Source organism: Citrobacter sp. Cb031 (genome assembly GCF_030336725.1).
Taxonomy (GTDB): domain Bacteria; phylum Pseudomonadota; class Gammaproteobacteria; order Enterobacterales; family Enterobacteriaceae; genus Citrobacter; species Citrobacter braakii.
This window is the reverse complement of sequence record NZ_JAOWDA010000034.1, coordinates 520863-577615: the sequence shown is the minus strand read 5'-3', so window position 1 is coordinate 577615 and position 56753 is coordinate 520863. Positions and strand designations below refer to the sequence as shown.

At 52.0% G+C, this 56753-nt stretch carries 58 protein-coding genes and 1 pseudogene (1 of these 59 only partly in view); 35 read left to right on the top strand and 24 right to left on the bottom strand.

The genetic code is table 11. The features are described from left to right. Window positions 1–18: 18 nt before the first annotated feature. The 4 genes from OGV93_RS19200 to OGV93_RS19185 all read right to left on the bottom strand — a co-directional run bounded on the left by OGV93_RS19200 (window position 19) and on the right by OGV93_RS19185 (window position 4398). Window positions 19–873 (bottom strand): dimethyl sulfoxide reductase anchor subunit family protein, encoded by an 855-nt coding sequence (locus tag OGV93_RS19200; protein WP_287109997.1) that lies wholly within the window; start codon window positions 871–873, stop codon window positions 19–21. A gap of 1 nt (window position 874) precedes the next feature. After that, window positions 875–1492, bottom strand: a complete 618-nt coding sequence (locus OGV93_RS19195; RefSeq protein WP_286480898.1) for a DMSO/selenate family reductase complex B subunit — start codon at window positions 1490–1492, stop codon at window positions 875–877. A 10-nt stretch (window positions 1493–1502) separates the two neighbouring features. After that, window positions 1503–3941 carry a selenate/tellurate reductase subunit YnfE gene (ynfE, locus tag OGV93_RS19190; protein WP_287109995.1) on the bottom strand — a complete coding sequence of 813 codons (2439 nt, stop codon included), beginning with the start codon at window positions 3939–3941 and terminating at the stop codon, window positions 1503–1505. Window positions 3942–4089: 148 nt separating this feature from the next. Continuing rightward, entirely contained in the window at window positions 4090–4398 is a 309-nt protein-coding gene (locus OGV93_RS19185; RefSeq protein WP_103766286.1) for a DUF1161 domain-containing protein, read from the bottom strand. A gap of 102 nt (window positions 4399–4500) precedes the next feature. Here OGV93_RS19185 and OGV93_RS19180 point away from each other — a divergent pair, with 102 nt between their 5' ends. Then, entirely contained in the window at window positions 4501–5211 is a 711-nt protein-coding gene (locus OGV93_RS19180; protein ID WP_080981761.1) for a YnfC family lipoprotein, read from the top strand. 7 nt (window positions 5212–5218) lie between these two features. On the opposite strand, the gene speG is transcribed toward OGV93_RS19180, so the two are convergent. Together speG and OGV93_RS19170 are read right to left on the bottom strand one after the other, a co-directional pair. Next, on the bottom strand, window positions 5219–5779 hold the full coding sequence (gene speG, locus OGV93_RS19175) for a spermidine N1-acetyltransferase (protein ID WP_287109993.1): 561 nt from the start codon (window positions 5777–5779) through the stop codon (window positions 5219–5221). A 35-nt stretch (window positions 5780–5814) separates the two neighbouring features. Continuing rightward, window positions 5815–6156 (bottom strand): DUF1283 family protein, encoded by a 342-nt coding sequence (locus tag OGV93_RS19170; protein ID WP_016153054.1) that lies wholly within the window; start codon window positions 6154–6156, stop codon window positions 5815–5817. Between the two features lie 153 nt (window positions 6157–6309). On the opposite strand from OGV93_RS19170, the gene OGV93_RS19165 reads away from it, so the two are divergent. From OGV93_RS19165 to OGV93_RS19150, 4 genes are all read left to right on the top strand, one after another. Next, a complete protein-coding gene (locus OGV93_RS19165) occupies window positions 6310–6636 on the top strand; it encodes a YnfA family protein (RefSeq protein ID WP_016153055.1) in 327 nt (108 codons plus the stop codon). A gap of 107 nt (window positions 6637–6743) precedes the next feature. Next, on the top strand, window positions 6744–7958 hold the full coding sequence (rspA, locus tag OGV93_RS19160) for a starvation-sensing protein RspA (protein ID WP_016153056.1): 1215 nt from the start codon (window positions 6744–6746) through the stop codon (window positions 7956–7958). A 60-nt stretch (window positions 7959–8018) separates the two neighbouring features. After that, window positions 8019–9353, top strand: a complete 1335-nt coding sequence (locus OGV93_RS19155) for an MFS transporter (RefSeq protein WP_049041486.1) — start codon at window positions 8019–8021, stop codon at window positions 9351–9353. Between the two features lie 159 nt (window positions 9354–9512). Further along, window positions 9513–10979 carry a mannitol dehydrogenase family protein gene (locus tag OGV93_RS19150; RefSeq protein WP_075848232.1) on the top strand — a complete coding sequence of 489 codons (1467 nt, stop codon included), beginning with the start codon at window positions 9513–9515 and terminating at the stop codon, window positions 10977–10979. A gap of 74 nt (window positions 10980–11053) precedes the next feature. Here the strand turns inward: OGV93_RS19150 and ydfZ are convergent, their stop codons facing one another. The 3 genes from ydfZ to ydfG all read right to left on the bottom strand — a co-directional run bounded on the left by ydfZ (window position 11054) and on the right by ydfG (window position 12965). Next, complete coding sequence (ydfZ, locus tag OGV93_RS19145) at window positions 11054–11257, bottom strand: putative selenium delivery protein YdfZ (protein ID WP_003032393.1); 204 nt, start codon at window positions 11255–11257, stop codon at window positions 11054–11056. A gap of 188 nt (window positions 11258–11445) precedes the next feature. After that, the gene (locus tag OGV93_RS19140) at window positions 11446–12132 is read right to left on the bottom strand and encodes a GntR family transcriptional regulator (RefSeq protein WP_016153060.1); all 687 of its coding nucleotides are present in this window, start codon (window positions 12130–12132) and stop codon (window positions 11446–11448) included. Window positions 12133–12218: 86 nt separating this feature from the next. Continuing rightward, window positions 12219–12965: a bifunctional NADP-dependent 3-hydroxy acid dehydrogenase/3-hydroxypropionate dehydrogenase YdfG gene (gene ydfG / locus OGV93_RS19135; protein ID WP_016153061.1), complete on the bottom strand. Its 747-nt coding sequence runs from the start codon at window positions 12963–12965 to the stop codon at window positions 12219–12221. A gap of 137 nt (window positions 12966–13102) precedes the next feature. Between ydfG and dcp the strand changes: the two genes are divergently transcribed. Then, a complete protein-coding gene (gene dcp / locus OGV93_RS19130) occupies window positions 13103–15148 on the top strand; it encodes a peptidyl-dipeptidase Dcp (protein ID WP_279262368.1) in 2046 nt (681 codons plus the stop codon). Window positions 15149–15314: 166 nt separating this feature from the next. On the opposite strand, the gene OGV93_RS23875 is transcribed toward dcp, so the two are convergent. Both OGV93_RS23875 and mgtS read right to left on the bottom strand, forming a co-directional pair. Continuing rightward, window positions 15315–15488 carry a YnfU family zinc-binding protein gene (locus tag OGV93_RS23875; RefSeq protein ID WP_213083734.1) on the bottom strand — a complete coding sequence of 58 codons (174 nt, stop codon included), beginning with the start codon at window positions 15486–15488 and terminating at the stop codon, window positions 15315–15317. 398 nt (window positions 15489–15886) lie between these two features. Further along, the gene (gene mgtS, locus OGV93_RS19125; protein WP_003032406.1) at window positions 15887–15982 is read right to left on the bottom strand and encodes a protein MgtS; all 96 of its coding nucleotides are present in this window, start codon (window positions 15980–15982) and stop codon (window positions 15887–15889) included. A gap of 486 nt (window positions 15983–16468) precedes the next feature. On the opposite strand from mgtS, the gene urtA reads away from it, so the two are divergent. Genes urtA through urtE form a run of 5 tightly spaced genes read left to right on the top strand, consistent with a single transcriptional unit; the run spans window position 16469 to window position 21936 of the window. Further along, window positions 16469–17740 carry an urea ABC transporter substrate-binding protein gene (gene urtA / locus OGV93_RS19120; RefSeq protein ID WP_287109989.1) on the top strand — a complete coding sequence of 424 codons (1272 nt, stop codon included), beginning with the start codon at window positions 16469–16471 and terminating at the stop codon, window positions 17738–17740. A gap of 43 nt (window positions 17741–17783) precedes the next feature. Continuing rightward, on the top strand, window positions 17784–19358 hold the full coding sequence (urtB, locus tag OGV93_RS19115; RefSeq protein WP_287109987.1) for an urea ABC transporter permease subunit UrtB: 1575 nt from the start codon (window positions 17784–17786) through the stop codon (window positions 19356–19358). Continuing rightward, entirely contained in the window at window positions 19358–20431 is a 1074-nt protein-coding gene (urtC, locus tag OGV93_RS19110) for an urea ABC transporter permease subunit UrtC (RefSeq protein WP_287109986.1), read from the top strand. Before urtB ends, urtC begins: the two co-directional genes overlap by 1 nt. Next, complete coding sequence (gene urtD / locus OGV93_RS19105; RefSeq protein ID WP_053389811.1) at window positions 20431–21228, top strand: urea ABC transporter ATP-binding protein UrtD; 798 nt, start codon at window positions 20431–20433, stop codon at window positions 21226–21228. The genes urtC and urtD overlap by 1 nt, the downstream gene beginning before the upstream one ends. A gap of 9 nt (window positions 21229–21237) precedes the next feature. Further along, a complete protein-coding gene (gene urtE, locus OGV93_RS19100) occupies window positions 21238–21936 on the top strand; it encodes an urea ABC transporter ATP-binding subunit UrtE (protein WP_046276386.1) in 699 nt (232 codons plus the stop codon). Between the two features lie 40 nt (window positions 21937–21976). Here the strand turns inward: urtE and ydeE are convergent, their stop codons facing one another. Beyond that, window positions 21977–23164 carry an efflux MFS transporter YdeE gene (gene ydeE / locus OGV93_RS19095; protein WP_046276385.1) on the bottom strand — a complete coding sequence of 396 codons (1188 nt, stop codon included), beginning with the start codon at window positions 23162–23164 and terminating at the stop codon, window positions 21977–21979. A 198-nt stretch (window positions 23165–23362) separates the two neighbouring features. On the opposite strand from ydeE, the gene eamA reads away from it, so the two are divergent. Next, on the top strand, window positions 23363–24262 hold the full coding sequence (gene eamA / locus OGV93_RS19090; protein WP_019076776.1) for an O-acetylserine/cysteine exporter: 900 nt from the start codon (window positions 23363–23365) through the stop codon (window positions 24260–24262). 32 nt (window positions 24263–24294) lie between these two features. Here the strand turns inward: eamA and marB are convergent, their stop codons facing one another. From marB to marR, 3 genes are read right to left on the bottom strand one after another with little or no spacing between them, the layout of a single operon-like run. After that, the gene (gene marB / locus OGV93_RS19085) at window positions 24295–24513 is read right to left on the bottom strand and encodes a multiple antibiotic resistance protein MarB (RefSeq protein WP_016153071.1); all 219 of its coding nucleotides are present in this window, start codon (window positions 24511–24513) and stop codon (window positions 24295–24297) included. Window positions 24514–24543: 30 nt separating this feature from the next. Then, entirely contained in the window at window positions 24544–24927 is a 384-nt protein-coding gene (gene marA, locus OGV93_RS19080) for an MDR efflux pump AcrAB transcriptional activator MarA (protein WP_003032424.1), read from the bottom strand. Window positions 24928–24945: 18 nt separating this feature from the next. Further along, a complete protein-coding gene (gene marR, locus OGV93_RS19075) occupies window positions 24946–25380 on the bottom strand; it encodes a multiple antibiotic resistance transcriptional regulator MarR (RefSeq protein ID WP_016156485.1) in 435 nt (144 codons plus the stop codon). A 257-nt stretch (window positions 25381–25637) separates the two neighbouring features. Between marR and OGV93_RS19070 the strand changes: the two genes are divergently transcribed. Next, window positions 25638–26303, top strand: a complete 666-nt coding sequence (locus tag OGV93_RS19070; RefSeq protein WP_016153073.1) for a MarC family NAAT transporter — start codon at window positions 25638–25640, stop codon at window positions 26301–26303. Between the two features lie 35 nt (window positions 26304–26338). Here the strand turns inward: OGV93_RS19070 and OGV93_RS19065 are convergent, their stop codons facing one another. Together OGV93_RS19065 and ptrR are read right to left on the bottom strand one after the other, a co-directional pair. Next, on the bottom strand, window positions 26339–27535 hold the full coding sequence (locus tag OGV93_RS19065) for a sugar transporter (protein ID WP_019076778.1): 1197 nt from the start codon (window positions 27533–27535) through the stop codon (window positions 26339–26341). A 221-nt stretch (window positions 27536–27756) separates the two neighbouring features. Next, window positions 27757–28632 (bottom strand): putrescine utilization regulator PtrR, encoded by an 876-nt coding sequence (gene ptrR, locus OGV93_RS19060; protein ID WP_016153075.1) that lies wholly within the window; start codon window positions 28630–28632, stop codon window positions 27757–27759. 102 nt (window positions 28633–28734) lie between these two features. Between ptrR and sad the strand changes: the two genes are divergently transcribed. The 6 genes from sad to OGV93_RS19030 all read left to right on the top strand — a co-directional run bounded on the left by sad (window position 28735) and on the right by OGV93_RS19030 (window position 34874). Continuing rightward, window positions 28735–30123: a succinate-semialdehyde dehydrogenase gene (gene sad, locus OGV93_RS19055; protein ID WP_287109984.1), complete on the top strand. Its 1389-nt coding sequence runs from the start codon at window positions 28735–28737 to the stop codon at window positions 30121–30123. Window positions 30124–30298: 175 nt separating this feature from the next. Next, window positions 30299–31225, top strand: coding sequence for a glutaminase B (gene glsB / locus OGV93_RS19050; protein ID WP_016153077.1), 927 nt, complete (start codon window positions 30299–30301; stop codon window positions 31223–31225). After that, on the top strand, window positions 31225–31584 hold the full coding sequence (locus tag OGV93_RS19045) for a DUF4186 domain-containing protein (RefSeq protein WP_047359047.1): 360 nt from the start codon (window positions 31225–31227) through the stop codon (window positions 31582–31584). The genes glsB and OGV93_RS19045 overlap by 1 nt, the downstream gene beginning before the upstream one ends. Before the next feature lie 81 nt (window positions 31585–31665). Further along, complete coding sequence (locus OGV93_RS19040) at window positions 31666–32193, top strand: GNAT family N-acetyltransferase (protein WP_049042173.1); 528 nt, start codon at window positions 31666–31668, stop codon at window positions 32191–32193. A gap of 106 nt (window positions 32194–32299) precedes the next feature. After that, window positions 32300–33751, top strand: coding sequence for a tagaturonate reductase (locus tag OGV93_RS19035; protein WP_016156489.1), 1452 nt, complete (start codon window positions 32300–32302; stop codon window positions 33749–33751). A 208-nt stretch (window positions 33752–33959) separates the two neighbouring features. Further along, window positions 33960–34874 (top strand): bestrophin family protein, encoded by a 915-nt coding sequence (locus OGV93_RS19030; RefSeq protein ID WP_016153081.1) that lies wholly within the window; start codon window positions 33960–33962, stop codon window positions 34872–34874. Here OGV93_RS19030 and OGV93_RS19025 read toward each other — a convergent pair. Further along, entirely contained in the window at window positions 34871–35248 is a 378-nt protein-coding gene (locus OGV93_RS19025; RefSeq protein WP_016153082.1) for a GFA family protein, read from the bottom strand. The two genes, OGV93_RS19030 and OGV93_RS19025, sit on opposite strands and share 4 nt — an antisense overlap. Before the next feature lie 131 nt (window positions 35249–35379). Further along, window positions 35380–36138 carry a trans-aconitate 2-methyltransferase gene (gene tam / locus OGV93_RS19020; RefSeq protein WP_287109981.1) on the bottom strand — a complete coding sequence of 253 codons (759 nt, stop codon included), beginning with the start codon at window positions 36136–36138 and terminating at the stop codon, window positions 35380–35382. Window positions 36139–36569: 431 nt separating this feature from the next. Here tam and OGV93_RS23965 point away from each other — a divergent pair. After that, window positions 36570–36692 (top strand): annotated as a pseudogene (locus OGV93_RS23965) (alpha/beta hydrolase); the annotation flags it as partial. A 187-nt stretch (window positions 36693–36879) separates the two neighbouring features. Here OGV93_RS23965 and OGV93_RS19015 read toward each other — a convergent pair. Continuing rightward, window positions 36880–37596: a YebC/PmpR family DNA-binding transcriptional regulator gene (locus tag OGV93_RS19015; RefSeq protein ID WP_016156532.1), complete on the bottom strand. Its 717-nt coding sequence runs from the start codon at window positions 37594–37596 to the stop codon at window positions 36880–36882. A 454-nt stretch (window positions 37597–38050) separates the two neighbouring features. Here OGV93_RS19015 and OGV93_RS19010 point away from each other — a divergent pair, with 454 nt between their 5' ends. Beyond that, window positions 38051–38338: a VF530 family protein gene (locus tag OGV93_RS19010; protein WP_016153085.1), complete on the top strand. Its 288-nt coding sequence runs from the start codon at window positions 38051–38053 to the stop codon at window positions 38336–38338. Between the two features lie 12 nt (window positions 38339–38350). Next, window positions 38351–39718 carry a glycoside hydrolase family 10-like protein gene (locus tag OGV93_RS19005; protein WP_279267690.1) on the top strand — a complete coding sequence of 456 codons (1368 nt, stop codon included), beginning with the start codon at window positions 38351–38353 and terminating at the stop codon, window positions 39716–39718. Between the two features lie 65 nt (window positions 39719–39783). Here the strand turns inward: OGV93_RS19005 and OGV93_RS19000 are convergent, their stop codons facing one another. Together OGV93_RS19000 and hdeB are read right to left on the bottom strand one after the other, a co-directional pair. Continuing rightward, window positions 39784–41727, bottom strand: coding sequence for a methyl-accepting chemotaxis protein (locus OGV93_RS19000; protein ID WP_287109980.1), 1944 nt, complete (start codon window positions 41725–41727; stop codon window positions 39784–39786). Window positions 41728–41882: 155 nt separating this feature from the next. Next, complete coding sequence (gene hdeB, locus OGV93_RS18995; protein WP_003019999.1) at window positions 41883–42212, bottom strand: acid-activated periplasmic chaperone HdeB; 330 nt, start codon at window positions 42210–42212, stop codon at window positions 41883–41885. Between the two features lie 400 nt (window positions 42213–42612). Here hdeB and OGV93_RS18990 point away from each other — a divergent pair, with 400 nt between their 5' ends. From OGV93_RS18990 to OGV93_RS18960, 7 genes are read left to right on the top strand one after another with little or no spacing between them, the layout of a single operon-like run. Beyond that, window positions 42613–43479, top strand: a complete 867-nt coding sequence (locus tag OGV93_RS18990) for a MurR/RpiR family transcriptional regulator (protein WP_016153088.1) — start codon at window positions 42613–42615, stop codon at window positions 43477–43479. Window positions 43480–43493: 14 nt separating this feature from the next. Next, window positions 43494–44081: a D-alanyl-D-alanine dipeptidase gene (gene ddpX, locus OGV93_RS18985; protein WP_109017775.1), complete on the top strand. Its 588-nt coding sequence runs from the start codon at window positions 43494–43496 to the stop codon at window positions 44079–44081. 15 nt (window positions 44082–44096) lie between these two features. Beyond that, window positions 44097–45659 (top strand): ABC transporter substrate-binding protein, encoded by a 1563-nt coding sequence (locus tag OGV93_RS18980; RefSeq protein ID WP_287109978.1) that lies wholly within the window; start codon window positions 44097–44099, stop codon window positions 45657–45659. Window positions 45660–45703: 44 nt separating this feature from the next. Continuing rightward, window positions 45704–46726, top strand: a complete 1023-nt coding sequence (locus OGV93_RS18975; RefSeq protein WP_016153091.1) for an ABC transporter permease — start codon at window positions 45704–45706, stop codon at window positions 46724–46726. Beyond that, window positions 46723–47619, top strand: coding sequence for a D,D-dipeptide ABC transporter permease (ddpC, locus tag OGV93_RS18970; protein ID WP_016156536.1), 897 nt, complete (start codon window positions 46723–46725; stop codon window positions 47617–47619). The genes OGV93_RS18975 and ddpC overlap by 4 nt, the downstream gene beginning before the upstream one ends. Then, window positions 47616–48602: an ABC transporter ATP-binding protein gene (locus tag OGV93_RS18965; RefSeq protein WP_287109976.1), complete on the top strand. Its 987-nt coding sequence runs from the start codon at window positions 47616–47618 to the stop codon at window positions 48600–48602. The genes ddpC and OGV93_RS18965 overlap by 4 nt, the downstream gene beginning before the upstream one ends. Next, complete coding sequence (locus OGV93_RS18960; protein WP_016156538.1) at window positions 48595–49530, top strand: ABC transporter ATP-binding protein; 936 nt, start codon at window positions 48595–48597, stop codon at window positions 49528–49530. The genes OGV93_RS18965 and OGV93_RS18960 overlap by 8 nt, the downstream gene beginning before the upstream one ends. 28 nt (window positions 49531–49558) lie before the next feature. Here the strand turns inward: OGV93_RS18960 and OGV93_RS18955 are convergent, their stop codons facing one another. Next, the gene (locus OGV93_RS18955; protein WP_016153095.1) at window positions 49559–50449 is read right to left on the bottom strand and encodes a LysR family transcriptional regulator; all 891 of its coding nucleotides are present in this window, start codon (window positions 50447–50449) and stop codon (window positions 49559–49561) included. A 142-nt stretch (window positions 50450–50591) separates the two neighbouring features. On the opposite strand from OGV93_RS18955, the gene OGV93_RS18950 reads away from it, so the two are divergent. From OGV93_RS18950 to OGV93_RS18925, 6 genes are read left to right on the top strand one after another with little or no spacing between them, the layout of a single operon-like run. Continuing rightward, a complete protein-coding gene (locus OGV93_RS18950; RefSeq protein WP_016153096.1) occupies window positions 50592–51299 on the top strand; it encodes a CoA transferase subunit A in 708 nt (235 codons plus the stop codon). Between the two features lie 2 nt (window positions 51300–51301). Further along, window positions 51302–51958 (top strand): CoA transferase subunit B, encoded by a 657-nt coding sequence (locus OGV93_RS18945; RefSeq protein ID WP_103847926.1) that lies wholly within the window; start codon window positions 51302–51304, stop codon window positions 51956–51958. Between the two features lie 10 nt (window positions 51959–51968). After that, on the top strand, window positions 51969–53174 hold the full coding sequence (locus OGV93_RS18940; RefSeq protein ID WP_016156539.1) for an acetyl-CoA C-acetyltransferase: 1206 nt from the start codon (window positions 51969–51971) through the stop codon (window positions 53172–53174). Then, window positions 53164–54087, top strand: a complete 924-nt coding sequence (locus OGV93_RS18935) for a 3-hydroxyacyl-CoA dehydrogenase family protein (protein WP_016156540.1) — start codon at window positions 53164–53166, stop codon at window positions 54085–54087. The genes OGV93_RS18940 and OGV93_RS18935 overlap by 11 nt, the downstream gene beginning before the upstream one ends. A 43-nt stretch (window positions 54088–54130) precedes the next feature. Then, window positions 54131–55525 (top strand): GntP family permease, encoded by a 1395-nt coding sequence (locus tag OGV93_RS18930; RefSeq protein ID WP_196615732.1) that lies wholly within the window; start codon window positions 54131–54133, stop codon window positions 55523–55525. Window positions 55526–55536: 11 nt separating this feature from the next. Next, entirely contained in the window at window positions 55537–56307 is a 771-nt protein-coding gene (locus tag OGV93_RS18925; RefSeq protein ID WP_287109974.1) for a 3-hydroxybutyrate dehydrogenase, read from the top strand. 47 nt (window positions 56308–56354) lie between these two features. Here OGV93_RS18925 and OGV93_RS18920 read toward each other — a convergent pair whose 3' ends face one another. Then, on the bottom strand, window positions 56355–56753 hold the 3' portion of the coding sequence (locus tag OGV93_RS18920; protein WP_016156542.1) for an OsmC family protein. Its footprint extends 33 nt past the window's final position; the window shows 399 of its 432 coding nt (coding positions 34–432); its start codon lies beyond the right edge, outside the window; its stop codon occupies window positions 56355–56357.

Here is a 56753-nt window from a genome sequence, read left to right as displayed (position 1 = left end):
TTGCCCCGCACCCGAAAGTTAACCTGCAACAGCCATTCCGACTGTCATATGTAAACCGTAAAACAATCCGCGGCCAATGATTTCACCGGCGAGGACTAACACCAAGCCCAGCGCCAGGCCGCCGACGGACGGTGCTTTACGACGGATAAGCGGGCATATCCAGCAGCCCAGACCGGCGGCCAGCAGAATGATGCGCCAGACCTGCAAGCTTCCGTAGTCGGGAACCAGCGCGCTGGCGGATTGTACCGAACTGTGGATCCCGCCGAGAGACAGCCCCTGCAGAACAATAACCGCCACGATCACCAGTAGGGCCAAAACGCTCACGTAGGCGAATCTGGCGGTGCCAGAGGAAACACCCGCAGCGCGCAGTAGCAGGGCGGCAAACAGCGGTCCGCTCAGCAACATCGTCATAAAAAATGCCACCGTAGTGTAGCCGTTATACCAGGTCGGGACAGTGTCTATCTGGTAGACGCTGGTCATCGCCAGCACAAATACCAGACCCAGCAGCATGCCCACCAGCAGCCAGATTTTACCTAACGCTGCGGGCATTTTACCGAGAAACGCCACCAGCCACCACAGGCCACCGACGGCGAAAAACAGTGAACCACTGGCGATTTCGTTACTCAGCGCAGATGCGCCAACTCTGTTCAGCGAGTTAAAGGCGCGCAGTGGCGAACCCAGGTGCATTACCGAGACGAGAAAGGCGATGCCCATTACCAGCCACAGAAAAAACATGCTGCGCACGATACGTTGTTTTGCCACCTCGTCTTTAGCGTTCAGCCAGCCATAGCCACTCACTATCAGCGCTCCGGCCACGCACTGGCCCAGCACCGTAAACAGGACCAGCGGCCATTCATGCCATCCATTGCCCATGTTACACCTCCTGCGGATTCGCCAGATAACCCGTGGTATCCCCGGTCGGGCGGCTATTGGCGTTGGGTTTGATCACAATACTCGGTTTGGTGAAGTGCGCACCTGGCAGCGGAGCGACCGCCGCCAGTTCACCGTGCTTTTTGCGCAGCTCATCAATTGGACCAAAGTCCAGCGCGCGCAGCGGACAGGATTCGACGCAGATGGGCTTTTTGCCGTCGGCCACGCGGTCATGACAGCCATCGCACTTGGTCATATGACCTTTGGCGGCATTGTACTGCGGTGCGCCGTACGGGCAGGCCATGTGGCAGTAGCGACAGCCTATGCATATGTCTTCATCCACCACCACAAAACCATCTTCACGCTTATGCATAGCGCCGCTGGGGCAAACCTTGGTGCAGGCCGGATCTTCGCAGTGATTACAGGCAATGGAGAGGTAGTAGGCGAAGACATTCTGTTGCCAGACGCCGTTATCTTCCAGCCAGTCGCCTCCAGCGTATTCGTAAATACGCCGGAAACTGACGTCGGGATTGAGATCCTTGTAATCTTTGCAGGCCAGCTCGCAGGTTTTACACCCCGTGCAACGGCTGGAATCAATAAAAAATCCATACTGAGTTGTCATGGGTTAGTCCTTATGCCTTCTCGATCTCGACCAGGTTAGTATGCTGTGGGTTGCCTTTTGCCAGCGGAGACGGGCGCTGAGTTGTCAGCGTATTGACGCAGGCGCCGTGGTCAATCTTATCGCCAGCCATATCGGCATCGTGCCATGCACCCTGGCCCATTGCGCTTACTCCGGGCAAAATTCGTGGCGTGACTTTTGCCGGGATACGCAGTTCACCTCGATCGTTAAAGACTCGCACCATATCGCCATTTGCAATCCCCCGTTTTTGGGCATCGACGGGATTTATCCATACTTCCTGACGACAGGACGCCTGGAGAACATCGATATTGCCGTAGCTGGAGTGGGTGCGGGATTTGTAGTGGAAACCAAACATCTGCAGCGGGTATGAACTGCGTTTCGGGTCATCCCACCCTTCAAACGTGGATGCATAAACGGGAAGCGGACTGATTACCTCGTCCTTTTGCAGTACCCATGTACTGGCAATTTTCGCCAGTCGGCTGGAGTAAATTTCAATCTTGCCAGACGGCGTTTTGAGCGGGTTGGCCTGTGGATCCTCGCGGAATTTTCTATAGGCGACAAAGTGCCCATTAGGATCTTTGCGTTTATAGATCCCCATTTTTTTCAGCTCGTCATAAGTCGGGAGCGCGGGGTCTTTAGCCAGCATTTTTGCATACAGATACTGAAGCCACTGCTCCTGGGTACGGCCTTCAGTAAACCGTTGATAGACATCATCGCCAAGACGCTTTGCGACTTCACTCATTATCCAGTAGATCGGTTTGCGCTCGAACTTAGGCGACGTCGCGGGTTGAATAAAAATGAGGTAACCCATGTTGCCTGCATAATCGTTAGGAATGATGTCTTCCTGTTCGACGGTCATTAAATCAGGCAACAGAATATCGGCATATTTGGCCGAAGAGGTCATGAAGTTTTCGATGACCACAATCATTTCGCATTTCGTGTCGTCCTGAAGGATCTCATGCGTTTTATTGATATCTGAGTGCTGATTGGTGATGGTGTTGCCCGCGTAGTTCCAGATAAATTTAATCGGCACGTCGAGCTTATCTTTCCCACGTACGCCATCGCGGGTAGCGGTCATTTCCGGGCCCCGGACGATTGCGTCGGTCCAGCTAAAGCAGGATATCTGGGTCTTAATGGGATTCTCTGGCAGCGGCATACGCTCAATCGTGATGGTGTAGGTTGATTCTCGTGCACCGCTATTGCCGCCGTTGATGCCAACGTTGCCGGTCAGGATCGGCAGCATCGCGATTGCGCGTGAGGTCAGCTCGCCGTTAGCCTGGCGTTGCGGGCCCCAGCCCTGACAAATATATGCGGGTTTTGTACTGCCGATTTCCCGAGCCAGTTTGATAATGCGCTCGGCTGGGATCCCGGTAACATGTGAGGCCCACTGGGGAGTTTTAGCGATACCGTCATCACCGTTGCCCAAAATATAGGCTTTGTAGTGCCCATTAGCGGGTGCGTCGGCGGGCAGGGTTTTCTCGTCGTAACCAATGCAGTATGTATCCAGAAACGTCTGGTCAACGAGATCTTCGTGAATCAGGACCCAGGCGATTCCGGCTACTAATGCAGCATCGGTGCCTGGACGAATAGGGATCCATTCATCTTCACGACCCGCTGCGGTATCGGTATAACGCGGGTCGATGACGATCATCCGGGCATTAGAGCGCTCCCTGGCCTGTTCCAGGAAGTAAGTTATTCCACCTCCGCTCATACGCGTTTCGGCGGGATTATTGCCGAACATCACCACCAGCTTCGTGTTTTCGATATCGGAGGTGCTGTTGCCTTCGTTTGAACCGTAGGTATAAGGCATTGCCGCCGCGATTTGTGCGGTACTGTAGGTGCCGTAATGACTCAGGAATCCGCCATAGCAGTTCATCAGGCGAGCGACCAGCGAGGCATAAGGGGAGGAGCGAGTAATGTTGCCGCCTACAATGCCAGAGGTGTAGTTGATATACACGGCCTCGTTACCGTATTTGTGCACGGTATTTTTCAAACTGGCACTGATGGTGTCCAGTGCTTCCTGCCAGGTTATACGCTCAAATTTACCTTCACCACGTTTGCCCACGCGCTTCATGGGGTAATTCAGGCGATCCGGATGATTGATCCGTCGACGGATTGAGCGGCCACGCAAACAGGCGCGAACCTGGTGTTGACCATAAATATCGTTCCCGGTCGTATCGGACTCCACCCATACGACTTCATTATCTTTGACGTGGAGTTGCAGGGCACAACGGCTGCCGCAGTTTACGGAACAAGCGCCCCAAACCACTTTTTCTTCAACGGGTTGTATCGCCTGCTGTACCGCTGCGGCGGCAGTGCGCATTCCGAAAGGTAACGACAGCCCACCCGCGGCAAGCGCCAGCGAACCGATTGCCGAGGATTTCACTAACGTCCTGCGGCTAATGCCTCCATATTGCTCAGTTTTTGACATTACTCACCCCATTATAGTTATCGCTATATATTAATTTCTATAACGAAATTAATAGCATGCTAATAATGGTTTGAGTTTACCCACTTATGGGTAAGTCATCTTAATGCATATCAAACTGGAGTGACCCTCCGCGCACGGAGGGCGTGATTTATTGCGGTTCGGCGGCGTGCCCGTCCTGGGCAGGGGTGCTATTGGCTGGGGCATTGCCACTGTTGGTTCGGGTATAGAGAATTTTGTGCGTATCGTTTGCACAATGTCCCACGACCAGTGAATCAGGCTGATCGGCCTGATCGTTGGGGACAATGTTCAGCGTAAAGCTGGATTCAGCAACGCCATTATTAATGATGCGCTGTTCGATATCACTTTTCACGCGTTCACATGACGCCGGTGCCGCCAAAACCTGCGGGGACGCGACGGCCAGTAAGAGCGCGGCAATTCCTGTTATGTATTTCATCATCAGCTCCTTTATGATCGACCTGGACTAAGATTAGCATTTCTGGTGTAAATAACTGTATTTGCTAATATGATTGAGAATTATCTTCTTATCCCGGTGAAAAATGTGAAGAAAAAGATCTTATTAGGTTTCCTGTGCGTCGTGCTGGTCGGGTGTGATAACGCCAAAGGCCTGGATTCCTTTACGCCGGAAATGGCCAGTTTTTCCAATGAATTTGATTTCGATCCGCTGCGCGGGCCAGTAAAAGATTTCAGCCAGACGCTGCTTAATGACAAAGGTGTAGTCACCAAGCGCGTTGTCGGTACGCTCTCACAGGAAGGGTGCTTCGATACGCTTGAATTGCATGATATTGAAAGCAATACCGGCATGGCGTTGGTCCTGGATGCTAACTATTACCGGGACGCCAAAACCTTGGAAAAACGGATCCGCTTACAGGGTAAATGTCAGTTAGCAGAACTGCCTGCGGCGGGCGTGGTATGGGATACCGACGATAACGGTTTTGTCGTTTCCGCCACGGGAAAAGAGATGAAGGTGCAATATCGCTATGATGCGGAAGGTTACCCGCTGGGTAAAACCACCGTCAATAAGGACAATACCTTGCAGGTTGATGCCAAACCGTCGGTTGACCCGTTGAAGAAGCTGGATTACACCGCGGTAAGCCTGCTCAATAACCATCCGTTAGGTAATGTAAAACAAACGTGCAAGTATGATGACTATGCTAATCCGGTCAACTGCCAGCTTGTTATCGTTGACGAGAGCGTGAAGCCGGCAGTTGAACACCATTACTCGATTGAAAACACCATCGATTATTATTAGTCAGTCTTTATTGAGCGGTAGGTTGCAGCAGGTTGGGACCTGACGTTTTATGTTCTGCCAGATACTGCTGCTGGAAGATACACATGCGGATAGTGTTGCGGTATTGACCGTTGATAAAGAATTCATGAATCAGTTCGCCTTCGACCATAAAGCCGAGTTTACGGTAGATGTGGATGGCTTTTTCGTTCTCTTTATCAACGATCAGATACAGCTTATATAAGTTAAGTACGGTAAAGCCGTAATCCATCGCCAGCTTAGCAGCCCGGGAAGCCAAGCCATTGCCCTGATACTCCGGCGAAATAATGATCTGGAATTCTGCCCGGCGGTGCACATGGTTAATTTCAACCAGCTCCACCAGTCCGGCTTTTTCACCGTCGCATTCCACAACAAAGCGACGTTCGCTTTGGTCGTGGATATGCTTGTCATACAGATCTGACAGCTCAACAAATGCTTCGTAAGGTTCTTCAAACCAGTAACGCATTACGCTGGCGTTGTTATCAAGCTGATGGACAAATCGTAAATCTTCACGCTCCAGCGGGCGCAACTTAACACTGAGGGCGCTAGTCATATCGTATCCTTTCAATATCTTTCAAAGTGCAATCATTATGGGGCAACGGTGCGGCCAGTGCGGCGGTCGAGGCAGCGCAGGGTGTTGGGCTCCCAGTACGCATTAATATTAGCGCTCTGTTCGCACTTATCACGGCTATCGAAAGCAGCGTCGGTTTTGTCCCACTCTTTCTCTGCACGCTTGTTGACCTTCTGGCGTAGCTGACGCGTATCGTTCCATTGTTCCTTTTCCATTGCTGCCTGTTGACGACTTTGCGCACTGTCCCCGGATTCAATGATCAGTTTACTGGTTTCAGCAAATGCGGAAGAGGTGTACACAGCCGCAGCCAGCGTCAGCATAGCCGTCAGGCACAGGCGTTTGGTCAGTGTAATATTCATGGTGAATTCCTTTTATGGGAAAGGGAAAAAACAATAAAACAGGGCTAAATTCTACACTATTCTGGCTTGCGGGCATACCCACTCTGCGGTGATGGATACGCTAACGACATTCTGTCGTATCATGGTTAAACCGAAGGTAACTGAATAACATCAATGCTTAAGACCACATTCCTTTTTTTCATCACCGCGTTATGCGAAATCATTGGCTGCTTTTTACCCTGGCTCTGGCTTAAGCGAGGGGCTACGGCCTGGCTGCTGATACCCGCCGGGATGTCACTGGCCTTATTCGTCTGGTTACTGACGCTGCATCCGGCAGCAAGCGGGCGTGTGTACGCGGCCTATGGTGGAGTTTACGTGGTGACAGCGTTGCTATGGCTACGCATTGTTGACGGCGTAAAACTTAGCCTGTACGACTGGTCAGGCGCGCTGGTGGCATTGTGCGGCATGCTGATTATTGTGGCTGGGTGGGGGCGCGCATAGCGCCTTTTTTGTGATCAATCAGCGTTTTTTTGATCTTCATACTTGTATGGTAGTAGCTCAGTTGGGTAAATTTCCTGCATCACAAGAACAAATGCAAGGAATAAGAAATGAAGATTGTTGGGGCTGAAGTGTTTGTCACCTGTCCGGGGCGTAATTTTGTCACGTTGAAAATTACCACAGACGATGGGATCACTGGGCTGGGAGATGCCACTTTAAACGGACGCGAGTTATCCGTAGCGTCCTATCTGAAAGATCATGTTTGTCCGCAACTGATTGGTCGCGATGCGCACCGAATTGAGGACATCTGGCAGTTTTTCTACAAAGGCGCGTACTGGCGTCGTGGTCCAGTCACCATGTCGGCGATTTCCGCGGTGGATATGGCATTGTGGGACATCAAAGCGAAAGCGGCGAATATGCCGTTGTACCAGTTGCTCGGCGGTGCATCTCGTGAAGGCGTTATGGTTTACTGTCACACCACAGGCCATACCGTTGATGACGTACTCGAAGATTATGCGCGCCATAAAGAGATGGGCTTTAAAGCAATTCGCGTGCAGTGCGGCGTGCCGGGTATGAAAACCACTTACGGTATGTCTAAAGGCAAAGGACTGGCCTACGAACCCGCCACCAAAGGGCAGTGGCCAGAAGAGCAGTTATGGTCAACGGAGAAGTACCTCGATTTCACGCCAACACTGTTTGAAGCCGTGCGCGACAAGTTTGGTTTCAACGAACATCTTCTGCACGATATGCACCACCGTCTGACGCCAATTGAAGCGGCCCGTTTCGGCAAAAGCATTGAACAATATCGTCTGTTCTGGATGGAAGACCCAACCCCGGCTGAAAACCAGGAATGCTTCCGCCTGATCCGCCAGCATACGGTCACGCCGATTGCGGTAGGGGAAGTTTTCAACAGCATCTGGGACTGCAAACAGCTTATCGAAGAGCAATTGATCGACTATATCCGCACCACCATCACCCATGCGGGCGGTATCACTGGCATGCGTCGAATTGCCGATTTCGCGTCGCTGTATCAGGTACGTACCGGTTCGCATGGACCTTCCGATCTGTCTCCAGTATGCATGGCCGCTGCGTTGCACTTTGATCTGTGGGTGCCGAACTTCGGCGTACAGGAATATATGGGGTATTCCGAGCAAATGTTGGAAGTGTTCCCGCACAACTGGACCTTTGATAACGGCTATATGCATCCAGGAGACAAACCAGGTCTTGGGATCGAGTTTGATGAAAAGCTGGCGGCGAAATATCCGTATGACCCTGCATATCTGCCTGTTGCTCGTCTGGAAGATGGCACGTTGTGGAACTGGTAAATATAAATTTTACGTACGAAAGATGTTGATTAACTCAATACCCTACAGAAGGTAAAACTTATGGTTAGTTCAGTCGATATTAAAAATAACGTAGATAATAAACCCATTATTCGCAGAGTGGCTTCAGCCTCCGCAATTGGTACTGCTGCCGAATACTATGACTTCTTTGCATATGGGACAGCAGCTGTACTCTTTTTTGGTCATTTATTTTTCCCAAGTGACGATCCGTTAATTAGTACGCTGGCTGCTTTTGCAACCTATGCCGTTGGTTTCCTGGCTAGACCATTAGGAGGAATTGTCTTTGGGCATATTGGCGATAAGGTCGGGCGCAAAAAAGCACTGGTTATTACTATATTAATCGTTGGCTTAGGGACATTCTGTATTGGGTTGTTACCTACATATGAAAAAATAGGTGTATGGGCTCCAGCTTTACTTATATTTATTCGTGTATTACAGGGCTTTGGTGTTGGAGGAGAACAAGCCGGTGCAGTATTGATGACTGCTGAATATTCTGAGCCCAAACATCGTGGATTTTTTTCGAGTTGGGTTCAAATCGGTGCCCCAGTTGGTTTTCTTCTGCCGTTAGCACTCTTTGCGTTGTTAAATGCCACACTTTCTCCAGAGGCAATGATGGATTACGGGTGGCGTATACCGTTCCTGTTAAGTCTGTTGCTGGTTATTGTTGGGTTATTTATCCGCTTAAAAATTGATGAATCACCAGTCTTTGCTCAGATTAGGGAGACAAAAGCAGAAGAATCACGTCCATTAGTTGAAGTTATCCGTGATTTTCCGGGAATTGTCGTTAAGGGAGTATGTGCGAAGCTGATTGAGGCCTGCACATTTGCAATGTTTACAGTGATTGTCCTTGCATACGGTAAGGCAAACAATCTCGATGCAAATATCTTGATGGAGACAATGATTGTTGCGGTGATTATAGAAATAATTGCAATACCGATGATGGGCTCGCTATGCGACAAAATTGGGCGTAAACCAGTTTATATTATCGGCGCATTGCTCCAGGTTGTTATGATTATTCCTTTCTTCCTTGCAATCAATCAGGATAGCTTTTGGCTTACGCAAATAGTAATGATCCTGGTACTGAGCGTTGGGCATAGTATGTGTTATGCACCTCAGGCATCTTATTTCCCAGAGCTTTTCCCGACTCATATTCGTTGTAGCGGAATAGCATTAATTTGGCAGTTGGGATCGCTAATTGGTAGTGGGATTCTTGGTTTAGTAGCAGTAAAAATTCTGCAAGTAACTGGTGGACATTATTATGGACTCGCAACCTATGTGATTGTACTTGGCGTCATCTCAGTTATTGGTTTGCTGATGATGCCGGAAACTGCACCGCAAAGGCTTAAACGTGAATACCAGCAGTGGCAGAAACATTAATATCCTTTGGCGGCAATATGCCGCCAAATTTACCTTTTATGGTACACAGCTTTAAGTGATGTCATACCAATCATTAAAAGCTTAATGCAAATCAAAACATACAACCATACAGGCGTTACTCTGAATCAATCCTGATTTCATTGATAAGTAGGTCATACCATGCAAAACAAGCTCTTAACGGCAAAGGCTGCAGTTCCCGACTACGATCGTACAAAACTGGTTCCGCGTATTGTTCATCTGGGGTTTGGCGCATTTCACCGCGCACATCAGGGGGTTTACGCTGACATTCTCGCTGCGGATCACGGCAGTGACTGGGGCTATTGCGAAGTGAACCTGATTGGCGGCGAGCAGCAGATTGCCGATCTGAAACAGCAAGATAACCTGTATACCGTTGCAGAAATGTCTGCGGATGCTTGGACTGCAAGAGTCGTGGGCGTGGTGAAAAATGCGCTGCATGCGCAGGTTGATGGTCTGGAAAGCGTACTGGCTGCGATGAGTGAACCGCAGGTTGCGATTGTTTCCCTGACCATTACCGAGAAAGGGTATTGCCATTCTCCGGCGACCGGTCAATTGATGTTAGACAACCCAATGATTGCCGCCGATCTACAAAACCCAAAACAGCCAAAAACTGCGCCAGGCGTTGTGGTTGAGGCGCTTGCACGCCGCAAAGCTGCGGGTTTAGCCGCCTTTACCGTGATGTCCTGCGACAACATGCCGGAAAACGGTCATGTGATACGCAATGTTGTCACCGCGTATGCCCGGGCGGTGGATGCGGAACTGGCTGCGTGGATCGAACAACATGTCACATTCCCGTCGACAATGGTTGACCGCATTGTCCCTGCAGTTACCCAGGATACGCTGGACAAAATTGAACACATTACCGGCGTACGCGATCCGGCAGGCGTGGCATGTGAACCGTTCCGTCAGTGGGTTATTGAAGATAACTTTGTCGCTGGCCGCCCTGAATGGGAGAAGGCGGGAGCGGAGCTGGTTGCTGATGTCATTCCGTTTGAAGAGATGAAACTGCGTATGCTCAACGGCAGCCACTCTTTCCTTGCTTATCTGGGGTATCTGGCGGGATATCAGCACATTAACGATTGCATGGGCGATGAAAATTATCGCCTCGCCGCGCGCGCGCTGATGTTGCAGGAACAAGCGCCCACGTTAAAAGTGAAAGGTGTGGATCTTCCGCACTATGCCGATCTGTTAATTGAGCGCTACAGCAACCCGGCACTGCGTCATCGCACCTGGCAGATCGCGATGGACGGCAGTCAAAAACTGCCGCAGCGTATGCTGGACTCCGTTCGCTGGCACATTGTGCACGGTAGCCACTTTGAACTGCTGGCGCTGGGCGTGGCTGGCTGGATGCGTTACGTCGGCGGTGTGGATGATCAGGGCCAGGCGATTGAAATCAGCGATCCGCTGTTACCGGTGATCCAGAAAGCGGTGCATAGCAGTAACGAGGGCGAAGATCGTGTCCAGGCGCTGCTGGCGATCGATGCTATTTTTGGTCGTGAACTGCCGCAGGTAGAATTGTTCAAGAATCAGGTCACACAAGCCTACCTTGCTTTACTGGCTGAAGGGGCGAAAGCAACCGTTGCGAAGTATGCTGCAAAACTGAAGTAACGAGAACATCATTTAAGTCGCCATCTGGCTATAAACAGGCCAGATGGCGCATTGTTTTCTGGCATTCACACCAATTAGTTCATGCCCAAACGAATCAGTTCGAGGGGGGCATATTTACCTTCACACCCTTCGATTTCCACTGTTTTCCCGCGGCGAATTTGCTCAGCGGTCAGGCCATCGGTATCTATCGCTGTAATGCGGCCTGTAAGTCCGGTGTCGCTAATCATGACGCGGCTGCCAGTGGTGATTGCGTTACGATTACGATCGTATGTTTTCATGGTGTTTTCTCCTTTCCAACTTACCGTCAAAGCCCGTGGGCTCTAGTCCCACGTAACGGGCGCAATATAAATACGCTTCTCGTTAATGATTTTTTTTGTTTTCGATCAAAATCACAGCTTTTTTTGTGCAGATGTGCGGGAGAGGGGAAGGCAGGAGAAACTCACCTCGGTGTGAGGTGAGCGTAATATTAATCTTCGCTGAACCAGTCGCTATTTTCCTGACGGATTAGCTGAACGGACTCACCAATTTCCTGGAGATGCAGCATCATTGCGCGCTCAACGGCATCGCCATCATGTTTCTCAAGTGCGGTAAAAATATCGTGATGCTGACGCAGCAGCATTTCAGGCGGAGAGATATGATCCAGGCTCATATAGCGAACGCGGTCAATCGTGGCCTTAATATTCTCAACGGTGTCCCAGGCGAGCTGGCACTCAGCGATTAAAGCCAGTTTCTGATGAAATTCGTCATCTAGCTGGAAGAAATCATTGATTTGTTTTCGATCAATCGCGATGCGCTGCTGATGCAGATTTTGTTCGAGCTGATAGCACTGTTTATCGGTGATCAGTGATGCGGCGCGGCGGACCACTGCACATTCAATTGCCTGGCGAACAAAACAGCCGTTCTGCACCTGCGACAGCGAAATTTTGTTTACGTAGCTGCCACGCTGCGGGCGGATCTGAATCAGACCGTTCTCTGCCAGTTTGATGAATGCTTCTCGTACCGGCTGGCGTGACACATTAAAGCGTACGGAAACCTCTTTTTCCGACAGCGGCGTACCGGGTGCAATCAGACAGTGCACGATATCACGACGAAGAATACGGTAAATCTGTTGATTTACCGGTTGTGTAGGGTTTAGCTGCGTTTCTACGGTCATTCATTCTTACTTTTTAGAGAGTTAACCCGGAGATCTTATCACTTATTTCAGGCTATCTATACCCGGCGCAAGGCCGGGCAGAGAAATTAGCTCCGATGAATACTCAGTCCGGCAAAAGACTGTGTGACAGGCATCATTTCAAGGGTGTTAATGTTGACATGAGCGGGTAAGGACGCCACCCACCATACCGCTTCTGTAACATCTTGCGGGGTCAGCGCAGTGGTATTTTCGTAGGCTTTTTCAGCTTTAGCATCATCGCCTTTGAAACGTACGTTAGAGAATTCCGTACCGCCAACCAGACCCGGTTCAATGTCGGTAACGCGAATCGCAGTGCCGTGTAAGTCAGTACGTAAATTCAGGCTAAACTGGCGAACAAACGCTTTGGTCGCACCGTAGACGTTCCCACCAGCGTATGGCCAACTTCCCGCGGTAGAACCGATATTGATAATATGACCGCGGTTGCGCTCAACCATGCCTGGCAGAACGGCACGGGTCATATAAACCAGGCCTTTGTTGTTGGTGTCGATCATATTTTCCCAGTCTTCAACGCTGGCCTTGTGGGCTGGCTCAAGGCCCAGCGCCAGACCCGCATTGTTGACCAGAACATCAATATCGCGCCATTCAGCGGGTAAGGCGTTCAGCATCTCTTCAATTGATGCACGATTACGTACGTCCAGTTGCGCGGTATAGAGGCGGTCACCCAGCTCATCTTTGAGTTCCTGCAGGCGCTCCTGGCGGCGTCCGGTGGCAATAACTTTATGCCCATTCTCAATAAAACGACGCGTAATGCACTCACCAAAACCTGCGGTTGCTCCGGTTACTAAAACGATCATCTCACTGTTCCTCAACGCTTTTTATGTAGTACTACCATAGCACGTCATTTCCGTTCAGAGCTATTCCTGCTTAACGCGATTGCGGTCGATTACCGGGAAGTCTACTCTGGTAAACAAATCGTTTTCAGGAGTGAAAGATGTCGTTAACGAATCCATTTTTACATCACAGCACATTGCCGTATCAGGCACCGCAGTTTGATCAAATCGACGTGCAGCATTATCGTCCAGCGTTTGATGAAGGCGTGCGGCAAAAACGCGCCGAGATCGACGCTATTGTGCAAAACTCACAGGTTCCTGATTTTGCTAATACGTTGTTGGCGCTTGAACAAAGCGGGGGGCTGCTCACGCGTGTGACCAGCGTTTTCTTCGCGATGACGGCGGCGCACACCAACGATGAACTACAGCGCCTTGACGAAGAGTTTTCCGCAGAGCTGGCGAACCTTGCCAATGATATTTATCTCAATGGCGCGCTTTTCGCCCGTGTCGAAGCTGTCTGGCAACGGCGTGGTACGTTAAGTCTGGATAGCGAATCAATACGTCTGCTGGAGGTTGTGTATCAGCGTTTTGTACTGGCCGGCGCCCGTCTGAACGAGACCGATAAAGCCAAACTTAAAGCGCTCAATACGGAGTCAGCCACGCTGACCAGCCAGTTCAATCAACGGTTGCTGGCAGCAAACACGTCAGGTGCTATGGTGGTGGATGATATCCGGCATCTGGAGGGGCTGAGCACAGAAGAAATTGCCGTTGCCGCCGAAGCTGCAAGGGCGAAAGGGCTTGAAGCGCGTTGGGTTATCCCGATATTAAACACAACACAGCAACCGGCGCTTGCGGTTTTACGCGATCGTCAGACCCGCGAAAAACTGTTCACCCGCGCATGGACGCGGGCTGAAAATGATGATGGCAACGACACGCGAGCAATTATTCAGCGACTGGTAGCAATCCGGATGCAGCAGGCGCAACTGCTTGGTTTTGCCAATTACGCAGCCTGGAAAATTGCCGACCAGATGGCAAAAACGCCGGAAGCGGCACTGACATTTATGCGATCTATTGTTCCAGCCGCGCGGGCGCGGGCGTTGGATGAGCAGGCTGAAATCCAGAACGTTATCTTTCAAGAACACGAGTCGTTTAGCGCCGAGGCCTGGGACTGGTCGTTTTATGCCGAGCAGGTTCGTCGTGAGAAATATGACCTTGATGAGGCACAGCTCAAACCTTACTTTGCCCTGGATTCGGTGCTGAACGAGGGCGTTTTCTGGACGGCCAATCAACTCTTTGGCATCAAATTCGTTGAGCGATTCGACATTCCGGTTTATCACCCGGATGTTCGGGTATGGGAAATATTCGATCATGATGGCGTAGGGTTGGCGCTATTTTACGGTGATTTCTTTGCCCGGGAATCAAAAAGCGGCGGAGCCTGGATGGGCAATTTTGTTGAGCAATCGCTGCTTAACGAAACCAGACCGGTTATTTACAACGTCTGTAATTATCAAAAACCTGCGCAGGATCAGCCTGCATTGCTGCTGTGGGATGATGTTATTACGCTATTTCATGAATTTGGACATACATTGCACGGTCTGTTCGCCACTCAGCGTTATGCCACGCTTTCTGGAACCAACACTCCGCGTGATTTTGTCGAGTTTCCTTCACAGATCAACGAACACTGGGCGAGCCATCCTCAGGTCTTTGCCCGTTTTGCCCGACATGTTGATACCGCGGAGCAAATGCCGCAGGCATTGCGGGATAAAATGCAGCGGGCCAGTCTGTTTAACAAAGGTTACGACATGACCGAACTGCTCAGCGCGGCATTGCTGGATATGCGCTGGCACTCTCTGGAGTTGAGCGAGTCATCTCATCCGGTCGATCAATTTGAACAGCAGGCGCTGGCGGCGGAAGGTTTGGATCTCAAGGCCGTGCCGCCGCGTTATCGCAGCAGTTATTTTGCCCATATCTTCGGTGGCGGTTATGCCGCAGGTTATTATGCCTATCTGTGGACGCAAATGCTGGCCGATGACGGCTATCAGTGGTTCGTAGAGCAGGGCGGATTAACCCGTGAAAACGGACAGAAATTCCGCGAAGCAATTTTGTCCCGCGGAAACAGCACTGATTTAACTGAACTTTATCGCCAGTGGAGCGGGCGTGAACCGCGCATGGAACCCATGCTGGAACATCGTGGCTTGAGCGCTTAAGACAGGTCAGCCAGAAAATTGAACCGGGCGTGGTGCCCGGTTGTTAGCTGGATTTTTTCTTCAGCAAAATGAATCGTTGTTGGGTATTGATGCCTTGCATCTCATAGAGACGCTCGGGTAGGGAGTGCTGCTGGTGAAAGGTCGGCATTGTTTTCCTGTTCTTACGTTACTTGACTGGTTTGCTTTGGGAAGGAAGGTAGGTATTGCCGCAGTTGGGGCAGACTAACGTTATGTTGTTTTTTATTCTCGACAGGCTGTGCATTGACTGGCGGCAGCAGTGAGGACAGGTACTTTTCACTGGTCGTAAAGTACGCATCTTAATATCTTTGAGTATCGACATATTGATTGTCCTTGTGATGGGGTGCTTACCATACACTATGAAGCAATAAATAGCTCATTTTATAACCATTGCGATGACATGGATTACTGTACGGTTTGCAAGAATCTCATTAGCGGCCAACATGTCTTATAGAAGGTAGTTACGTTTCGTTTAACGTTCATTGGGGTTGTCGATGATAGATTAGCCAACTATCCGTTATCTTCGCAGGGAATTGCCAGGTAGCGTATAAAAGCAAAACACAAATCTATCCATGCAAGCATTTACCGCTGGTTTATCCGGCGGTTTTTTTTATCTGTACATCAGGGAAAAGGTGCCGGGAGGGGGAATTCAGGTAAAAAATGGCCCCTTGTGCAGCTACGCAGCAAGGGGCCGGGTCGGTTCAGGACTATCTCCGTTCATCAATCATCCCATCTGTGGCTAAAATACGCGGCCAGGAAACCGGAAAATAAAATAATTCCCAGAACAGCCATAAAAATATTCATATTACCCAGCATAGTAAATGCTCCTTTATTTGTGAGTTTCCTCTCTTACCTTAAGTTCACCTCGCTTATGACTATAGTAGCAATTCAATCTTAAACAAAGGCTGAACTGTGTGATTATTTCGGCGGAAAAGTAAAATTTTGACGTGATTACGTCGGGAAAAATAAATAATAGTGACAAGGCACGGTTATCTGCGAACAAATAACCACGTTTTTATACCGGGGCACGCCGTTATGACCGTGTGTGACAGACACAGATTGTTGCACGTTTATAATGCAGAGTTGTCTCATTGTGGTTCAATGTTTCACGCGATTAATCCTTCTGGCGGCAAAAATTAATACTGATTTTTGTGCCTAAAATTCTAATTCATTGATTTTATATGATGTTTTAATATCTGGCATCGTTTTTGCCTTATCACTTCTGAATACCCTTAATTTGCACCGTTTTGTCTGCCCGGCTGCACCGGAGCTTTCAACAAGACTAATTTCAGGAGTGAAACTATGCAGCGTCGTACATTTTTAAAAGCTTTTGCGCTTTCCGCCTCTGTTGTCGCAATGGGAATGAGTTTTAGCGTTCAGGCGGCCGACACTATTAAGGTTGGCATCATGCATTCGTTATCCGGCACCATGGCTATTTCCGAAACGCCGCTGAAAGATGTGGCGTTGATGACTATTAATGAAATCAATGCGCAGGGCGGTGTGTTGGGCAAAAAGCTGGAACCGGTGGTGGTTGACCCAGCCTCGAACTGGCCGTTATTTGCTGAAAAAGCACGTCAGTTACTGAGCCAGGACAAGGTAGCGGCGGTTTTCGGCTGCTGGACATCGGTTTCGCGTAAATCGGTTTTACCGGTATTTGAAGAATTGAACGGTTTGCTGTTTTACCCGGTGCAATATGAAGGTGAGGAGATGTCGCCTAACGTCTTCTATACCGGCGCTGCGCCTAACCAGCAGGCGATCCCGGCGGTTGAGTATCTGATGAGTGAGGACGGCGGCAGCGCTAAGCGCTTCTACCTGCTGGGTACGGACTATGTCTATCCGCGTACGACTAACAAAATTTTACGCGCCTTTTTGCATTCGAAAGGCGTGGCCGATAAAGACATTGAAGAGGTGTATACCCCATTCGGACACAGCGATTACCAGACCATTGTTGCCAGTATTAAAAAATTCGCCGCAGGAGGAAAAACGGCGGTGGTATCGACCATCAACGGGGATTCTAACGTTCCATTCTATAAAGAGTTAGCGAACCAGGGCCTGAAAGCCACGGATGTTCCGGTGGTGGCATTCTCTGTGGGTGAGGAGGAGTTGCGCGGTATCGATACTAAACCGCTGGTGGGCAACTTGGCTGCGTGGAACTACTTTGAGTCCGTAGATAATGCGGCCAACAAGAAGTTTGTCGCAGATTACCGGGCGTATGCCAAAGCGCATAAGCTACCGAATGCTGATTCGGTGGTGACCAACGACCCTATGGAAGCCACTTATGTTGGCCTGCATATGTGGGCGCAGGCAGTAGAAAAAGCCGGAACTACCGATGTGGATAAAGTCCGGGCGGCTATGGCAGGACAATCATTCTCGGCACCATCAGGATTTACCCTGACCATGGATGCGACCAACCATCACCTGCATAAACCCGTCATGATTGGCGAGATTGAAGGCAACGGCCAGTTTAACGTGGTGTGGCAAACCGAAGCGCCGGTTCGCGCCCAGCCGTGGAGTCCGTATATCGCCGGTAATGATAAAAAATCTGAACAGCCCGTTAAAACCGCCAGCAACTGATCTTACGCCCTCCTGCGGGAGGGCAACGCTTTGGAGAATGCTCATGAAAGCCATGCGCTTTATTCGTGGTGTGTTGTTGCTGACGTGGCTTTTGCCGTGGATAGCGCAGGCCGCAGATGCCGATACCTTTACCGCCGCCAACCGGACTCAGCAGGCCGCCTTACTTGAACAATGGTCGGTAAAACCCGACGTTCAACGCTTGCCGGTGCTCAAAGCGCTGAGTGATGAGAACCTGCTGACAGATAACGCGAAAAACGCGTTCATCATGAACGGGTCGCACGTACAACCGCTAGGAATGGCGGCAGGTCCGAACGGCGAGCTAAAAAAAATCCGCCTGACTAACCGCCTGCGTAATCTGGTTGCCGGAACCTTGGCCGTCCACCAGCTCTTAAGTGACAGTGTCACGCAAAGAGGCGGGGCAGCGCGTACATTACAGCGTGAGGCCCAGCCGGGGATGCTGCCGTTTTTGCAGCAACGACTGGCCCAGGAGCCCGATGCTGACGTGAAATCTTTACTGGCTATTGCACTGGCAAACCTGCAACTGACCAGCACCTCGCCTGAGATCAGACGTCAGGCAATCGAACTGCTAGGGGCGTCGAACGATCCTGAAACCCAGGCGCGCCTGCAGCCATTCACCCATGCTGAACATGAACCTGATGCCCGCGTTCGTGCTGCCGCTGACGAAAGCCTGAATGCCATCGCGCATCGCATGAAGGTTGGCGATCTTCTTGGACAGGCATTTATGGGATTGTCGCTGGGCTCCATTTTGCTGCTGGCGGCATTGGGTCTGGCGATAACCTACGGCTTACTTGGCGTCATTAATATGGCGCATGGTGAGATGTTAATGCTCGGCGCTTACGGTACCTGGATGGTGCAACAGCTGATGGGCCAGTTTTTCCCGCAATGGTTGGCCTGGTATCCGGTTATTGCGCTTCCGGTCGCCTTTTTGCTTACCGCTGGGGTTGGAATGCTACTCGAGCGCGGAGTGATCCGCCATTTATACGGGCGTCCGCTCGAAACCCTGCTGGCAACGTGGGGGATCAGTCTGATGCTTATCCAGTTAGTGCGTATGTCCTTCGGCGCGCAAAACCTTGAAGTCGCTAATCCGGAATGGCTTTCCGGGGGCATTCAGGTTTATGCCAATCTGATTTTGCCGTGGAACCGAATTGTGGTGTTTGGCTTTGCCATTCTGGTGCTGTTCTTCACCTGGCTGTTGTTGAATAAAACCCGTCTCGGACTGCGCGTACGTGCGGTGACGCAAAATCGCAATATGGCGGCTTGCTGCGGCGTACCTACCGGACGTGTGGATATGCTGGCCTTTGGTCTTGGTTCAGGGATTGCCGGACTGGGGGGCGTAGCGCTCTCGCAGTTAGGCAACGTAGGACCGGAGCTGGGGCAAAGCTACATTATCGATTCGTTTCTGGTGGTGGTGCTGGGCGGCGTGGGACAACTCGCGGGGAGTGTAGCCGCTGCGTTTGGGCTTGGGATTTTCAACAAAATTCTTGAGCCTCAGGTGGGAGCGGTTCTCGGTAAGATTATGATTCTGTTGCTGATTATTTTGTTTATTCAGAAACGTCCTCAGGGGCTGTTCGCGCTGAAAGGGAGGGTTATTGACTGATGACGATGCCAATGACATTAACGCTGGCGCGTAAAGCGCCGCGCGCGACACGCATCCTGGGGCTGGGGTTACTGCTGGCGCTGATTATTCTGCCGTTTCTGGCGCTGTTACCTGCGGATCATCCGCTGGCCATATCGGTGTGGACATTGACTCTGGCCGGGAAAATTCTCTGCTATGCCATTGTGGCTGTGGCGCTGGATCTGGTGTGGGGCTATGCGGGAATGCTCTCGCTGGGCCACGGTATTTTCTTTGCGCTGGGGGGATATGCGATGGGAATGTACCTGATGCGCCAGGCTTCCGGCGAAGGATTACCGGCCTTTATGTCGTTTCTGTCGTGGACCGAGCTGCCCTGGTTTTGGTGGGGAACGCAACATTTTATCTGGGCGATATTGCTGGTTGTGCTGGTGCCGGGTCTGCTGGCGCTGGTATTTGGCTGGTTTGCCTTCCGTTCAAAAATCAAAGGGGTCTATTTCTCCATCATGACTCAGGCCCTGACTTTCGCCGGAATGTTACTGTTTTTCCGCAACGAAACCGGCTTTGGGGGAAATAACGGTTTTACCGGTTTTACCACCATTCTGGGATTTCCGGTGACCGCGACCTCAACCCGTATCGCGCTGTTTCTGGCGACGGTCATGCTGCTGGTGCTGGCAATATGGCTGGGACTGGCGCTGGCCCGCAGTAAGTTTGGTCGAATTCTCACTGCCGTGCGCGACGCCGAGAACCGACTGATGTTCTGTGGTTACGATCCGAAAGGTTTCAAGCTGCTGGTGTGGACGCTTTCCGCCGTGCTGTGCGGCCTGGCGGGCGCGTTGTATGTTCCGCAGGTGGGAATCATTAACCCCAGCGAAATGTCGCCGACCAACTCGATAGAAGCGGCGATTTGGGTTGCCCTCGGCGGGCGTGGAACCCTGATTGGCCCGGTATTTGGCGCCGTACTGGTGAACGGCGCTAAAAGTCTGTTTACCGTCATTATGCCGGAATACTGGCAGCTGTTTCTTGGCCTGATCTTTATTGGCGTTACGCTGTTTTTACCTCGTGGCGTGATGGGTCTGTTTCGCAAGGGAGACAAATAATGCAGCCAGATGAAGGGCTTTTTACTCGCCAGATGCCAGGCGATCGGTTTCGCAACCAAACGGACCCGGTGCTCCAGCTGGAAAAAATTAACGTTAACTTCGATGGCTTCCAGGCGTTAACGGATCTCACGCTCAATATTGGCGTTGGGGAACTGCGTTGCATCATTGGTCCCAACGGTGCCGGAAAAACGACGCTAATGGATGTTATTACCGGTAAAACCAGGCCGCAAAGTGGTCGGGCGATATACGATCAGTCGACCGATTTAACAACGCTGGACCCCATCGCCATTGCACGTCAGGGGATTGGGCGGAAGTTTCAGAAACCCACGGTATTTGAAGCGTTAACGGTGGAGGAGAATCTGGAGCTGGCGCTGAAAAGCGATAAATCTGTCTGGAGCTCTTTACGGGCGCACCTCACCGGCGAACAACGGGATCGTATAGATGAAATACTGGCGCTTTTGCGGCTGGGCAACGAGCGGGCCCGCCGCGCCGGGCTGCTTTCTCACGGGCAAAAACAGTTTCTCGAAATTGGCATGCTGTTGGTACAGGAGCCGCATTTACTGCTGCTGGATGAACCCGCGGCGGGCATGACGGATGCGGAGACGGAATACACTGCGGAGCTGTTTCGTAAGCTTGCCGGGAAGCACTCGCTGATGGTTGTTGAGCACGATATGGGATTTGTCGAAACCATTGCCGATCGCGTCACGGTCTTACACCAGGGACGCGTTCTGGCTCAGGGAAGTCTGCGCGAAGTGCAGGCCAATGAGCAGGTTATTGAAGTTTATCTCGGGCGTTAAGGAGCACAGATGCTGCAGGTGAAAGAACTGAATCAATATTATGGTGGCAGCCATATTCTGCGAAGTGTGAACTTTGAGGCGCGTATCGGCGAGGTGACATGTCTGCTGGGGCGTAACGGCGTGGGTAAAACGACGCTTCTGAAGTGCCTGATGGGGCTTATTCCTGCCCGCAGCGGGAGTGTGTTCTGGCAGGAGAAAAATGTCACTCACTGGAAGCCGCATCAGCGGGTCAGGGCCGGTGTGGCGTATGTACCACAGGGGCGCGATATTTTCCCGCGTCTGACGGTAGAAGAGAACCTGCTGCTCGGCCTTTCCCGTTTTTCAGCACAGGAGGCCAGACGTGTGCCGGATGATATCTATGCGCTCTTTCCGGTTCTACAGGAGATGAAACATCGGCGGGGTGGAGATTTGTCCGGCGGGCAACAGCAGCAACTGGCGATTGGGCGAGCGCTGGCCAGTCGCCCGCAGTTGTTAATCCTCGATGAGCCCACGGAGGGGATCCAGCCGTCGGTGATTAAAGAAATTGGGCAGGTGATTTCTCAACTGGCGCACCGGGGTGACATGGCCATTTTGCTGGTAGAGCAGTTCTATGATTTTGCGCAGCAACTGGCCGACAAATACTTACTCATGTCGCGAGGCAGCATTATTCAAAGCGGTGACGGTAAAAATATGGAATCCGAAGGCGTTCGAGGGCTGGTCGCCATTTGAGATTCGCGACAGAGCGGCTTTGGCTCTGTCGCGATCATCATTAGCAGACCGCCGTCTGGCCCCAGGGTTTGGCGCGCATGCCTTTTATCATTAGCGCCCAGGCAAGAACGATCGCCACCATCAGCGCCACAAACAGCGACCACGGCGGCAATGTGGTTAAAATGACGCCGCTGACTAATGGGTTTACCGCTGCGCCCAACCAGCCTAACGACTGGGCGGAAAAATAGCTGGCTTTCATTCCTGCAGGCGCGATGTTGTCGATGAGCATGTATTCACCCGGCGCGTAAATGACCTCACCGATAGTGAAAAAGGCCGCAGAAATGCCCCATAACACCAGGTTGTTGCCGGAGAAGGTGAAGCCAACCAGACCGACCACAAAGAACAGCGTGCCTACAGTCATTAGCGGGCGGATATTGGTGGCGGTGAGCCTGCGCCCGAGGGCATATTGCAGTGATACCACAATGGCGGCGTTAACAGGCAGGACGACTGCCACCACTTTCTCGGCAAAATCGCCGTCTGCAACCACCATAACGTATTGCGAAATACAGGACGCAAAGGCACCACCAACGAATGACGCCAAAAATGCTGACAGCGTAAACCAGAATAATGCTCTGTCGCGCAGCAGTACCGAGGGGGACCAAACTGCCGCGTTCAAACCTTCTGATGCTGCCGGTGAACGTTTTACCCAGGTCTGGATAAACACCAGAGGGAGTGCTGAACATGCAGCAGCGAGCCAGAACGGCAGGTTAATGCTTTGCATCACCAGTAGCGTGCCCAGCGGTGGGCCTACAGTCCAGCCGATGTTCAGCACGGTATAGTTAAGCGAGAAAATTTTTGTTTTGTTGGTCGCCGAGAGATTATCGGCAAACCAGGCTTTCAGCACCGTGGCGAAGACGGAGTAGGCGCAGTTGATCAGGGCAAAGAGCAAAACCACTACCACTACGTTTTGCACCAGTGGAATAGCAATAAAGCCAGAGGCAAAGCCGCAGATAGCCAGCAGCATATAGCGTTTTTTATCAAACTTGTCGGCCAGAATACCAAAGCCAAGGCTGAACACGACGCCAATGGTCAGTGCGACCGTCATCGCATAACCGATCAGGTCGACGCTCAGATTGTACTGTCGGCTGAGGTAGATCGTCATAAAGGGCAGCGTGGCGCCACGCCCAATCGTTAATAACAATGATGACGCGAGTAACGCGAGAGTGGACCTTCTCAGAGAGATATTCATTTTCCTGCCCGACAATGCATGTTGTTATGTTTTTTTTAGATATCAGAAACAAATAGCATGCTAAAAGTGTGATGTACACTCAATAAGTTGTCCGAAAATGCCCTGTGTGGCCTACCTGAATTAATGATCTGTTACGGCACAACGATTTCCGTTACTTTAATTTGTTTACAAAAATTTAATATTCGCAGGGGCGGTGGTATGTCGCGTAAAGACGGGTTATTAGCGTTACTGGTCGTTGTGGTTTGGGGGCTGAACTTTGTCGTCATCAAAGTCGGGCTACACAATATGCCACCCTTAATGCTGGCTGGGTTGCGTTTTTTACTGGTGGCATTTCCGGCGATTTTCTTTGTTGCCCGGCCGAAAATTCCGCTTTCACTGCTGCTCGGCTATGGGCTGACCATCAGTTTTGGGCAGTTCGCGTTTCTCTTTAGCGCCATCAAATTCGGTATGCCTGCCGGGTTAGCTTCTCTGGTATTACAGGCTCAGGCGTTTTTCACCATCATTCTGGGGGCATTCGCCTTTGGTGAACGTCTGCAAGGTAAACAACGGGTAGGGATTGCGCTGGCCATATTTGGCGTGCTGGTGCTGATTGAGGCCAGTCTGAACGGACAGCATGTCGGCATGCTCGGTTTTATGCTGACGCTGGCGGCGGCGCTAAGCTGGGCCAGCGGGAATATCTTTAATAAAAAAATCATGCAGCATACGTCACGCCCGGCGGTGATGTCGTTGGTGGTATGGAGTGCGTTGATTCCTGTTGTCCCATTCTTCCTCGCCTCAATACTTCTCGATGGCCCAACGCAAATTATCCAAAGTCTGGTGACGATAGATATGACCACCATTCTGTCACTGGTTTATCTGGCGTTTGTGGCGACCATTGTGGGTTATGGCATCTGGGGATCTTTACTCGGGCGTTATGAAACCTGGCGTGTCGCGCCGTTGTCGCTGTTGGTGCCGGTTGTTGGACTGGCGAGTGCGGCCGTGCTGCTGGATGAAACGCTTACCGGATTACAACTGCTCGGTGCGCTGCTGATCATGGCTGGATTGTACATCAATGTGTTTGGCTTTCGGTTGCGTAAGACTGCGCAGGCGAGAGGGTAAAAAAAAAGCCCCGCAGTGACGGGGCAAAAAAATTACAGGTTGCGCATATTGTAATAAGGCACACCTAATTCGTCGGATTTGTCGCTGCCTGCACCCATATGATTAAAATCGAACGGGGACCGATCGTGCGCAGGTGGCATAATCATCGCGTCACGACTGTTTTGTGTGGCAGGCTGCGCGGTCTGTTCCGCCATGCTCTGGCCTGAAACAACATACAGCAGGGCCAGCATCGCATAAGACAGAAGTTTCATGATTTCCTCGGTTACGTCGTTAACTGGCGATTAGCAATTACATTGATTGAGTGGCAGCAAATAGCGTGATTCGCCGTGCATATTCGTCATACGGTATTTATGCGGCGGAACATCAAAATAGTTTTTGAATGTCCGGGTCAGCGTTTGCTGGGACTCAAAGCCGTAACGCTCCGCCAGATAAAGGATCGGCTCGTTACTCTCTTTTAATTTTTGCGCTATTTCAGTCATTTTACGGCTACGGATGTATTGACCCAGTGAATGACCGGTTTCTTTTTTAAACATCCGTTGCAGGTGCCATTTGGAGTAACCTGAACGCTCTGACACCTTTTCCAGCGAGAGCGGCGATTCAAGGTTATTTTCGATCCAGTCCAAAATGCTATGAATAGTGATTGTGTCAGTATTGCGTCTGGACATCGTCATACCTCTTTCTGTTTACGGCAGGATTTTCTTCAGCAAATGCTCAAGCGTGGTCACTTCATCCGCCGTTAAGTTTTTTGTTAGTTCCTGGTGCAGGTCTTGCCCTACTAATTGATGACACTGCTCGCAAATTGCCGCGCCATGCTCGGTGAGTTTCACCAGCACGCCTCGCTTGTCATGTGGATTCGGAAGCCTTTCTATCCAGCCTTTACAGGCCAGCCTGTCCAGCATCCGCGTCAGGGCGCCGAGATCGACAGACAGCACTTTTTTCAATTCGACAGGGGTAATACACACCGCGCAACGGATGGAGCAGAGCACCTTGAACTGTGATGCCGTGATATCCAGCGGTGACAGATAGTCGTTTAGCAAACGATCTTTTTTCTGATTAACCATGTAGATCAAACGACCCAGTGGGATGATTTCGTTAAACAGATCACTGGTGCTTTTCACAATGGTTGCCCTGGCAAGTAGTTAGTCACGGCTGATATTATTGCTTAGGCAAATATAAGTCAAATGAATGGGTCAGCAAATGCCACGTTTTGCTAAATCATCAGACTCAATTTCTGGCGAGTGGAATTTTAACGGTTTGAAAATTATGGCTTATACGTGCGGATGAAAAATGAATCCTTACACCGCGAAAATGGCTTATCTCCCGGATTTCACCGTATACTTGCCGTTGACGATTAACGCACAGGAAAGATGACATTATGATGGACTTGTTTAAAGCAATAGGACTGGGGCTGGTAGTCCTGTTACCGTTGGCAAACCCGTTAACCACCGTGGCGTTGTTCCTCGGCCTTGCCGGCAACATGAACAGCGCAGAGCGTAACCGTCAGTCACTCATGGCGTCCGTTTACGTGTTTGCCATCATGATGGTGGCGTATTATGCCGGACAACTGGTGATGAATACCTTCGGGATTTCGATTCCCGGGTTACGTATCGCGGGTGGGTTAATCGTTGCGTTTATCGGCTTTCGAATGTTGTTTCCACAGCAGAAGGCACATGACTCTCCGGAAGCGAGAAGCAAATCAGAAGAACTGGAAGATGAACCGACTGCCAATATTGCATTTGTTCCGCTGGCCATGCCAAGCACCGCGGGTCCGGGTACGATTGCAATGATCATCAGCTCGGCGTCCACCGTGCGTCATGGGGCTGAGTTTCCGGACTGGGTGATAATGGTCGCACCGCCGATTATTTTTGCGGTGGTCGGGGTTATCCTGTGGGGCTGTTTACGCAGTTCTGGCGGAATTATGCGCCTGGTCGGCAAAGGCGGTATTGAGGCGATCTCCCGTCTGATGGGCTTCCTGCTGGTATGTATGGGCGTGCAGTTTATTATTAACGGCGTGCTGGAAATCATTAAAACTTACGCTTAAAACAACGTGCCCGGTATTGTCTACCGGGCACGCTTTTATGAATGCTGAGGCTGCTCTTCCAGTGATACTGGCCATTTACGGAAGATAATCACCGACCATATGAACGCCACAACCGCAGGCACTGCACCTACGTAACCAATCGTAGACATTGACCAGTGCAGACTCACCTGATTTCCCACCAGCGCGCCAGCGCCTATCCCGATATTAAAGATACCTGAGAAAAGGGCCATTGCGACGTCGGTGGCATCCGGGGCCAGCGCCAGCACTTTCACCTGCATACCCAGGCCTATCAACATAATGGCTATGCCCCAGAATATACTCAGGACGGCCAGATGCATTTCGCTGTCCGCTGCGGGCAGTAACAGCACCAGGCACACCGTCAGCAGGGCAATGGCGCTACTAATCAATACGGAAGCATGTTGATTACCCAGCTTGCCAAAAATGACGCTACCGACAATACCCGCGCCACCCAGAACCAGCAGCAGCACGGTGGCAAAGTTTGCGCTCAGCCCGGCGACGGTCTGTACAAATGGTTCGATATAGCTGTAGGCCGTGTAATGCGCGGTGACCACAATCACCGTCAGCAGATACAGGCTCATCAATGCCGGACGGCGGAATAAAACCGGCAGGCTTTTTAATGAACCGGAATGCTCACTGGGTAATTTTGGAAGGAGCTTAATCAAGCAAAGTAGGGTGACTAACGCCCCCATACCGATGGCGAAGAAGGTAGTACGCCAGCCAAAATACTGGCCAACGATGCGCCCGATAGGCAGGCCTAGCACCATCGCCAGCGCGGTGCCGGTCGCAATCAGGCTGAGAGCCTGCGCGCGTTTCCCGGCTGGAGCCAGGCGAATCGCCAGCGATGCGGTGATCGACCAGAAAATAGCGTGGGCAAAAGCAATACCGATACGACTGATCACCAGCACGGTAAAATTCCATGCCAGGAAAGAGAGAACGTGGCTGGCGATAAAAACGACAAACAGGCAGATCAGAAGTTTGCGGCGTTCTACCTGGCTGGTAAGCAGCATGAAAGGCAGCGACATCAGGGCGACAACCCAGGCGTAGATCGTCAGCATGATCCCGACCTGAGCGGTCTGCATATTAAAACTTTGTGCGATGTCGGACAACAAACCGACAGGGACAAACTCGGTGGTATTGAAAATAAAACCGGCAATGGCAAGCGTAACTACCCGAAGCCACGCGACCTTGCGGGAAACAGTGTCTGTTGTCATATCAATTAGGTGGATTAGCTGCGAAAAGGTAAGGCCACGATCTTAAAACTTTTGCTGGCTAAAATACAATCATTTCGTGATGCAGATCCCATTTCATTGACTGGGTGGCAAAATTGACTGCTGAACATTTCGCGTAATTTTAACTGTTTCATTATTAATGAAATTCCGGGCGTGAGAATTCACCCGGAACGCTATTTATGGCGTTGTTTGAGAATCGCGAATTATTCCGTGCTTTTCGACAACTGAGGGTTCAATACCTCAATAAACGCTTCCAGTTGCCTCGTCATTGCCCCTCTGCGCCAGACCAGCCACGTATTCAGCCAGCGCCAGTTTTCGCTTAGCGGCCAGGCGTGGACCTGATGGTGTCCTGGCATGCTCTCCAGCATCGAACGCGGGATCAGCGCGATACCCGCACCGGCAATGACGCAAGCCAGCATGCCGTGATACGACTCCATTTCATGAATGGTGCCAGGCATTGCGCGATCGGCATGAAACCAGCTTTCAAAATGGCGACGATAGGAACAGTTGGCGCGAAAGGCGTAAATGCTGCAACCGTTAACGTCGCTGGCCCGCTGGATAGGGGGATGACCGTGCGGAGTGACTATCATCATCTCTTCACGGTAGACCGGCATTCCTTCAAGACCTGGATGAGTAATTGGGCCGTCGACAAAGGCGGCGTTCAGCGTCCCGTCGAGCACGCCGTCCAGCATCGTGCCTGAAGGACCTGTCGCCAGCGCAAACTGAATTTTGGGGTAACGCTGATTATATTCAGCCAGCGTGGCAGGGATCCGCACAGCGGCAGTACTCTCGAGCGAACCAAGAGAGAACAACCCCTGCGGTTCATCGCCGGCGACGACCATTCTCGCCTCGTCAACCAGGGCGAGGATCCGCTGGCTGTAGCGTAAAAAATTGTGCCCGGACGGGGAAAGCCGCAAACGCTGATTTTCACGAATAAACAGATCGACGCCAAGGTCGGCTTCAAGCTGGCGAATACGGGTGGTGAGATTGGATGGCACGCGATGCACCTTCGCGGCGGCCTGCGTAATACTGCCTGTCTCCGCGACGGCGTTAAACATTTCCAGTTGCGTCAGATCCATAATATTCTCTATTCGTGAATGGTGTGGTTAATATTATTCATTTTTCAGAAAGAGTAAATATGCGCATGATATGACCATACCCTGCGATAAAGAGAGGCACTTATGACTATCACAGCAGCAACACATGCGATTTCCGTTAACCCTACCAACGGTGAAAGGTTGGCGGCAATGCCGTGGGCCAGTACTGAAGAGATTGCACATGCGCTGAGCCTTGCCGCGAATGGCTACCGCGAATGGAAACACACTGCCGTTGAGCACCGTGCGCAAACGCTGCGTCATATCGGGCAGGCTCTGCGTCATCGCGCGGAAGAGATGGCGCAGTGTATCTCACGTGAAATGGGGAAACCCATCAAGCAGGCGCGTGGTGAAGTTGCCAAATCAGCCGCATTGTGTGACTGGTACGCCGAACATGGACCGGCGATGCTCAACCCGGAACCTACGCTGGTGGAGAACAACCAGGCGGTGATTGAGTATCGCCCCGTTGGAACTATTCTGGCGATCATGCCGTGGAACTTCCCGCTCTGGCAGGTACTTCGCGGCGCCATTCCAATTCTGCTGGCCGGAAATGGCTATCTGTTAAAGCATGCACCAAACGTAACCGGCTGTGCTGCGATTATCGCGCAGGTTTTTGCTGATGCGGGCGTTCCCGCGGGTGTTTATGGTTGGGTGAATGCCGATAACGCCGGGGTAAGTCAGATGATCAATGACCCGCGTATCGCGGCGGTAACGGTGACGGGCAGCGTTCGAGCCGGTGCGGCGATTGGTGCTCAGGCGGGTGCGGCGCTGAAAAAATGCGTGCTTGAACTGGGGGGTTCCGATCCGTTTATTGTTCTTAATGATGCTGACCTCGATCTGGCCGTTAAGGCGGCGGTCGCCGGTCGTTATCAGAATACCGGGCAGGTTTGTGCGGCAGCAAAGCGCTTTATTATCGAAGAAGGAATTGCGGCAGAATTTACGGCTCGTTTTGTGGCGGCCGCGAGCGCGCTCAAAATGGGCGACCCGCTGAACGAAGAAAACGATCTGGGTCCGATGGCAAGATTTGATCTGCGCGATGAGCTGCATCAGCAGCTCGAAGCCTCCCTTGCCGAAGGCGCGCGGTTACTTCTCGGCGGGGAAAAAATCGCGGGTCAGGGCAATTACTATGCCGTGACGGTTCTGGGGGATGTCACCCCGGAGATGACGGCTTTTCGTCAGGAGCTGTTTGGCCCGGTTGCAGCGATTACCGTTGCAAAGAATGCGGAACATGCCTTAGCGCTGGCTAATGACAGTGATTTCGGCTTATCAGCCACGGTGTTCACCGCGGATGAAGCTCTGGCGCAGAAGATGGCGTCACGCCTGGAGTGTGGGGGCGTATTTATCAATGGTTACAGCGCCAGCGATGCCCGCGTTGCTTTTGGCGGCGTGAAGAAAAGTGGTTTTGGCCGCGAGCTTTCACACTTTGGTCTGCATGAGTTTTGTAATGTACAGACCGTCTGGAAAAACCGCCTCTGATGGTGTGGGTGCCTCCGACGGGGGCACCGGCCTTAATTCTGCAATGTTTCTGTCTACGGCATGAATCTCACCCGCTCATGCAGACCGTGGCCAGATTCCGCCTTCCGGCCTGACGCTGCGTATTCAGCTCTGTTATACTCGCAGGCCTTTCATACCTGCGAGCAAGGAGCATGTTGTGGCCAGGGCCATGGACAATTCAATTTTAGAGACCATTGTGCAGCAGGTTCGTCCGCTGATTGGTCAGGGTAAAGTCGCTGATTACATTCCTGCCTTAGCTTCTGTCGACGGTTCAAAACTGGGTATTGCTATTTGCACCGTCGATGGACAGCACTATCAGGCGGGGGATGCGCAAGAGCGCTTTTCAATTCAGTCAATTTCAAAGGTGCTCAGTCTGGTCGTGGCGATGCGTCACTATCAGGAAGATGAGATCTGGCAACGTGTCGGCAAGGATCCTTCCGGTCATCCTTTTAACTCCCTGGTGCAGCTGGAAATGGAGCAAGGGATCCCACGCAATCCCTTTATCAACGCCGGGGCGCTGGTGGTTTGCGATATGCTGCAAGGACGTCTGAGCGCACCGCGTCAACGGATGCTGGAAGTGGTACGGGCGCTAAGCGGCGTTTCGGATATCGCCTATGATGCGACGGTGGCGCGTTCTGAGTTTGAGCACTCGGCGCGTAACGCGGCTATTGCCTGGTTAATGAAGTCCTTTGGCAATTTTCACCATGACGTGACCACCGTTTTGCAAAATTACTTTCACTACTGCGCACTGAAAATGAGCTGTGTGGAGCTGGCGCGCACGTTCGTCTTTCTGGCAAATCAGGGACATGCTTTTCATCTTGCTGAGCCCGTGGTGACGCCCATGCAGGCCCGGCAAATCAACGCGCTGATGGCGACCAGTGGCATGTATCAGAACGCAGGGGAATTTGCCTGGCGAGTGGGCTTACCGGCGAAATCTGGTGTGGGGGGCGGTATCGTGGCTATCGTGCCTCACGAGATGGCGATTGCCGTCTGGAGTCCGGAACTGGATGCGGCGGGAAATTCGCTGGCGGGTATCGCCGTGCTGGAGCAATTAACGCAACAACTGGGGCGCTCGGTTTACTGATGAACTCGCTCGATCCTCTTTTTGCCCGGCTGGCGAAATCAACGTTTCGCTCGCGGTTTCGCCTTGGCCAGAAAGAAAGGCAGTATTGTCTGGATAAAGGCGCGCCGGTTATCGAACAACACGCCACGGATTTTATTGCCAAACGGCTGGCGCCCGCGTTTCCTGCCAATGACGGTAAGCAGACGCCCATGCGCGGGCATCCGGTATTTATCGCTCAACATGCTACGGCGACCTGTTGTCGGGGATGTCTGGCGAAATGGCATGATATCCCTCAGGGTGTGGCGTTAAACGATGAACAGCAGCGTTACGTTGTCACGGTTATCTATCACTGGCTAGTGATCCAGATGAACAAGCCATAGATAACATAATCCTATGATATGACTCCTTGTGTTGTGCAATTGTTAAAAGCAGTATGAAGGGGTCATTCTAAGGAGAAAAAAATGGCTTCCTGTAAACCCTGCTTTGTGCTGAGCGCAGCCCAGATTCTGTCGAGAATCGATGAATTCAGCGACATCCTTGAAACATGCGTCAATGATGGCGCCTCTGTCAGCTTTATGCTCCCTTTTAGTGGTGATAAATCACGGCCTTTCTGGATAAGTGTCGCGCAAAGCGTTGACCGTGGAGAAAGGATTGTTCTGGGTACGCAGAACGCACAGGGGGTGCTGGTCGGTACCGTCCAGCTCATTATCGATCAACCCGAAAACCAACCTCATCGTGCTGATGTCGCCAAGCTGCTGGTTCACCCCTCAGCGCGGCGCGGTGGTGTTGCCCGGACGTTGATGAACGAACTCGAAAACTACGCGCGTCAGCAAGGGAAAACGCTGCTGGTGCTTGATACAGCGACGGGGAGTGACGCTGAGTTGTTCTACCACAATTGTGGATGGCAAAAAGTAGGGGTGATACCGGACTATGCAAAAATGCCTGACGGGAAGCTGACCGGAACCACACTTTTCTACAAAACTCTCTAATTTGTCGCCGGGGATTGATCAAAACAGGGTTTCAATGTATTAAAGTTTGCTAACCTATTGGACCAATTCAATCAGGTTGTATGACTAATTAAAAAGGGAACCCATTGTGCAAACACTAAATCGTCGCGATTTCCCCGGTGCTCAGTATCCTGAACGCATTATTCAGTTTGGTGAAGGAAACTTCCTGCGCGCCTTTGTTGACTGGCAAGTCGATTTGCTGAACGAACATACCGATCTGAACGCTGGTGTAGTCATTGTTCGTCCCATCGAAAGTACCTTCCCGCCATCGCTGAGTACGCAGGATGGTCTTTATACCACCATCATTCGTGGTTTGAATGAGAAGGGCGAGGCCGTAAGCGATGCCCGTTTGATCCGTTCGGTTAACCGCGAAATCAGCGTCTATAGCGAATACGATGAGTTCCTGAAGCTGGCGCATAATCCAGATATGCGTTTTGTGTTCTCCAACACGACTGAAGCGGGCATCAGCTACCACGCGGGCGATAAGTTTGAGGATGCACCGGCGGTGAGTTATCCGGCTAAACTGACCCGACTGTTGTTCGAACGCTTCAGCCATTTTAATGGCGCGTCGGATAAAGGCTGGATTATCATTCCTTGCGAACTGATTGATTACAATGGTGATGCGCTGCGTGAACTGGTCCTGCGCTACGCTCAGGAGTGGGCGCTGCCGGAGGCATTTATTCAGTGGCTGGATCAGGCCAACGCATTTTGCTCCACGCTGGTGGACCGCATTGTTACCGGTTATCCGCGTGACGAAGTGGAGAAACTGGAAGCTGAGTTGGGCTATCACGATGCCTTCCTCGACACTGCAGAACACTTCTATCTGTTCGTTATTCAGGGACCGAAGTCATTAGCTGCAGAACTACGTCTGGATAAATATCCGCTTAATGTCCTGATTGTTGATGACATCAAACCGTACAAAGAACGAAAAGTGGCGATTCTCAACGGCGCACACACCGCACTGGTTCCCGTTGCCTGGCAGGCAGGGCTGGACACCGTGGGTGAGGCGATGAATGACGCAGAGATTTGCGCCTTCGTTGAAAAAGCGATTTATGAAGAGATCATTCCGGTACTGGATTTACCCCGCGATGAGCTGGCGTCTTTCGCCAGCGCGGTGACCGGTCGATTCTGCAATCCATACATCAAGCATCAGTTGCTGTCGATTGCCCTGAACGGCATGACTAAATTCCGTACCCGTATTTTGCCGCAGCTGCTGGCAGGGCAACAGGCCAGCGGTAAACTGCCGGCGCGCCTGACGTTTGCGCTTGCCGCGCTGATTGCTTTCTATCGTGGAGAGCGTAACGGTGAGGCTTATCCGGTCCAGGATGATGCGCACTGGGTGGCACGTTTTCAACAGCTGTGGTCCCAGCATCATGACCGCCAGATAAGCACTGAAGAGTTAGTCAAATCGGTACTGGGCGTTAAAGAACACTGGGAACAGGATCTGACTCAGGTTTCCGGACTCGTGGAGCAGGTTTCAGCCGATCTGGATACCATTCTGGCCAAAGGCATGCGTGAAGCCGTTAAGCCATTGTGCTAAGAAGACAACCCGGCTCAGGCCGGGTTTTTTATAGAACATTATTTAGTTACAACATACTATTGTTTATTAATGACTACACCGTTCTGTAACTCCGGTGCGCGGTGGTTCTGGCAGCGCAAAAGTTGTTTAGTTAATGTTGCGATTAACTTGCAACATTGATCATGATCGCGTCTAATGTGATGGATTTCACATTTTCCCGAAGAAAACCATGATCGTTCGCCCCCAACAACACTGGCTACGCCTGATATTCGTCTGGCATGGGTCAGTATTATCTAAAATCTTTTCACGACTGCTGCTGAACTTCCTGCTCTCCATCGCCGTTATTATCATGCTTCCGTGGTATACGATGCTGGGAATCAAATTCACCCTGGCGCCATTCAGCATTCTCGGCGTGGCGATTGCAATCTTTTTAGGTTTTCGCAATAACGCCTGTTATTCACGTTACGTTGAGGCCCGACACCTGTGGGGGCAGTTGATGATTGCTTCCCGATCGCTACTGCGTGAGGTAAAAACCACCTTACCGGATGACGCCGAATTAGGGCAGTTTGTTCGTCTGCAAATCGCGTTTGCCCACTGTTTACGCATGACTTTACGTCGAAAGCCACAGGCAGAGCCGTTGGCGAAGTACCTCAGCGAGAAAGATCTGCAGACGGTATTTGCCTCACAATCTCCAGCAAACCGCATTTTGTTGTTGATGGGAGAGTGGTTGGCCGTGCGCAGGCGTAATGGTCAACTGTCAGACATATTATTTCATAGTTTAAACAATAGGTTAAACGATATGTCTGCGGTACTGGCTGGTTGTGAGCGGATTGCGAATACACCGGTCCCGTTTGCTTATACTTTGATCCTTCATCGCACGGTATACCTGTTTTGTATCATGCTGCCATTCGCGTTAGTGGTGGATCTGCACTACATGACACCGTTTATCTCGGTGCTTATTTCCTATACTTTTATCTCGCTCGACACGCTTGCAGAAGAGCTTGAAGATCCGTTTGGCACAGAGAACAATGACCTGCCGCTGGATGCGATTTGCAATGCGATCGAAATCGATTTGCTGCAGATGAACGATGAAACAAATGTGCCAGCAAAACACATGCCTGATAAGCATTACCAACTAACTTAGTTACGTTCGTTTTGCCACCAGGCTGGCTGCATATCGGAAAACGAATGAAACTCTGGCGCCAGGTCTTCATCGTTAGGGTCATCAAAAGCCCCGGCTAAAAGTGCAATTACCGGGGCGTCATCAATAGCGCCCACGGAACTGCCGCACTGAGGGCAAAAGGCTCGACAACTCGTTTCTGATGAGCGCCAGGTTGTCGGTTTTCCGGCTTTTCCCGTCCATTCTACATTTTCTGCATCAAACTCAATCCAGACGACGGTCGGTGCGCCCGTATGTTTCCGGCATATATCGCAGGAGCAGGTATGGGAATTATTAGGACTGCTGGCCGTGAAGCGGATCGAACCACAAAGACACCCACCAATGTAGACTTTAGACATAACGACTCCCGTCGGAAACACGTGGCAAGACACTAGCAGATGCCTCGCATTGTCACTAGATCCTTATGTTAAAAAGGCGAGGGCGCTCATAGGCGATCCTCTATTCCTGTGATCTATCTGATGATAAATGCTTAATTATTGCGGCGCGCAACAATAAACAATCGGGGAAATGCCAGTAAAATTTTGCCATTTTCCTGCAGTGGATATTGCTCCTGAAGTAGTTCGTGGTAGCGCGCCAGATACTGACGTTGCTCGCTTTCTCTCAAATCCTGTAACCAGGGGCGCAGGCCTGTAGAACTTACCCAGTCGATAATTGCTTGATGAGAATCCATAATGTGATAATACGTGGTGCGCCAGATATCCACCTCACAGCCAGTTTCGGTCAAAATATCATAGTAGGCATGTACGCCAGGAAGTGGCGCACGACCCCGGTCCGGGAAACCCTGTTCATAAGCCACTTCGCGCATCAGAACATGCGTGGGTTCCAGCCAGTTATCCGGCATTTGCACGGCCAGAACGCCGTTGCGACCCAGCAGCGATACCAGGTTCGGCAATAGTTCATAGTGATCGGGTACCCATTGTAAAGACGCATTTGCGTAAAGCAGATCCACAGGATGCTCGGGCTGGAACTGACTGATATCCGCTTCAATAAAATGGCATTGCGGTAATGCGTTGCGCGCTTCATTCAGCATGGCGGGTGAGGAATCAACCCCGGTTATTACAGCCGAAGGCCAGCGCTGATGCAGTAATGCCGTGCTGTTTCCCGGACCACAGCCAAGATCAACAACTGAACGAACACTCTCTAACGCCACTTTGTTGAGTAATTCCGCTGCGGGTCTTGAACGTTCAGTTTCATATTGCAGATAAAGCGAAGGGTTCCAGTCAGCCATGAATGAATCTCCAGTATGAAAGAAAAAGGCAGAAAGGACCGCATAAGTCCTTGCCGGTGAGCCATTTCATTTAGAAGATTATATGATAATGAAGGATAAGGGCAGAAATATGCCAGGAAGACAGATTGGCATGTCTGTGGTTTGCCTGCGTGAACTACAGTTATCAGTTTTGATGTTCAGTGTTAGCGCTGGTAACGGCATTTGAAAAGAGGTTTGGCCATCATTATCGAGCAGCACAAGGATTACCATAAAGCATCAGATTCTACCTTACTCAACATCAGTGCGCATAATGTATATTATGTTAAATACAATTTAGTATTTGATGAATGCTTAGTTCATACCCCTTAGCTGACGCCGTTCCATCAAATCCTTACCCTTCCCTTATCTGCTACGGTAAAAAGTTTTCGTCAGATGACCCCGAATGCAGATCCCTCTTTAGCCATTCTCAGTTTGGCGGTTCCGGTTGGTACACAGTGATGAAAAACGATAAGGTCAGAGCTGTTGTCGCCTTCGAGTCAGGAAGCCAGGAAGCGGTTTTTTCATTCCTGGAAAAGCTCCCCCTGCTAATCCTGACTGAAAACTGCTGGACATGACTGTCTGCCTTGAGCAAAAGCAGACAGTCACTTTGATTTTCTACCGTAAATTTTTTCTTTTTTTATAATCAATGTATCGGGCTAGATATTTTTGTAACAACTTTATAAGTTAAAGATCTGCCGCAATAACAGATTCCTTTATTTATAATTAGAGGTTTGCAACGTTGTGATAGACTTTTTGAACATCATCGTCATCTTCAAGGGCATCAACGAGTCCTGCAAAGATTTCTAAATCTTCTGGCGAAAGTTCAACTTCTGATTGAGCAATCATTTCTAATTCTGTCGTTGAGAATTCAGTAATCCCTGCGGCTTTCAGGGCTGCAATTCCTTTATGAAGGTCTGTAGATTCAGTATAAATAACGATGTTTCCCTCTTCTTCGGTTACATCGCGAACATCTACATCAGCATTAAGCAAAATTTCAAAAATATGGTCAGGATCTGTTCCTTCAAATACAATCACCCCGGTATTGTCAAACATATAGCTGACAGCACCTGCCGCTCCGATATTCCCGCCTTTTTTATTGAAAATTGAGCGGACATTAGCAATCGTACGGTTAACATTTGACGTCAACGTTTCAGCGATAATCAGTGAACCACTTGGACCAAAGCCTTCATAGCGCCCTTGCACGAACGTTTCATCGCTGCCGCCTTTGGCTTTATCAATTGCTTTATCAATAACGTGTTTAGGAACCTGTGCTTGTTTCGCACGTTCAATAACGAATTTTAAAGCTGAGTTTGATTCTGGGTCTGGTTCACCTTGTTTGGCAGCGGCATAGATTTCTACACCGAATTTTGCATATATATTAGACGTTGCACCGTCTTTAGCAGTTTTTTTAGCAACAATATTTGCCCATTTACGTCCCACTGGAATAGTCTCCTCAGAAATTCATTTACATTACATGCAGATTAATAGCCTGCAAATTTTTCCGCAATATTATATCATGATATGTAAACTCTCGTCCATGAAAAACAAAATATCCATGTTTTACTAAATGTTACTTTAATTTTATCAATAGTTAACATTATGGATATGTTATTTTCGTTTTTTTTAGATTTTTTGTTTTTTTATTTTAATAGTCGAATGACAGCGATAATACATAAATAAAGAGAAACTGGAGTAACAATCCAGGTATAAATACCCACTTAAGATTAATGAATGCATCTAATCCAGATCTTTTCTTCAGCAATGTCTGGCTGATGTTTACTTCTTAATCATGAAAGCCTGAGGAACAGATGCCATTGCTGGTCGCCCCGCTTTCTTGTAACCTTCTTCCCGTTGCACTACTGACAAAATCTGGAACCACTGAACTGGACTTCATATGAATGCTCATATTTCTAAAGACCCTTTACATGGCGTAACGCTTGAAATGCAGGTCAATGCACTGGTTGATCGTTATGGTTGGGCTGAGCTGGCGCAACGCATTAATATCAACTGCTTTAAAAATGAGCCGAGCGTTAAATCCAGTTTGAAGTTTCTGCGCCGCACGCCCTGGGCGCGGGCAGAAGTTGAAGCGCTGTACCTGGATTCACTGCATGACCTTGCCTCAAATAACACCACCGAACCGGCGTTCGATCCCTGGGCTAACAGCCGCAACAAGAAGAATTAAGAGCAAAATCTGATGTCAGCATCCGGTTTTATTTCAGCAAATTATCAGAAAAAACTGGCGAATATTCTCGCCCGTTCCCGAGCCAGGCTGCCGCGAACCAACATGAAATGGTTCGCGCTGCTCGTAGGCAGTATGTTGCTACTTGGCAGCTGTTCTTCACAGCCGCCAGGTTCAAAAATCACCCCACTGCCCCCGGTAGGCAAACCACAGCAGAGCAAGGAGCCGGTACGCGGTATCTGGCTGGCAACGGTTTCGCGTCTTGACTGGCCGCCGATTTCATCCGTCAACATCAGCTCGCCTACCGTTCGTATCAGCCAGCAGCAAAAGGCGCTGACGGACAAGCTGGATAACCTGAAACGTCTTGGTATTAACACCGTTTTTTTCCAGGTGAAGCCCGATGCCACTGCGCTGTGGCAATCTACAATCTTGCCGTGGTCAGATACCCTGACCGGTAAGATTGGTCAGGATCCGGGTTACGATCCGTTACGGTTTATGCTCGATGAAGCGCATAAACGCGGAATGAAAGTCCATGCCTGGTTTAACCCCTACCGCGTGTCCGTTAACACTAAACCGGCAACGGTTACCGAATTAAACAACACGCTGTCACAGACGCCTTCCAGCGTTTATGTCCTGCATCGGGACTGGATCCGTACCTCGGGCGAGCGTTTTGTGTTAGATCCCGGTATTCCCGAAGTGCGTGACTGGATAACCAGCATCGTGGCTGAAGTGGTTGAGAATTACCCGGTTGACGGCGTGCAATTCGATGATTACTTCTATACCGAGTCTCCAGGCTCTGCGCTCAACGACAGCCAGACCTTCAGAAGATATGGCCAGGGATTTGTCTCCAAAGCTGACTGGCGGCGCGATAACACGCAACGGCTGATCGCTCAGGTTTCACGAACCATCAAGAAACTCAAACCTGAAGTTGAATTTGGCGTCAGCCCTGCGGGCGTGTGGCGCAACCGTTCGCACGATCCGGCGGGCTCCGACACGCGCGGCGCGGCAGCCTATGATGAATCGTATGCGGACACCCGCCGCTGGGTGCAACAAGGCTTGCTGGACTACATCGCCCCGCAGCTGTACTGGCCTTTTGCCCGCGATGCGGCGCGTTACGATGTGTTGGCGAAATGGTGGGCAGATGTCGTCAAATCAACCAACACCCGCCTGTATATTGGCGTGGCGTTGTACAAAGTCGGTGAGCCGTCGCGAAAAGAACCTGACTGGACGGTCAAAGGCGGTGTGCCGGAGCTGAAAAAACAGCTCGATCTGAACGAGTCTGAACCGCACATTAACGGCACAATTTTGTTTCGCGAAGATTACCTTAATCAGCCGCAAACGCAGGAAGCCGTGACCTATATTCGCAGTCGTTGGGGGCGTTAATGGTCGTCCGTATTGGATTTATAACGCAAGAGCGTCCGGTTATACGGACGCTCTTAACCGATCCATCAGACAACTGAAGGCTCAGGCAATCTGAATGATGAGACCAGCATCGCCAGCTGTTCCGCCTCCTCTTTCAGCGCCTGCGTTCGCGCGGCGGCATCATCTATTAACGAGGCGTTTTGCTGAACGGTGCTGTCCATTTCGGTAACGGCCAGCGTAACTTCGGAAACGCCCTTGCGTTGTTCTTCACCCGCAACGCGTATTTCCCCCATCAACTGACGTACCTGACGTACATTACTGACCAGCTCTCCCAGACGTTCGCCCGCATTGTGAATTTGCTGACTTCCGCTACCTACATGAGAAACGGATTCATCGATCAATGCTTTTATTTCCTGCGCGGCGGTGGCGCTGCGCTGGGCCAGCGTACGCACCTCGGAGGCCACAACGGCAAACCCTCTCCCGGCATCACCTGCTCTGGCGGCTTCAACCGCAGCATTCAGGGCGAGAATATTGGTCTGGAACGCAATGCTGTCGATAACCGCGACAATTTCCACCATTCTGCCGGATGAGGCACTGACGTTATCCATTGTAGAGATAACACCCTGCATAACATCGCCGCAGCGGTTGGCCGTTTGCGCGGTGCTATCGGAGAGCTCATCCGCCAGTTGTGTATTACTGGCATTTTGATGAACGGTCGCATTTAACTGTTCCATCGCCGCCGAACTCTCTTCCAGCGCAGCGGCCTGTTGCGTCACGCGAGATGAAAGTTCCATATTACTGTCTGCCAGGCTGACAGCGTTATTCGCCACCACTACGCTACTGCTTCTGACAGTGATCAGGATGGCTGAGATTTTATCGACGAACAGGTTAAACGCTTCGGCGATAGCGGAAATCTCATCTTTGCCACGCACATCCAGGCGACGGGTAAGATCGCCTTCTCCCTGCGCAATGTCATCGAGAGCCTGACGGGTATCATCAAGACGTGAAATCAGTCGGCGAACCACCAGCCAGGATCCCACCAGCAACAGAGTCATGATCGGGATCAACACTTCCAGCACGTCCTGCATCATCACTTTGGCAAGGCCGACGATACGCGATTCAGGCGTCGCAAGACCAACAACCCAACCGGTATCCGCCATCGGGAACAGCATCACCCGTGAAGCCGAATTCAGGACGTTATCATTTGCAAGCGTAATCGTTTTCACCCCGTCCGCTGGGCGCAGAGATTTCAGACCGTTTTCCACCGGGATAAGCCATTGCGCGCTTTGCGCCAGATCGTTAATGGTTTTATATTTCGCCAGATCGGCCTGCGGGAAATAGAGGATTTGTCCCTGCTTGTCCACCACAAACGCGTAACCACCGGTGCTGTTTCCCTGCTGCTGCATGAAAGTGGCGACGTTATCCAGGCGAATATCGGTGGTGGCGACACCGGCAAACTTGCCCGCCAGTTGATAAGGTACGCTGCACGTCACCATGTTGACGCCTGAACTGGCGTCCTGGTAGACATCAGACCATAGGCAACTGTTTTGTGAATGCCCTTTAGCATGCTGATACCAGTTTTCATTGTGGTATCCGCTTGACCCTTCGATGTTATAGTCGTTGGAATACACCAGTTTACCTTCAGCATTACGCGCCCAGAAAAAGCTTCTTTTCTCCACACCTGCGGTGAAAGCGTCTGGTTCTGGCCAGATGCCGCCGCCGGTAATAATCGAATCTTTATCTTCACCAATCAGATGCGGAACGACGCTTTGGTAAAGAGATTCATCATTTGGCAGCACCTCAGCCAGTCGTGACAAGCTGACGGTCTCACCTTCAATTCGGGACAATACGGTACTCAACTGGCGGGTTAAACCTTGCCCTGTTTCTTCGATCAGGGCGGTGTTGATTTCAACGACGCGCGGTTGACCACGCCAGAGCATAATCACCACAATAACAAGGGTCGTGACTGCAAGCAGCAGAATGCCGCCGATGGTTAAACGCGTTGAAATACGAGTAGGATACCAGGCCATACAAACTCCTTCTGCAAAAGGCTAACTTTTATCCAGTATCGGCACAGGCGTTTATATCTTTATAAAGTTTTCTTAAGTATCACAAAATAAATAGGTGACATTGTCACAAATAGCAAAACCCAGCACTTTGGCTGGGTTTTAATAATGACTTAATCTTATTTGGATAATTCTTTTTTGATTTCGTCTTTTATTTTGCTTAATTCGCTCTGCGGATGTTTTTTACAAAGTTCAACGGTCAGAGGAACTGCAGTAGTCACGGTTTCGTTATAGTCTACGTAATCGCCACCCTTGAAATCTTCGTCTTCATTGAGCACCCAGAAAGCCACCGGGGCCATAGTTTGCGGGTTCAAATCAATAAACTCCTGGCAATTCATGCCTTTTGGAGTCACTTCAGTTTTAGCGTTATCAGTTGCTGCATTGACGCTGACACTGGTTAACAGCGCTGCGACCAGAATACCTGCTGTAGAAAGGGAGAATTTATTCATTGTAGTACTCCATTTATAATATAAATAATATCTACACTTGCGCTTCAAACCGTTAATGTAGTTCGCAAAAAATAATACCCCTAACGTCATAAGAATAAAGATTGCCACCATTGATATGGCTGAAATTTATATTTCACATTACTGATTCTGATGTCTGGGCGTAAAACGTGGCCACAATGTGATCGTTCCGACGAAATCAGCAGATTCATACCCCTCTTCCCCTGTCGCTGCACCAAAACTGAACTACGCTGCACAAATGTTGATCATTAGTTAATGGATATGGGTTGATTTTTAACAAAAATGGTCAGCGTGCCGCTGTTACCAACATGGCACGCGTCCTGCATTGTTAATTTGCTAACAGTGAGCCGTACTCTGACAAACAATTAACAGCGAGAAGGTAATGACAGCGAAACCGGAGTTATTTACCCGCATAGAGCAGACCTTTAGCCAACTGACGCCCAGCGAAAAGCGCGTGGCCGGGTGGCTGTTAGCCCATGCTGTGCAGATCCCTTTTGAAACCGCGGATGGTATTGCTAAAGCGACCGGAACCAGCGGCATTACCGTTGGACGCTATCTGCGTAAACTGGGTTTTCGCAATCTGGAAGATGCAAAAGCCAGCCTGCGGGAGCTACCCATCGTCGCCTATCAACCCTGGGGGATGAACGAGCGGCTGGACTCCTGGCACCAGCAACAAAGCCTGCCAGATCGCGCGCAGCAGTCGCTGTTACTGGAAATCGACGCCATTACCTATGTCTATCAACTCGCGCAAGGCGAAACGTTTTTACGCATAGCGCAGCGGCTGGCGCATGCGGAAGCCGTGTATATCCTTGGGATCCAGTCCACCCGCGGGATCGCTAACGCCTTTTTCAGTCACCTGGAATACCTGCGGCCTAAAGTCAGCTACTCCGAAGGGCTTTCCGGCAGTTGGGTCGAGTCGCTGAATTCAGGATTCACCCAGCCTTACGTGGTGATCACCGATATGCGCGCCTATTCCGCTATCTCGCGACAATATTGCCGCGTTGCCACAGAACGCTGCATTCCGCTGGCGTTAATAACCGATGTGTGGTGCCCGTGGGCCAGAGACTATTCCATTGACTTACTTCAGGTGAAAACTGACACCGGACATTTCTGGGACTCACTGGCTCCGGTGAGCTGTCTGTTCAACTTATTACTCTCTGCGGTGGTGGCACAACTGGGTGACTCCCTCGCAGAACGCCTGCAAACCAATCGCCAGTTACAACAACAATTTGGTCAATTCGAACAATAAACAGGAAACGTGCTATGTCAGAAACCCCAGAACTGGTCGATCTGTCGGTGATATTCCCGTCGCTGCATATCGATCTTAAATACGCTACGGCAGACAACATTACCGGCGCCCCTATCTACCGGGAAGCTCGTTGCCTGTTGCACACCGACGCGGTCACTGCGCTGGCGAAAAGCATCAGTATTGCGCAACTGGCGGGCCTGAAACTTGTGGTATACGACGCGTATCGCCCGCAGCAGGCGCAGGCGGTGCTGTGGAATGCGTGTCCGGATCCTCAGTATGTTGTTGATGTGGCGATAGGATCCAATCACAGCCGCGGGACGGCCATTGACGTTACGCTAATGGACGATCGTGGCAATCTTCTCGATATGGGCGCGGGCTTTGATGAGATGCACGACCGTTCCCATGCCTGGCACCCTTCTGTTCCTCCGGCTGCGCAGCGCAACCGCCTGCTGCTCAATGCCATTATGTTTGGCGGCGGTTTTGTCGGTATCACCAGCGAGTGGTGGCATTTTGAATTACCTGATGCCGCCCGCTATCCGCTGCTTGACGATCAGATAGATTGTTACACTGTCACACCCATAACAACACAACATTCCCTTTAATTCTGGAGCCTGGTTATGAAGACTACACCTGCGTTAAACGCGTTTTTTCGCCCCGCTCTGATAGCCGTTGCGCTGGCGTTTGCCCTGCCCGCTGCGCAGGCCGCCGTTCCCAAAGATATGCTGGTGATCGGCAAAGCTGCCGATCCGCAGACACTCGATCCCGCCGTGACCATCGATAACAACGACTGGACGGTCACCTATCCCTCTTATCAGCGGCTGGTTCAGTACAAAACGGATGGCGGTAAAGGTTCCACGGAAGTTGAAGGCGATTTGGCCAGCGGCTGGAATGCCTCTGACGACCAGAAAGAGTGGACGTTTATCCTGAAAAACGATGCCAAATTCGCCGACGGAACGCCGGTGACGGCTGATGCGGTAAAGCAATCTTTTGAACGCCTGCTCAAAATCGGCCAGGGGCCTGCAGAAGCGTTCCCGAAAGATCTGAAGGTCGAGGCTATCGATAACAATACGGTGAAGTTTACCCTCAGCCAGCCATTTGCGCCGTTCCTGTATACGCTGGCCAATGACGGGGCTTCAATTATTAACCCGGCCGTCTTAAAAGAGCATGCCGCAGACGATGCCCGCGGATTCCTGGCGCAGAATACGGCAGGCTCCGGTCCCTTCATGCTCAAAAGCTGGCAAAAGGGACAGCAGTTGGTACTGGTTCCTAACCCATATTATGCCGGTGCAAAACCGGCGTTTAAGCGGGTTTCGGTAAAAATCATCGGTGAAAGCGCCTCTCGCCGTCTGCAATTGTCGCGGGGTGATATCGACATTGCCGATGCGCTTCCGGTTGACCAGCTTGCCGCCTTAAAACAGGAAGGCAAAGTTAACGTGGCGGATTATCCCTCGTTGCGCGTGACCTATCTGTATCTGAATAACAGTAAAGCGCCGCTCAATCAGGTGGATTTACGCCGCGCCATCTCGTGGGCCACCGATTATAAAGGCATGGTAAACGGGATCCTGAGCGGCAACGGTAAGCAAATGCGAGGTCCGATCCCTGAAGGCATGTGGGGTTTTGACGACAAGGCCATGCAGTACAGTTTCGATGAAGCCAAAGCGAAAGCGGCGTGGGAGAAAGTTGCCACCAAACCTGACAGTCTGAGCTTCCTGTACTCGGATAATGACCCCAACTGGGAACCTATCGCGCTCGCGACCCAGGCAAGCCTTGGCAAACTGGGCATTAAGGTGAAGCTGGAAAAACTGGCGAACGCCACCATGCGTGACCGCGTGGGCAAAGGAGATTACGACATTGCCATTGGCAACTGGAGCCCTGATTTCGCCGATCCGTACATGTTTATGAACTACTGGTTTGAGTCAGATAAGAAAGGCTTGCCGGGTAACCGTTCGTTCTATGAAAACGGTGAGGTCGATAAGCTGTTGCGTAGCGCGCTGGCCACGACCGATCAGGTTGCCAGAACCAATGACTACCAGCAGGCGCAAACTATCGTGATTGATGAAGCCGCCTACGTCTATTTATTCCAGAAAAACTATCAGTTGGCGATGAACAAAGACGTCAAAGGATTTGTATTCAACCCCATGCTGGAACAGGTCTTCAATATCTCCACCATGAGTAAATAAGCCACGTTAATGCGGAGCCGCTCTGGCTCCGCAAGGGGAAGCTAATGACGTTCTGGAGCATTTTACGCCAGCGATGCTGGGGACTTATTCTGGTGGTTATCGGTGTTTGCGTAATCACTTTTATTATTTCGCACCTGATACCTGGCGACCCCGCGCGGCTATTGGCGGGCGATCGCGCCAGTGATGAAATTGTCGAAAATATTCGCCAACAGTTGGGGCTGAACCAGCCGCTGTATGTCCAGTTTTTTCGCTATGTCAGCGACATTTTTCACGGCGATTTAGGCACCTCTATTCGCACCGGACGTCCGGTGCTGGATGAGCTGCGCATCTTCTTCCCCGCCACCCTTGAGCTGGCTTTCTGCTCCTTGTTGCTGGCGCTGGTTATCGGTATTCCTTTGGGCATTTTATCTGCGGTCTGGCGCAACCGCTGGCTTGATCACCTCGTTCGTCTGATGGCAATCACCGGTATCTCCACGCCAGCATTCTGGCTGGGGCTGGGGGTTATCGTGCTGTTTTATGGTCATCTGCAAATTTTACCCGGCGGTGGACGTTTAGATGACTGGCTGGATCCGCCAACTCACGTCACCGGGTTCTATCTGATTGATGCACTGCTGGAAGGCAATGGCGAAGTCTTTTTCAATGCGCTTCAGCACCTGATCCTGCCATCACTGACGCTGGCCTTTGTGCACCTGGGGATCGTTGCCCGCCAGATTCGCTCCGCCATGCTGGAGCAACTGAGTGAAGATTACATTCGCACCGCTCGCGCCAGCGGGTTGCCGGGCTGGTACATTGTGCTGTGTTACGCGTTGCCAAATGCGCTTATCCCCTCGATAACCGTTCTCGGCCTGGCATTGGGCGATCTGCTCTACGGTGCGGTGCTGACTGAAACGGTCTTCGCCTGGCCGGGAATGGGTGCCTGGGTGGTGACGTCGATTCAGGCGCTCGACTTCCCGGCGGTAATGGGATTTGCCGTGGTGGTCTCTTTCGCCTATGTGCTGGTTAACCTGGTGGTGGATTTACTCTACTTGTGGATCGATCCACGAATTGGACGCGGAGACGCACAATGATGCTCACACAAGAAACGCCAGCCGCGCCTCAGACAACACGCCGTCGCACGGACTGGGCTAAACTGTTCTGGATGATGAAAAGCAGCCCGCTGACGCTGGTTGGCGGGGTCATCATTGTGTTGATACTGCTGCTGATGGTGCTGTCGCCGTGGATAACCCCTCACGACCCTAATGCCATCAATTTGAGTGCACGCCTGCTGCCCCCGTCAGCCGCTCACTGGTTTGGTACCGATGAAGTCGGCCGCGATCTGTTCAGCCGCGTTCTGGTGGGTAGCCAACAATCGGTCGTTGCGGGTCTGGTCGTGGTGGGTATCGCCGGGGGATTGGGTTCGCTGCTGGGCTGTTTGTCTGGCGTCATGGGCGGACGCGCCGATGCAATTATTATGCGAATAATGGACATTATGCTGTCCATTCCCTCGCTGGTGCTGACGATGGCGCTGGCCGCCGCGTTGGGTCCAAGCCTGTTTAACGCCATGCTGGCGATTGCTATCGTACGTATTCCGTTTTATGTGCGCCTCGCACGCGGTCAAACGTTAGTAGTGCGCCAGTTTACCTATGTGCAGGCGGCGCGGACCTACGGCGCATCACGCTGGCATCTGATTAGCTGGCACATTTTACGTAACTCTCTGCCCCCGCTAATTGTGCAAGCGTCGCTGGATATCGGCAGTGCGATCCTGATGGCCGCCACGCTCGGATTTATCGGTCTGGGCGCACAGCAACCCAGCGCTGAATGGGGAGCGATGGTCGCAATAGGCCGTAACTATGTGCTTGATCAGTGGTGGTATTGCGCTTTCCCCGGTGCCGCCATTCTGATTACCGCCGTGGGCTTTAATCTCTTTGGCGATGGTATTCGCGATCTGCTTGACCCGAAAGCCGGAGGAAAACAGTCATGACACAACCCGTGCTGGAAATCGAAGATTTGCATTTGAGTTTTCCCAGCTATAAAGCTGACGTGCATGCGCTTAACCATGTATCGCTGCATATCAACCGCGGAGAAATCGTTGGCGTGGTTGGTGAGTCCGGTTCCGGTAAGTCCGTGACGGCCATGCTCACCATGCGTCTGCTGCCGGAAGGCAGTTATCATATCCACCAGGGACGCGTTTCGCTGCTGGGGGAAGATGTGCTCAATGCCAGCGAGAAGCAAATGCGCCAATGGCGCGGCGCACGCGTAGCGATGATCTTTCAGGAACCCATGACGGCGCTGAATCCGACCCGACGCATCGGTCAGCAAATGGTGGAGGTTATCCGCCATCATCAGGCGTTAAGCCGCACGGATGCCCGTCAGAAAGCCATCGCTTTACTCCAGGAGATGCAAATCCCGGATGCGGCGGAAGTCATGAAGCGTTTCCCGTTTGAGCTTTCCGGCGGGATGCGCCAGCGCGTAATGATAGCGCTGGCCTTTTCGTGTGAACCGGAGCTTATCATTGCCGATGAACCGACCACCGCTCTGGACGTCACGGTGCAACTGCAGGTGCTGCGTTTGTTGAAGTTAAAAGCGCGAGCCAGCGGGACAGCCGTGTTATTTATCAGCCATGATATGGCAGTGGTTTCACAGTTATGCGACCGGTTGTACGTCATGTATGCCGGAAGCGTGATTGAGAGTGGCCCAACGCAAACCGTTATTCAACGCCCGACGCATCCCTATTCCATTGGTCTGCTGAAATGCGCGCCGGAACACGGCGAGCCGCGCGCATTGCTGCCCGCCATTCCCGGCACCGTGCCGAACTTAACCTGCTTACCGACGGGATGCGCGTTTCGCGAGCGCTGCTTTGCCGCTGGCCCCCGTTGTGAAGAAACACCTGCGTTACGCAGTCAGGGAGGCGGGGATCAACAATCTGCCTGCTGGTATCCGCAACTGGAGACAATACATGTCTGATTTTTTACTGGCGCTGCAGAATGTTCATGTCAACTTCCCTGCGCGTAAAAACTGGCTCGGCAAGGTAACGGAACGGGTGCATGCCCTCAATGGTCTGGATTTACAGATCCGTCAGGGGGAAACGCTGGGGATTGTTGGCGAGTCCGGTTGTGGAAAGAGTACGCTGGCGCAACTGCTGATGGGGATGCTGAAACCCAGTCAGGGCAACTATGCGCGCCGTGGTGACAAGCAGCATACCGGTATGCAAATGGTCTTTCAGGATCCCCTTTCATCGCTGGATCCGCGCTTACCGGTATGGCGGATTATCACCGAACCGGTGTGGATCCAAAAACGTCCTGCAGAACGTGAGCGCCGTATGCTTGCTGAAGATTTGGCGCGACAAGTGGGAATTCGTCCTGAATATCTCGACCGCCTGCCGCATGCGTTTTCCGGTGGACAGCGCCAGCGTATTGCCATCGCCCGGGCGTTGTCATCAGAGCCGGACGTGATTGTGCTTGATGAACCTACTTCGGCGCTGGATATCTCCGTGCAGGCGCAAATTCTCAATCTGCTGGTGTCATTGCAGGCTCGCAGGAACCTGACCTACGTGCTGATCTCGCACAACGTGTCGGTGGTTCGCCATATGAGCGACCGCGTGGCGGTGATGTACCTCGGGCAAATTGTTGAGCTGGGTGATGCGCAGCAGGTTCTCACGCAGCCCGCCCATCCCTACACGCGATTATTGCTGGATTCGGTCCCTAAAACGGGAGCACCGCTGGCGGAGGATTTGGTGTTACGGAAAACCGAACTACCGGGGAACCGAACGCTGCCCCAGGGTTGTTTTTTCCGTGACAGGTGCCCACTGGCAACCAGCGGCTGTGAGAAGAAACAGGCATTGCTGAAAAGTGATAGCGGTGGTGAAGTTCGCTGCTGGCGGGCGGTTGCATGAGCTGAACGGTTGGCGTATTGCGTGAGAGTCAGGTGCAATACGCCTTTTTCAGTGAATCCACCAGCACTTCAGAAGCGGTAGATAACTTATGATGCGCCGAACGCAAAACGCCGATCCGACGCTGGATCACCGGCGTATCCAGATCGATACAGGTTGCACCCAGCTCTGTCATTTGCGTGCGGCACAATGCGGGCACGGCGCTGCCGCCCAGTCCGCTCGCCACCAGGCGACCAACCGTCACCAGTTGATGGCTCTCCAGCGCCACTTCCAGCGTATGCCCACTTTGCACCAGCTGTTCTTCCAGCATCAGGCGCACGGCGGAAGGACGTTGCAGGGTGATAAAATCCAGCGTCAGTAATTCGCGCCACGCAATACGATCCCGGCCCGCCAGTTTGCATGTCGGCGGAACAATCGCGATAAAACGATCCACGCCGAGCGGGGTGAAATGCAGATGCCCTGAAGAGTCCGGCTCAAAGGCGATGCCCATCTCCACCCGCCCTTCACTGACCATCTCAATCACTTGTTCGTTAATGACGTCATGTACCGTTACGTTGATCCCGGAGTAGGAATCACGAAACGTTTTCAGTACCGATGGCAGGACGTTAGCGGCGAATGAGGGCATGGCGGCAATAGAGATTTTCCCGCGCTGCAACGTAAAGCGCTGGCGCATAGCCTCTTCCGTATTCTCCCAGTCCGCCAGCAGCTGTCGCCCCATGTTGAGCAGCGTTTCCCCCTCCTGCGTCAGAGTCACTTTGCGGGTGGTTCTCAACAGTAACGCCCCGCCCAGTGAATCCTCCAGTCCTTTAATCGCCAGGCTTAAAGCGGGTTGCGACATATTCAGTCTTTCACTGGCATGAGCAAAATTCAGAGTGTGAGCTACCGCTAAAAACGCGCGTAACTGTTTGATGCTCATTCCCATTTCGCATTCCTTTAACTTGTTGAATACCTTTAATTAACATTAAATTGATAAAAAAACCCAATGAGTGAGTCACAAATTTAAAATTAACAAATCATTTTTCACCCCCAATGATGTCGGCAAGGACAACAGGAGGGGCAAGTGTATGGCTGGACTGGATAAACGGGTTGCCACCTATCAAGAGGCGCTGGAAGGACTGACCGATAACATGACGCTGCTGGCGGGCGGTTTTGGCTTATGTGGGATCCCTGAGAACCTGATTGCCGAAGTACGCCGTCGGGAGGTTCAGGGGCTTACGGTTGTGTCAAACAACTGCGGCGTGGATGGTTTTGGCCTTGGCGTTTTGCTGGAAACGCGCCAGGTACGCAAAGTGGTCGCATCTTATGTAGGTGAAAACGCCCTGTTTGAGCAGCAGGTTCTCAGCGGTGAACTGGAAGCTATCCTGACGCCGCAAGGCACGCTGGCTGAGCAGCTGCGCGCGGGCGGCGCGGGGATCCCGGCATTCTTTACCGCGACCGGATACGGAACCCCGGTCGCGCAAGGGAAAGAAGTTCGCGAGTTTGCCGGACGCCCTTACATCTTAGAGCAGGCGATAACCGGTGATTTTGCGTTGGTTAAAGGCTGGAAAGCCGACTGGTACGGCAACGTTATTTATCGCCACACCGCACAGAATTTTAATCCGCTAATGGCTGCCGCTGGGCGTATTACCGTCGTGGAAGTTGAAGAAATTGTCCCTCCCGGAGAGCTGGACCCCGCCGCAATTCACACCCCCGGAATTTACGTTAACCGCATTATCCAGGGCCAGTTTGAAAAACGTATTGAACAACGCACCCTGCGCCAGAAAGGAGCCTGACCATGTTAACGCGTGAACAAATGGCGATGCGTGTCGCCCGCGAGCTGCGAGACGGTTATTACGTCAACCTCGGGATTGGTATTCCTACTCTGGTGGCGAACTACATTCCTGAAGGCATGGACGTAATGCTGCAATCGGAAAACGGCTTGCTGGGTATGGGCCCGTTTCCCACGGAAGATGAAATTGATGCTGACATGATCAACGCCGGGAAACAGACCGTGACGGCGCGCAAAGGCGCGGCAATCTTCGACTCGGCGCAATCCTTCGCCATGATCCGCGGCGGTCACGTCGACCTGACGGTGCTCGGCGCGTTTGAAGTGGATGTTAACGGCAATATCGCCTCATGGATGATCCCCGGAAAAATGGTGAAAGGCATGGGCGGCGCGATGGATTTGGTTGCCGGAGCCGACAACATCATCGTGGTGATGACGCATGCCTCTAAAAGCGGCGAGTCGAAACTGCTTCCCGCCTGCACCCTGCCGCTGACCGGCGTGGCCTGTATTAAACGTGTGCTTACCGATCTGGCGCTGCTGGAGATTGCCGATGGGGCGTTCATTCTGCGCGAGCGAGCGCCGGGTATCAGCGTGGATGAGATTGTCTCCAGAACCGCCGGCAAGCTGATCGTTCCCGAAAATGTCCCCGAAATGCACTTTAGCTGAGGAGCTGACCATGCAGGATGTTGTTATTGTCGCGGCGACGCGCACCCCAATTGGCAGTTTTCATGGCGCGCTGGCGCCGCTTTCCGCGGTTGAACTAGGTTCAGTGGTGATCCGTGCGCTGCTGGAAAAAACCGCCGTGGCACCTGAGCAAATTGATGAAGTGATCTTCGGCCAGGTTCTGACGGCAGGCTGCGGCCAGAACCCTGCCAGGCAAACGGCGTTACGCGCAGGACTGCCGGTCACCACGCCCGCGTTAACCCTGAATCTGGTGTGCGGCTCGGGCATGAAGGCGGTGCATCAGGCGGTCCAGGCGATTCGCTGCGGCGATGCGCAAATTGTGATTGCCGGTGGGCAGGAGAGCATGAGCAATGCGCCCTATTTCCTCGACGGCGCCCGGGCGGGACTGCGGCTCGGTCATGCCAGCATGAAAGACAGCGTGGTGCATGACGGTCTGTGGGATGCGTTTAACGACTATCACATGGGGATTACCGCGGAAAATCTGGCGGATAAGTTCGTGATCGGTCGCGAGCAGCAGGACGCCTTTGCCCTGCGCTCACAGCAAAAAGCGGCCGCCGCCATTGAAGCCGGTCGTTTTAGCGCGGAAATCACGCCAGTCAGCGTCCCACAGGGCAAAAAACCGCCGCGTGTCGTGGATCGTGACGAACAGCCTCGTCCGGATACGCAGGCTGAAAAGCTGGCGCAGCTCAAACCAGCGTTTCGCCCTGGTAACGGCACGGTGACCGCCGGGAATGCCTCTTCAATCAACGATGGCGCCGCCGCGGTGATGTTGATGAGCGCCGCCAAAGCAGCAGAACTCAATCTGCCGGTTCTTGCCAGAGTGGCGGGTTACGCCGTCTCCGGCGTCGACCCTGCGATTATGGGCATTGGGCCGGTAGAGGCATCACTTCAGTGCCTGAAGCGAGCTGGCTGGACGTTGAATGATGTCGATCTCATTGAAGCCAACGAAGCCTTTGCCGCGCAAGCGCTGGCGGTTGGCGAATCCCTGAACTGGGACAGCAATCGGGTGAACGTAAACGGCGGCGCGATTGCGCTGGGCCATCCCATTGGGGCGTCAGGTTGCCGAATTCTGGTGACTTTGCTGCACGAAATGGCCCGCCGTAACGCCGCCAAAGGGCTGGCTACGCTGTGCGTAGGCGGCGGTCAGGGGGTGGCACTGGCGGTTGAGCGCCCGCAGGAGGTATCTCATGAAAAGTAAGCATATCTGCGTACTGGGCGCGGGTTTAATGGGTGTCGGTATTGCCACCCACTTCGTCCGTTATGGTCACGATGTCTGGCTGTACGACACCGATAGCAACCGTATTGCAGACATTGGCGCAGTTGCCAGCGGTATTCTGGATGAACTGATTGCCACCGAACAGTTTCCTGCAGGCGACAAAGCACAGGCTGTGAGTCGTCTGCATGGTACTACCTCGCTGCACGATATCGCCGCGTGCGGGTTACTGATCGAAGCCATTCCGGAGCGACTCGAACTCAAGCACGCGTTGTATGCGCAACTGGAAGCATTGATCGCGCCTGAGGCCGTCATTGCCAGTAACACCAGCGGCCTGCCGCCGGATGCGCTGGCAGAAAAGCTCGCCCATCCTGAGCGGTTGTTAATCGCCCATTTCTGGCACCCGCCGCATTTTATTCCACTGGTTGAGATTGTACCCGGCACGGCCACGAAGCCGGAATATCTGCAGGAACTGCAACAGCTGCTGCTTTCGATGCAGCTGGAAGCCGTTGTGCTCGACCGCGCCGCGCCGGGGTTTGTCGGTAATCGCCTGCAGTTTGCTCTGCTGCGTGAAGCGTTGCATATCGTAAAAAGCGGGATCGCCAGCGCAGAGGTGGTGGATCAGGTAATGCGCGCCTCGCTCGGTCGTCGCTATGCGATGGTCGGTCCGCTGGAGGCGGCGGATATGACCGGACTTTCTACGGTACAGGACATTTGTCGGCATCTGCTACCGGAGCTGGCAACCGGGAGCGACATGATGTCTCTGGTCGCTGACAAGGTGGCTAACGGTGATACCGGTTTGCGCAGCGGTCAGGGATTTTATCGCTGGGATGATTCGCGCAAGGAATATATCCAGCAACGCAGAGAGCATCAGCTGCGCTTTGCCCTGAAACCGTAACTTCTCTTTCTGTACCCCACTATAACAATGATATTGAGGAGTCATGATGAGTGTATTAATCGCCCTGGCAGCGTTGGGCCTGCTGATGCTGGCAGCCTATCGCGGATATAGCGTCATCCTGTTTGCCCCCATCGCGGCATTAGGTGCTGTATTGCTCACCGAACCCAGCGCCGTCGGCCCTGCCTTCACCGGCCTGTTTATGGAGAAAATGGTCGGTTTTGTGAAGCTTTACTTCCCGGTGTTCTTACTGGGCGCTGTGTTTGGCAAGTTAATCGAGTTATCGGGTTTTTCTCGCTCCATCGTTGCCGCCGCCATCAACATTCTCGGGCGTCGTCACGCCATCCCTGTGATTGTGCTGGTGTGTGCACTGTTGACCTACGGCGGCGTATCGCTGTTCGTGGTGGCATTTGCGGTGTATCCATTTGCAGCGGAGCTGTTCCGTCAGAGTAATATTCCGAAGCGCCTGATCCCGGCCACCGTTGCGCTGGGCGCGTTTTCCTTCACCATGGACGCTCTGCCAGGCACGCCGCAGATCCAGAACATTATTCCGACTAGCTTCTTTGGAACTAACGCCTGGGCCGCTCCCTGGCTGGGTTTGATCGGCTCTCTGTTTATCATCGTTGTCGGTCTGGTTTATCTCGAGCGCCAGCGTCGTAAAGCGCAGGCAAAGAATGAAGGGTACGGCACTGAACTGTTAAACGAGCCGGAAACGCCGGATAACATTAACCTGCCGAACCCGATAATTGCTATCTCTCCGCTGATCCTGGTTGGCGTTTTTAACCTACTATTTACCCACTGGATCCCGCAATGGTATGGCGCTACGCATCAACTGGAACTTCCGGGCCTTGCCAAACCGATTACCACCGAAGTCGGTAAAATCACCGCTATCTGGGCGGTAGAAGCGGCGCTGATTTCTGGGATCCTGCTGGTGGTGCTCTTCGGCTATCGCAACATTAAAGGTCGCCTGGCGGAAGGGAGCCGAACGGCGGTTGGCGGCGCGATCCTCGCGGCCATGAACACCGCATCAGAATACGGTTTTGGCGCAGTGATCGCCGCCCTGCCAGGTTTCCTCGTGCTGTCAAAAGCGCTGGCAGCCATTCCCGACCCGCTGCTCAATGAGGCTATCAGCATCACCACGCTTGCCGGGATCACCGGCTCGGCGTCTGGCGGGATGAGTATTGCCCTCGCCGCCATGTCTGACACTTTTATTGCCGCCGCCCATGCCGCCAATATTCCCCTCGAGGTCTTCCACCGCGTGGCGTCAATGGCCAGTGGTGGTATGGATACCCTGCCACATAACGGTGCGGTCATTACCCTGCTGGCCATAACCGGTCTTAGCCATCGTCAGGCGTACGGCGGGATATTCGCCATTACCGTAATTAAAAGTCTGGCCGTGCTGTTTGTTATCGGCGTCTTCTACACCACCGGAATTGTTTAAGGAGAATCATCATGAACTTAACGGGAAAAACCGCTCTGGTTACCGGCTCTACCAGCGGTATTGGATTAGGCATCGCACAGGTACTGGCGCAAGCGGGCGCTACCCTGATCCTTAACGGATTTGGTGATGTGGAAGCCGCCAAAGATGCCATTGCACAATATGGCAAAACGCCGGGCTATCATGGCGCGGACCTGAGCAATGAAGCGCAAATTACCGACATGCTGCGCTATGCCGATAGCGAATTTGGCGGTGTGGATATTCTGGTCAACAATGCCGGGATCCAGCATGTTTCACCGGTGGAGACCTTCCCGGTTAATAAATGGAACGCGATCATCGCCATTAACCTCTCTTCTGTCTTTCACACCACGCGCCTGGCGCTTCCCGGCATGCGTACGCGTAACTGGGGACGCATCATCAATATCGCTTCTGTTCATGGCCTGGTGGCCTCAAAAGAGAAATCCGCCTATGTGGCGGCGAAGCATGGCGTGGTGGGATTAACCAAAACCATTGCGCTGGAGACCGCGCAGACGGGTATCACCTGCAATGCGCTGTGCCCCGGTTGGGTGCTTACGCCGTTGGTCCAGCAGCAAATCGATAAACGTATTGCCGAAGGCGCTGAGCCTGACGCCGCGCGTGACGCCCTGCTGGCGGAAAAACAGCCGTCGCGCGAATTCGTCACGCCGCAACAGTTGGGTGAGCTTGCGCTATTTTTGTGCTCAGACGGGGCGTCGCAGGTGCGTGGTGTGGCGTGGAATATGGATGGCGGCTGGGTGGCGCAATAAAGACATCTGGTGCCGGATAAGACCCCGTCGCATCCGGCACACCTTCTTTACGATTTTAACTGATAATCCAGCGTAATTTCCGCGTTCAGTACCTGTGATACCGGGCAGCCGGCTTTTGCTTTCTGGATGATGCCGTCAAACGTGGCGGCATCTATCCCCGGGACGCTCACCTGACTGTGGAGCGCGACTTTGGTGATAGCAAATCCGGCATCCACTTTATCCAGAGAAACATCGGCAGTGGTATCAATGGCATCTGGGGTAAAACCCGCTTCGCCCAGCATGAGCGAAAGCGCCATTGAGAAGCAGGCTGCATGCGCCGCGCCAATCAACTCTTCAGGATTGGTGCCTTTCGCCCCTTCAAATCGGGTGTTAAACCCATAGGGTTGCTGATTCAACACCCCACTTTCGGTCGATACGGTACCTTTACCGTGCTTAATGTCGCCTTC

Coding starts and splice junctions, on each gene's coding strand:
- OGV93_RS19200 (WP_287109997.1), bottom strand. CDS start 873: ATGGGCAATGGATGGCATGAATGGCCGCTGGTCCTGTTTACGGTGCTG.
- OGV93_RS19195 (WP_286480898.1), bottom strand. CDS start 1,492: ATGACAACTCAGTATGGATTTTTTATTGATTCCAGCCGTTGCACGGGG.
- ynfE (WP_287109995.1), bottom strand. CDS start 3,941: ATGTCAAAAACTGAGCAATATGGAGGCATTAGCCGCAGGACGTTAGTG.
- OGV93_RS19185 (WP_103766286.1), bottom strand. CDS start 4,398: ATGATGAAATACATAACAGGAATTGCCGCGCTCTTACTGGCCGTCGCG.
- speG (WP_287109993.1), bottom strand. CDS start 5,779: ATGACTAGCGCCCTCAGTGTTAAGTTGCGCCCGCTGGAGCGTGAAGAT.
- OGV93_RS19170 (WP_016153054.1), bottom strand. CDS start 6,156: ATGAATATTACACTGACCAAACGCCTGTGCCTGACGGCTATGCTGACG.
- OGV93_RS19165 (WP_016153055.1), top strand. CDS start 6,310: ATGCTTAAGACCACATTCCTTTTTTTCATCACCGCGTTATGCGAAATC.
- rspA (WP_016153056.1), top strand. CDS start 6,744: ATGAAGATTGTTGGGGCTGAAGTGTTTGTCACCTGTCCGGGGCGTAAT.
- OGV93_RS19155 (WP_049041486.1), top strand. CDS start 8,019: ATGGTTAGTTCAGTCGATATTAAAAATAACGTAGATAATAAACCCATT.
- OGV93_RS19150 (WP_075848232.1), top strand. CDS start 9,513: ATGCAAAACAAGCTCTTAACGGCAAAGGCTGCAGTTCCCGACTACGAT.
- ydfZ (WP_003032393.1), bottom strand. CDS start 11,257: ATGAAAACATACGATCGTAATCGTAACGCAATCACCACTGGCAGCCGC.
- OGV93_RS19140 (WP_016153060.1), bottom strand. CDS start 12,132: ATGACCGTAGAAACGCAGCTAAACCCTACACAACCGGTAAATCAACAG.
- ydfG (WP_016153061.1), bottom strand. CDS start 12,965: ATGATCGTTTTAGTAACCGGAGCAACCGCAGGTTTTGGTGAGTGCATT.
- dcp (WP_279262368.1), top strand. CDS start 13,103: ATGTCGTTAACGAATCCATTTTTACATCACAGCACATTGCCGTATCAG.
- OGV93_RS23875 (WP_213083734.1), bottom strand. CDS start 15,488: ATGTCGATACTCAAAGATATTAAGATGCGTACTTTACGACCAGTGAAA.
- mgtS (WP_003032406.1), bottom strand. CDS start 15,982: ATGCTGGGTAATATGAATATTTTTATGGCTGTTCTGGGAATTATTTTA.
- urtA (WP_287109989.1), top strand. CDS start 16,469: ATGCAGCGTCGTACATTTTTAAAAGCTTTTGCGCTTTCCGCCTCTGTT.
- urtB (WP_287109987.1), top strand. CDS start 17,784: ATGAAAGCCATGCGCTTTATTCGTGGTGTGTTGTTGCTGACGTGGCTT.
- urtC (WP_287109986.1), top strand. CDS start 19,358: ATGACGATGCCAATGACATTAACGCTGGCGCGTAAAGCGCCGCGCGCG.
- urtD (WP_053389811.1), top strand. CDS start 20,431: ATGCAGCCAGATGAAGGGCTTTTTACTCGCCAGATGCCAGGCGATCGG.
- urtE (WP_046276386.1), top strand. CDS start 21,238: ATGCTGCAGGTGAAAGAACTGAATCAATATTATGGTGGCAGCCATATT.
- ydeE (WP_046276385.1), bottom strand. CDS start 23,164: ATGAATATCTCTCTGAGAAGGTCCACTCTCGCGTTACTCGCGTCATCA.
- eamA (WP_019076776.1), top strand. CDS start 23,363: ATGTCGCGTAAAGACGGGTTATTAGCGTTACTGGTCGTTGTGGTTTGG.
- marB (WP_016153071.1), bottom strand. CDS start 24,513: ATGAAACTTCTGTCTTATGCGATGCTGGCCCTGCTGTATGTTGTTTCA.
- marA (WP_003032424.1), bottom strand. CDS start 24,927: ATGTCCAGACGCAATACTGACACAATCACTATTCATAGCATTTTGGAC.
- OGV93_RS19070 (WP_016153073.1), top strand. CDS start 25,638: ATGATGGACTTGTTTAAAGCAATAGGACTGGGGCTGGTAGTCCTGTTA.
- OGV93_RS19065 (WP_019076778.1), bottom strand. CDS start 27,535: ATGACAACAGACACTGTTTCCCGCAAGGTCGCGTGGCTTCGGGTAGTT.
- ptrR (WP_016153075.1), bottom strand. CDS start 28,632: ATGGATCTGACGCAACTGGAAATGTTTAACGCCGTCGCGGAGACAGGC.
- sad (WP_287109984.1), top strand. CDS start 28,735: ATGACTATCACAGCAGCAACACATGCGATTTCCGTTAACCCTACCAAC.
- OGV93_RS19045 (WP_047359047.1), top strand. CDS start 31,225: ATGAACTCGCTCGATCCTCTTTTTGCCCGGCTGGCGAAATCAACGTTT.
- OGV93_RS19040 (WP_049042173.1), top strand. CDS start 31,666: ATGGCTTCCTGTAAACCCTGCTTTGTGCTGAGCGCAGCCCAGATTCTG.
- OGV93_RS19030 (WP_016153081.1), top strand. CDS start 33,960: ATGATCGTTCGCCCCCAACAACACTGGCTACGCCTGATATTCGTCTGG.
- OGV93_RS19025 (WP_016153082.1), bottom strand. CDS start 35,248: ATGTCTAAAGTCTACATTGGTGGGTGTCTTTGTGGTTCGATCCGCTTC.
- tam (WP_287109981.1), bottom strand. CDS start 36,138: ATGGCTGACTGGAACCCTTCGCTTTATCTGCAATATGAAACTGAACGT.
- OGV93_RS19010 (WP_016153085.1), top strand. CDS start 38,051: ATGAATGCTCATATTTCTAAAGACCCTTTACATGGCGTAACGCTTGAA.
- OGV93_RS19005 (WP_279267690.1), top strand. CDS start 38,351: ATGTCAGCATCCGGTTTTATTTCAGCAAATTATCAGAAAAAACTGGCG.
- OGV93_RS19000 (WP_287109980.1), bottom strand. CDS start 41,727: ATGGCCTGGTATCCTACTCGTATTTCAACGCGTTTAACCATCGGCGGC.
- hdeB (WP_003019999.1), bottom strand. CDS start 42,212: ATGAATAAATTCTCCCTTTCTACAGCAGGTATTCTGGTCGCAGCGCTG.
- OGV93_RS18990 (WP_016153088.1), top strand. CDS start 42,613: ATGACAGCGAAACCGGAGTTATTTACCCGCATAGAGCAGACCTTTAGC.
- ddpX (WP_109017775.1), top strand. CDS start 43,494: ATGTCAGAAACCCCAGAACTGGTCGATCTGTCGGTGATATTCCCGTCG.
- OGV93_RS18980 (WP_287109978.1), top strand. CDS start 44,097: ATGAAGACTACACCTGCGTTAAACGCGTTTTTTCGCCCCGCTCTGATA.
- OGV93_RS18975 (WP_016153091.1), top strand. CDS start 45,704: ATGACGTTCTGGAGCATTTTACGCCAGCGATGCTGGGGACTTATTCTG.
- ddpC (WP_016156536.1), top strand. CDS start 46,723: ATGATGCTCACACAAGAAACGCCAGCCGCGCCTCAGACAACACGCCGT.
- OGV93_RS18965 (WP_287109976.1), top strand. CDS start 47,616: ATGACACAACCCGTGCTGGAAATCGAAGATTTGCATTTGAGTTTTCCC.
- OGV93_RS18960 (WP_016156538.1), top strand. CDS start 48,595: ATGTCTGATTTTTTACTGGCGCTGCAGAATGTTCATGTCAACTTCCCT.
- OGV93_RS18955 (WP_016153095.1), bottom strand. CDS start 50,449: ATGGGAATGAGCATCAAACAGTTACGCGCGTTTTTAGCGGTAGCTCAC.
- OGV93_RS18950 (WP_016153096.1), top strand. CDS start 50,592: ATGGCTGGACTGGATAAACGGGTTGCCACCTATCAAGAGGCGCTGGAA.
- OGV93_RS18945 (WP_103847926.1), top strand. CDS start 51,302: ATGTTAACGCGTGAACAAATGGCGATGCGTGTCGCCCGCGAGCTGCGA.
- OGV93_RS18940 (WP_016156539.1), top strand. CDS start 51,969: ATGCAGGATGTTGTTATTGTCGCGGCGACGCGCACCCCAATTGGCAGT.
- OGV93_RS18935 (WP_016156540.1), top strand. CDS start 53,164: ATGAAAAGTAAGCATATCTGCGTACTGGGCGCGGGTTTAATGGGTGTC.
- OGV93_RS18930 (WP_196615732.1), top strand. CDS start 54,131: ATGATGAGTGTATTAATCGCCCTGGCAGCGTTGGGCCTGCTGATGCTG.
- OGV93_RS18925 (WP_287109974.1), top strand. CDS start 55,537: ATGAACTTAACGGGAAAAACCGCTCTGGTTACCGGCTCTACCAGCGGT.